This window comes from Pseudomonas sp. MAG002Y, assembly GCF_019400845.1.
Taxonomy (GTDB): Bacteria; Pseudomonadota; Gammaproteobacteria; order Pseudomonadales; family Pseudomonadaceae; genus Chryseomonas; species Chryseomonas luteola.
In genome coordinates, this window is the sequence record NZ_WOEJ01000003.1 from 228998 (window position 1) to 284531 (window position 55534).

Here is a 55534-nt window from a genome sequence, read left to right on the forward strand (position 1 = left end):
CACATAGTTCTTCTTGTCGAACGCCAGGTTGATGGCCTGCCGGACCTTGGGATTATCAAGGGGAGCATGCTGGGTATTGATCCCTACGAACGCGGTCATAAATGCTGGCGTCTGGACAACCTTCAGGGTCGAATCCTTCTGAGCATCGGTGACATCCTGCGGTTTGGGCGAGAGTGCAACCTGACACTCGCCACGCTTGAGACGCTGCATGCGCACAGCGGCATCGGGCGTGATGGCATAGATCAGGTTATCGACCTTGGGCTTGCCGCCAAAATAATTGGCATTGGCCTCATAACGGATGGCTGCATCTTTCTGAAAGCGGTGAAACACAAACGGGCCGGTGCCGATGGGCTCGCTGTTGAGCTGTTCGGGCTTGCCTGCCTTGAGCAGCTGATCGGCGTACTCGGCGGAATAGATCGAGGCGAACCCCATGCTCAGCGTGGGCAGGAATGTGGCATCCGGACGGTTCAGGACGATACGCACCTGATGGTCGCCAACCTTTTCCACTGACTTGATCAGGTCAGGCCACTGCATGGATTGCGCGTGGGGATAGCCACTCTTGGCGACCCCATGCCAGGGATGCTTGGAGACGAGCATACGCTCGAAGCTGAACACCACATCGTCCGCATTGAGGTCCCGACTGGGCTTGAAGTAGTCGGTCTGGTGAAATTTCACATCCGGGCGCAGCGTGAAATCATAGGTTAGACCGTCCTGGGAGACCTGCCACCGCTCGGCAAGGCTCGGGACCAGCTCTCCACGCGTCGGATCGAACTCCACCAGTCGGTTCATCAACACATCTGCTGAAGCATTCGTCGTGGTCAGCGAGTTATACTGCACCACATCAAAGCCGTCGGGGCTTGCTTCGGTACAGACGCTCAATGTGGCGGCCTGGGCCAGCAGCGGCGCGAACAGCAGTGGCAAAGCGGCAAAGCGCATGGGGTGCTCCTTTTGAATAGGTAGGTGGCCGTCCATGGAGCTCATGGTGCCAAGGGTCTACGCTAGACCACTGCACCGTTCATCTCAATTCAATTTCACGACGAATGGTCGAATTGTTTTGGGAAGTCCTTCTGCAACGCAGTATCCATGCGGGTCTCACCTGGTCGGCCCAATAGGTTATGTCCTTGATGTATCAAGGCTCTTCTGGTATAAAACAGCGCTCTTTTTTCGGGGCATGGCTCTGTGAGTGTTGCAGAAAAGCCGACACCGCCCCGACTAAACGGAATTTTCAAACGATTCAAGCGGCCAACCCATGCCGGGTTTGGCATGTGGTTTATGAGGGCTGAGGCATGTCTAGAGTCTGTCAAGTGACCGGTAAGGGTCCGGTTACTGGGAACAATGTTTCCCACGCTAACAACAAAACCCGTCGTCGTTTCCTGCCGAATCTGCACTACCATCGTTTCTGGGTTGAGTCCGAGAAGCGTTTCGTGCGTCTGCGCGTTTCTGCCAAGGGCATGCGTATCATCGACAAGCGCGGTATTGATACCGTACTGTCCGAGCTGCGCACTCGCGGCGAAAAATTCTAAGGAGCTTCATCATGCGTGAATTGATCCGTTTGGTGTCCAGTGCCGGTACCGGTCACTTCTACACCACCGACAAGAACAAGCGCACCAAGCCCGAAAAGATCGAAATCAAAAAGTTCGATCCGGTTGTGCGTAAGCACGTGATGTACAAGGAAGCCAAGATCAAGTAATTGATCCTGTCTTTCGTGACCGCTTCGGCGGAATCACGGCACACAAAAAACCCAGCCTAACCGCTGGGTTTTTTGCTTTCTGATATCGAAAAATGGTGTGCTGAAGCCTTAGCCCTTGGGCTTGTAGGCGCAATAGCCCGGACGCGGCCCAATCTGCGGGTGGTTGCGGCACGTATCGGGGCGCTTATCGTAGATGGTGCACAGGCGGCTTTTGCGATCCAGATAGAGGCAGTCGTTATTGGCCAGGCGGGTCAGGGTAAAGATGCCGCTTTTCTGGTTGAAGCGCTCGACAATGCCTTCCTTCATGAGGCGCTTGGCGACATTCTTGGGCGGCTCGCCCGCTTCGAACTCATCCACTACACCGATGCGGATCAGGTCCTTGATGCGGACCTCTACGGGAAGCGTGCAGCAGGTAGCCATGCAATCACGGCACAGCCCTTTATAGTATTTGGCCCAGGTATCAAGACGGTCGAGTTCGGCCGCGGCGACCAGTTGCGGTTTTTTCATGGATCAATCAGCAGGAGAAGCGGGGCGCGGATCATACCGGGCCTGACGAGCGTTTGCTCGCCGATTAATCGATCACATACGGCGATCCGTCGCTTTTATCGCGCGGTGCAAGCCCTGCCTGCGCGGTGTTAAGCGGCAGGCAGGGTAGGCAGCGTCAGTGTCGGCGTCCTTTTACTAACGCACCAATGACGAGACCGCCCAGGACAGCCAGGGCTGTGCTGGCAATTGGATGCTGGGAGGCCTGGGTGTACAGGCTGTGCTGCATCTTGGGACCGGGATTGCGGCCGCTGGCCTGACCGTAATTGCCTGGGGTGTAATCAGCCGAATACATCTCGCCCTCACGGTTATTGTCGGGGCGTCCGCTGGGAATGACATTAGCCAGGAGCTTCTCGCTGATGAGGTCATACAGCTGCGGGAAGTTTTGAGCGATCTTGGTCATGGTCTTGGCGGGGCTGCCGACAAACACATCGCGTTGCGGGTGGACGGCTGCCTTCAGGATGGCTCTGGCGACGGTTTCCGGGGTATAGATGGGTGGAGGAAGCACAGGCGCACTGGACAAGTAATTCTTGGCGTGGTCATTGAACAGCGTGTCGATGGAGGCTGGACGGACCAGCGTCACCGATACAGGTGCCTTCTCCTTGCGCAGTTCGACCCGCAATACATCCGTCATCGCCTTGATAGCGTGTTTGCTGGCGCTGTACATGGAGTGGTAGGGAAGCGGTGCGGCGGACTCGAGGCTACCGATGTTAATGATCGAACCGCCACGCTCACGCAGGTGGGCCGCCGCGATTTTTGAGCCATATACGGTACCCCAGAAATTGGTCTCGAACAGTTGGCGGCAGTCCTCGTCGCTGACCTCCTCAACCGTGCCCCAGACGGAGGTCGCCGCGTTATTGATCCACGTATCGAAGCCACCAAAGCGCTCCAGTGCCTTATCGGCCACCTTCTGCAGCTCGTCACGCTGGCCAACATCGGCAACAACCGTCACTACCGTATCGCCGCCTCCAAGGCTGCGCTCGATCTCCTGTAGTGCTTCTTCATTGCGTGCCGTCAGAACCAGACGGGCACCCTGCTGCGCAGCCATTCGGGCCGTCGCAAGACCGATACCACTGGAGGCACCGGTAATAACGATCACTTGCTCGTTGAGCGGTTTAAGCCTGACGTTCATGTGTCCTCCTTTCTGTGAGGAAAAGAAACCGAGCACAGCCGCTGACTGTGTCGGGCATTCACATCAGTAGAAGGTCAGGCATTCAGCGAGGTTCCTTGTTCCAGGAACCGACTGTCGATCAATCGTGAAGGATCGCAACCGTTTATGGCAAAAGACGGCTGTTTTCGTGCTAACGGCTTCGCACGTTGCTGTCGAGGCCAGAATTACTCGACGAACGTGACCTGTCCGCCTTCCAGCGACTTCACCCGAGCCAGGGACTCGACACGATATCCTTGTTTCTCAAGCTCCTGACGGCCGACCTGGAAGGACTTCTCGATCACGATGCCCAGTCCGGCGATGCTGGCGCCAGCCTGCTGGATAATGGAGATCAATGCCTGGGCCGCCTTACCGTTGGCCAGGAAGTCATCAATGATCAGGACGTGGTCGTCGCTGGACAGATGCGTCATGGAGATCGCGATGGTGCTCTCGACACGCTTGGTGAACGAGTAGACCGTGGAGGTCAGCAGGTTGTCGGTAAGCGTCAGGGACTGATGCTTGCGAGCGAAAATCACCGGCACACCCATCTTCAGACCAGTCATGATGGCGGGCGCGATGCCGGAGGCCTCGATCGTAACGATCTTGGTCACGCCTGCACCGGCGAACCGGCGGGCAAACTCGTCGCCAATTTCACCCATCAGGCTCGGATCGATCTGATGGTTTAGAAAGGCATCGACTTTCAGTACTTGGTCGGAAAGAACTTGGCCTTCAGCCTGGATCTTGCTTTTAAGGGTGTCCACACAGGTGTCCTTCAAAGGCGATCAGAGACGGTAAAAAAATACTGTCAACGCCTTGGTAAGAGGCGCTGCTGATCGAAATCGTTTAAGGGGAAAAGACAATTTTGCCGGATATTAAGACGTATCGACATACCACTAATAAAAAACAGCAGTAATTTTGCTTCATCTCATCGTTTTTTAGCGTTACTACGTCTGGAGATCACCTCTGAATTGATTCTGTGCATGGATTGTTTACAGCACACCGCCCATGTTGAAAGCCAGCGTGATACAACCGCTTTATCGAAAAGGCGCGTACCGCTTCGATGGCCTAAAGACTTCTTGCATGACAGCACCGGCTTGCTCACTCTTTAGCGATTACACCCATTTCCTGGAAGCGCTGTGATTGAGCAAACTCTGGCCGATGTGTTCGGCTATACCTCTTTTCGCCCTGGTCAGGGTCAGGTAGTTCGTACCGTCATGGCTGGCCGTTCGGCTGCTGCTATCTTTCCAACCGGCTCGGGTAAATCGCTGTGCTATCAATTGCCCGCTTTGCTTCTGCCACACCTCACTCTGGTCATTTCGCCTCTGCTGGCCCTGATGCAGGACCAACTTGCGTTTCTGAAGGCCCGCGGGATCGCTGCTGCCAGTATCGATTCGGCACAGCGCCGTGAAGATATCCAAGCCACTATGGCCAGGGCCCGCTCCGGTGAACTGAAGATTCTGATGATCTCGGTAGAGCGGCTTAAGAATGAGCGCTTTCGCCAGTTTATCGCCCAGGTACCTATTTCCTTGCTGGTAATCGACGAAGCCCACTGCCTATCCGAGTGGGGCCATAATTTTCGTCCTGACTACCTTAAGCTCCCTGATTATCAGCGTGATTTCAGGATCCCTCAGGTCTTGCTGCTAACTGCGACGGCAACGCCTCGGGTTATTGCAGACATGCAGGCCCGCTTTGGAATCGCTCAGGACGATGTGGTGACGACCGGCTTCTATCGCCCCAATCTGGACTTGCAGGTCGAACCTGTCAGCGGGGAGGACAAACGACGTTATTTGCTGGATTGGATTGCGCCACGGGCCAGTCAGTCCGGCATTGTTTATGTCACGCAGCAGAAAACAGCCGAGCAGCTGGCGGATGAGTTGGTACGTGCCGGGATTCGTGCCGGGGCTTACCACGCTGGCCTGCCTCATGAACGGCGCGACAGCATTCAGCAGCAGTTCATGGCCGGCACACTGACCTGTATTGTGGCCACCATTGCCTTTGGCATGGGAATCGACAAGCGCGATATCCGTTACGTAGTGCACTACGACCTGCCCAAATCAATCGAGAGCTATAGCCAGGAAATCGGTCGCGCCGGACGTGACGGTGAGCGCTCCGAGTGCCTGGTACTGGCTAACCGCGATGCCTTGAATGTGCTGGAAAATTTTGTTTATGGTGACACACCGGAGCTGAGTGGTATCCGCAGCGTTCTTGAGGACCTGCAGGCGGCGCCGAAAGGCGAATGGGTGTTGCAGCTCAACAGCCTGTCCGATCAAAGTGACATTCGCCTGTTGCCGCTCAAGACTTTGCTCGTGCAACTGGAGCTTCAGAGCCTGATTGCGCCGCAATACAGTTATTTCGCTGATTATCGTTTCAAATACCTTCGTGAACCAGAAGCCTTGATTGAACGATTTGAAGGTGAGCGTCGGCAATTTGTTGAGGCTATTGTCGAAACCTCTGTTCGGGCGCGTACCTGGTGCACGGTCAATTTTGATCAGTTGCACCGTGAGTATCGCGCTGAACGTAGCCGGGTAATCACTGCGCTGGAGTGGCTTCACGAGCAAGGCTGGATTGAACTGGAAAGTAAGCAGATGACCGAGGTGTATCGTCGCTTACAGGCTGCAATCGACGTCGAGACACTAGGCGCTACGTTGCATCGGTACTTCCAGGAAAAAGAGCAGGCCGAGGTTGCGCGAACCCACGCCATGCTTGATCTATTCGCCAGTGACCGTTGCCTGAGCCACCGTCTGGCTGAGTGGTTTGGTGATACGCAGGCGCCTGAGCAATGCGGGCATTGTTCCGTCTGCCGCGGCACGGTGGCAGTCCTTCCAGCCCCGGCCGCCTTACCGCCTTTGGATAGGCAAAACCCTGAAACGCTATGTGGCGCCTTTCGGGAGCACTATATGGCCTCCCGGGGAGAAGTACCCAGTGTTGAGTCCATGACACGGTTTCTATGTGGCCTCAACACACCCGCCTTCACTCGACTCAAAGCCAGAAGCTTGCCTGGTTTTGCTGCGTTGGAGGCTTATCCCTACGCGGAAGTAAGAGCCTGGCTGGCCCAGGCCGGCTTTAACGTCAAATGATGACGTGCCCGTGATGAGATCACTGCGTCTGCCCATAACAGACGCAACTGTGCCACGGCTGCCCTGTCATGAGGCTTGAGGGCTCGTTGTCAGGCTAGTTGCGCTCCTCCAGCGGGTGAGAGTCGATAGGGTGTGCCTGAATCAACGGCTTACGCGGTCCGGCGGCCTGTGGGCATCACTCTGTGGTGTAGGGCAGCTTGATGCAGGTGTGATCCATCCTGTTTTGCGCCGCCATAAGGGGTCAGTACTTGCATCGCTGACGAAGGCCGTATAGAACGCAGCTTTTGCTGCTGAATAACCTTCTGATGATCACTTCTGCTGCCTCCTCCAGACCTGAGGCCCGCGCCCCGCTGTTGTTTCTTCCCGGACTTCTGTGCGATGCCGCCTTGTGGCGTTTGCAAGCCGAAGCGCTGGCCGACGTGGCCGATACGCACATTGCCGACCTGACCCGTGACGGAAGCATTCAAGGCATGGCGAGACGGGTACTGGCCGAGGCACCGGCCCGGTTTGCGCTGGCGGGATTGTCCATGGGGGGATACGTGGCGCTCGAAATCATGCGTCAGGCGCCGGAGCGGGTCATGCGGCTGGCGCTTGTCGACACCATGGCCAGCCTCGATGCCCCTGAGCGTACCCGCCAGCGGGTCGGCATGAAGGCCCTGGCCGAGCGTGGACGCTTCTTGGGAATCAGCCCTCAGTTGTTGCCAAACCTGATCCATCCAAGCCGGATCGGTACGCCGGTTGCCGATGAGGTGATCGCCATGGGCAAGCGGGTAGGGCGCGATGCGTTTCTACGCCAGCAGCAGGCCATTATCGATCGTCCGGATTCGATTCCGACCCTGGCGAGCATTACTGTGCCGACGCTGGTTGTCGTGGGGGAAAACGACAAGCTCACGCCTGTGGTTGAGGCGCAGAAGATGCACGCCGGCATCCCGGGCTCATGCCTGGAGATACTGCCCGAATGTGGTCATCTGCCGCCGTTGGAGTGGCCGGAGCGAACTACCGAGCTGCTGAGGAGCTGGCTGCACGGCCTGTGAAACTTCCCACCCGGATAGCCCTTCGAATCTGTTATACCTATCGGGGGAATAGCTATGGGTTCCACACGCTCTACCTACAATGCGGTGCTGTTTGCCTTGAGTCTTGCGCCCGCGGTGTCGGCGCTGAGTATGCCCGCCCAGGCGGGCGAGCCGGATCGGTTGTTCTTCAAGAATGATGGACGTATTCCAAACAGCACGTTTCCAGTGCTGGTCTATCGTGCCGTACCGCTTGAGGGTAAGGACAACGCCGCCGCCTTCGAAAAGCTGTTCGCTGCGAACGGCTGGCCACCGCAATGGCGGGCCGGTATCTTCGACTATCACCATTACCACTCGACTGCTCACGAGGTGCTAGGTGTGGCATCCGGACACGCGCGGATCATTCTGGGAGGCGAGTCCGGCCAGGAGCTGACGGTGGAGGCAGGGGATGTGCTGGTGTTGCCCGCCGGAACCGGGCACTGCCGCATCGAGGAAAGCGATGACTTCGTGGTCGTTGGGGCCTATCCGCGCGGGCAGGAGGACTATGATATCCAGCGTGCCAATGCCGCCACTCATGATGCCTCGGTTACTCGTATTGCTCACGTGCCCATGCCAGAGGCCGATCCGGTCACAGGCAAGGACGGCGTACTGCTTAAGGCATGGCGTCTACAGCAGTGATCAGAGCAAGGCTTCGACTTGCAGGCAACGAAAACACACTTCATCGCCATGGTGCTGAAGGATGATATGTCCCTCTGTGAGACCAAAATCAGGATTGTGTTTGAACTTACTCTGGCTGATGGCCTCACGCAGGGCAGTATCGTACAGGTCGTAGCGTAATACACATCGTCCAGCGAGCCAGTGTTCAACGTGGTTTTCGCGAACGATGAGTTGGCCGCTCATGAATTCGCCGGGCTGAATCGGAGTGGGCTCGGTAGGTGCCAATAGCTGATAAAGCGCGCCATGGGTGGTGAGCGGATTCTGCCCGTCCGGGTGGCTGGCATTGTCCAGGAGCTGCATCTCTAGGCCGCCCTGCCAGGATTCGGGCCAGGATTCGGCAACCCGGTACAGCACCCCGGCATTTCCACCTGCCGCCAGGCTGAATTCAAACGTCAGGGAAAAGTTTCGATACGATTGCCGTGAGATTAGATCGACTCGCGCGGCAGCAGGATCGGCACGCAGGATTCCGTTGTCGTCTTTCCAGCTGCCAAGCGGGAAGTCTTCACCTTGATAAGCCCGCCACTGATGGGCATCGAGTACCTCGATCATGGTGTTGCGCCTCCTGTAAAGCGATACGCCTGACCATAAGACTGGCATCCCGTCTGCCCGGTTCAGAGCCGTAAACCCGATGGGCGTCATCGCAGCGGAGTGAACTGGCTTCCTGACAGGGCAGTCCGTTGAAGACACCTCCAACAATGTCGGGGCATCAACATGGCGCATGAATCACCTGTAGTCGTCATCACGGGCGGCACGGCCGGTATCGGTCGCGCAACCGCTCACTATTTTGCTCAAGCGGGTTACAAGGTCGCAGTCATCGCCCGAGGCGAGCAGGGGCTGACCGAGACGGTCGCCGAGCTGGAGGCCTTGGGTGCCAAGGCGTTGGGCTGCAAGGCTGATGTGGCTGATGCCGCCCAGGTCGAGCAGGCCGCGGAGCGTGTGGAAACAGAACTCGGACCGATCAACGTCTGGGTCAATGCCGCCATGACCACGGTTCTTGGGGCTTTTGGCTCGATGACGCCGGAGGAATACCGCCGCGTGACAGATGTGACCTACCTGGGCTGCACGTACGGCACCATGGCGGCTCTCAAGCGCATGAAGGTGCGGGACCGTGGCACTATCGTGCAGGTAGGCTCGGCGGTGGCGTACCGGTCGATTCCCCTGCAATCGGCCTATTGCGGTGCCAAGGCGGCCATTCGTGGATTTACTGATTCCCTGCGCAGTGAGCTGATCCATGACAAGAGTCGTGTCCGGCTTACCATGGTTCACCTACCAGCCCTCAACACGCCGCAATTCGACTGGGCCCGCAACAAGTTGGGCAAGCGCGGCCAGCCACTGCCTCCCATCTATCAGCCGGAAGTCGCAGCACGGGCCATCTTTGATGCCGCCATGCGTGCGCCCCGCGAAATCTGGCTGGGCAAGACCACGATCCAGGCCATCCTGGGCAATATGGTGGCGCCAGGGCTTCTGGATACGGTCATGGCTAAACAGGCCTACAGCGGGCAGATGACCAACGAGCCGGAAAACCCCGAGCGGGCGGATTATCTGTTCGAGCCGGTCGAAGGGTTGCACCGCACCCACGGGCGCTTCAACCAAAAGGCCAGCAATAAGGCCGTTTCGGTGGATTCGGATATCGTCAGCATGGTGGCCCTTGTGGCTGCGGGTGCCGGACTAATGGCGTTGGCCAAGCTGCGTCGCCTGAAGCCCTTCTAAATGCCTGTGCGGGAGGCATAAGTCTCCTGCAGACGCAGAGGCTCACGGACGAGTCGGCCATCTATTTTCAGATATTGAGGACCTTCTCGCCGAGTGAGCCTGTCTAGGTCAGTAAGCACCCATTCCGCTTACAGCCGATCTAGGGAGGTTCTCATGGCGATGACCGTCGGTGATTTCATAGTCGAACGCTTGTACCAGTGGGGCGTACGCCGCATCTATGGCTACCCGGGTGACGGGATCAATGGTGTCTTTGGCGCACTGAACCGTTCGAACGAGAAGATCAAGTTCATTCAGGCCCGCCATGAGGAAATGGCCGCCTTCATGGCGGCAGCCGATGCGAAATTCACCGGGGAACTGGGCGTCTGCATCTCTACCTCAGGCCCTGGCGCCTCGCACCTGCTGACCGGCCTTTATGATGCCCGCATGGACCACGTACCGGTGCTGGCTATCTGCGGACAACAGGCACGCACTGCCCTGGGCGGCCATTACCAGCAGGAGCTGGATCTGGTCTCCATGTTCAAGGACGTAGCGGGTGCGTTCGTACAACAGGCTTCGGCGCCGTCCCAGGTCCGTCATCTGGTGGACCGTGCGATTCGTACGGCGGTAGGTGAGCGGCGTGTCACGGCCATCATCCTGCCCAATGACATTCAGGAGCTTGAGTACTCCGATCCGCCCCACAAGCACGGCACCATCCACTCCGGTGTGGGCTACAGCAAGCCCAAGGTCGTACCCTACGAGGCGGATCTACAACGCGCCGCCGACGTCCTCAATGCGGGCGAGAAGGTTGCCATCCTGGTGGGCGCCGGCGCGCTGGGCGCAACGGACGAGGTGATTGCGGTAGCCGAAAAACTGGGTGCCGGCGTAGCCAAGGCACTGTTGGGCAAGGCCGCGCTTCCCGATGCGCTGCCTTGGGTGACAGGTTCCATTGGTCTGCTCGGCACCGAGGCGAGCTATAAGCTGATGAGCGAATGCGACACGCTCCTGATGATCGGTTCCGGCTTTCCTTATTCCGAATTCCTGCCTGAAGAAGGCAAGGCTCGCGGCGTGCAAATCGACCTAAAGGCCGACATGCTCAGCCTGCGCTATCCCATGGAAGTGAACCTTGAGGGCGATTCAGCCGAGACCCTGCGTGCGCTATTACCGCTGCTGCACGAGAAAACGGATCGCTCCTGGCGTACCTCTATCGAAAAGTGGCGCAAGAATTCGGACGAGACGCTCAAGGCCCGTGCACTCACGGATGCCAAACCGATCAATCCACAGCGGGTGGCCTACGAGCTGTCGCCACGCCTGCCGGATCGCGCCATCGTGACGAGTGATTCGGGCTCCTGCGCCAACTGGTTTGCCCGCGATGTCCAGATGCGCCGCGGCATGATGTGCTCGTTGTCCGGTGGCCTTGCCTCCATGGGCGCGGCAGTGCCATACGCCATCGCCGCCAAGTTTGCCCACCCAGACCGCCCGGTGGTGGCCCTGGTGGGTGACGGTGCGATGCAGATGAACAACATGGCCGAGCTGATCACGGTAGCGAAATACTGGCGCGAGTGGGGTAACGGCAAGTGGATCTGCGCCGTCTTCAACAATGAAGACCTGAACCAAGTGACCTGGGAGCAGCGGGTCATGAACGGCGATCCTAAGTTCGAAGCCTCGCAGAACATTCCGGATGTGCCCTATCACCAGTTCGCCGAGTCCATCGGTCTCAAGGGTATCTATGTCGACAACGCCGACCGGGTAGCTTCCGCCTGGGAAGAGGCACTCGCCTCCGAGCGTCCAGTCGTTATCACCTTCAAGACCGACCCGGATGTACCACCGCTGCCGCCACATTTCACTATCGAGCAGGCCAAGAGCTTTGCCTCCTCGCTTCTGCATGGTGACCCGAACGAAGGCGGCATCATCAAGGAAACGGCCAAGCAGGTACTTAATTCAGTGCTGCCCGGACGCAAGAACAAGGACAAGTAGGACCGCCGTTTCGGCGCTGCCAATAGACCGGGGCGTGTAGCGAATGCAGCGCCCCGATCTATCCATGTACTCACCCTTGGCAAGATGGGGAGAGCAGGGCGATACCCATTGCTTGATCAGCAGGGCACAGTCCTTGCGTAAGGAAATACGTGGTCACAGCCACGTTTTCCGTTTCACAGTAAGGACATTGCATGCCTGTTCGTTTTGCCCCTGCGTTCCTGAGCGTCGCCCTTGCGCTCTCTACAGCCTCCCTGTTTGCCGCAGACGCCAAGCCCGGCGTCGTCATCTACGCCACTGGCGGCACCATTGCCGGCAGCTCGGCCTCCAGCACCGATACCACTGACTACGACGCCGGTAAGCTGGGTATCGAAACCCTGATCAAGGCTGTGCCGGAACTGAATCAGGTGGCTACGGTAACAGGCGAGCAGCTCGCTAACATGCCCAGCCAGGACATGGACCAGAAGACACTGCTGAAGCTGTCAAAAACGATCAGCCAAAAACTGGAAGACCCGGCAGTACATGGCGTTGTCGTAACCCATGGTACCGATACGCTGGAAGAAACGGCTTTCTTCCTCGACCTGACCGTCAAAAGCGAAAAGCCTGTGGTAGTGGTGGGAGCGATGCGCCCTGCCACAGCTGTAGGGGCCGACGGGCCCATGAACCTGCTCGAGGCGGTCAGTCTGGCAGCCAATGACAAGGCCAACGGACGTGGCACCCTGGTCGTTCTGAACGACCGCATCGGCTCGGCTTTTTATACCACTAAGACCAACTCCACCACGCCCGACACCTTCCGCGCGGCCGAGCAGGGCTACCTGGGCGGTTTTGTCGGCGTTACGCCCCGGTTCTACTATTCTCCTGCCACACCGACAGGCAAGAGGCATTTCGATGTCTCCAAGCAGGAAAGCCTGCCCAAGGTGGTGATTCTGTACAGCTATCAGGACCAGGACAGTGCACTCATTGACGCCGCGCTCAAGGATGGTGCAAAGGGCATTGTGATTGCCGGTACGGGTAACGGCTCCATCCCGACGCGTACCAAGGAGACGGTCAAACGGCTCATGGAGCAGGGCATTCCCGTGATCCGCTCCACCCGTACCGGATCTGGATTCGTCAGCAGGAAGGAAGAGGGCATTGGCAGCGGCTTTTTCAATCCTCAGAAGTCACGCATTCTCCTGTCGCTGGCTCTCGCAACCGGGGCGGACATGGCCATTATCGAGCGGTATTTCAGCGCGGCGGAATAGGGCGCGGTTGGGGCTGATGTGGCTAGTCAGGTTGGCATATGTGGGAGGGGTATCGCTTCGCCTATCCTCTGGATGTGCCACTTACCGGCCTCGTCACAAACCGCTTCGTAGGATGGGTTGAGCAGAGCCATACCCATCATTTCATTCTCATAAGACACCCGTCGAGCTAGGCATTCCGCCAGGCTAAACCCTCTCCGGGCTGTCCTTCATACCGAACGCTTCGCCATCGCGTTCGGTCTACCGCTTTCCCGACCACCTCCGGTCGGGCTGTTCAAATAATGATCAATACGCCTAGGAGCAAGCATGCCTGCGAGTGCTTCACATCCCCGTCGCGCCTTTATTTGGGTGGCCTGTGCCTTTCTGATCACGATGATGGGTACCACACTGCCCACGCCGCTGTATGTGTTTTATCAACGGGAGATGGGCTTTGGTGAAACATGGGTGACGCTGATCTTTTCGATCTATGCGGCCGGTGTGATTGCGGCGCTGCTGGTGGCGGGAAGCTGGTCCGATCAGCTGGGACGGCGGCCGATGCTGTTGGCCGGTATCGCGTTGTCGGCCATCAGTACGGTGATGTTTCTTTTCAGCCACAGCATTAGCGGATTAATGCTGGCACGGTTGTTCTCCGGTTTTTCCGCCGGGATTTATACCGGTACGGCCACCGTGGCGGTGTTGGAGCTGGCGCCTGAGCCGTGGCGCAATGTCTCGACCCTGGTGGCTACGGCCTCCAACATGCTCGGGCTGGGGTTGGGCCCTCTGGTGGCAGGCCTCCTATCGACGTATCTACCATACCCCACTCATCTGGTATTCAGCCTGTACCTGATCTTATTGGTGGTTGCAGCAGTGGGTGTGCTGCTGGCACACGAGACGGTCCAGCGCCCGGCTAAGCCGAGATTATCAATACAGACGCCTCATCTACCGCGGGAGGTGCGAGCCCTGTTTATCCCAGCTGCCCTCTCGGGAATGGCGGGTTTTAGCGTGGCGGGGCTGTTTACAGCGGTTGTGCCGGCCATCATGGGCCAAGTCATGGGGCATACCCATGGCGTTACCATTGGCGCGGTTATCTGCCTGCTGTTTGTCTCATCCATCATCGGGCAGGCATTGCTGAAAAAGCTGCCTGCACACTTACACATGACGATTGGCTGCATTGCCCTATCACTGGGCACGGCCACTATTGGTGTCAGCATTGCCACTGCACAGGTCGGGTTTCTGCTATTGGGAACGGTAATCGCGGGAGCGGGCCAGGGCATCGTGTTTCGAGCCGGTATGAACGCCGTGACAGGTGCCAGCCCACGGGAGCACAAGGCAGCTGTAACCTCAACGCTCTTTGTGACCTATTACGTGGCGATGTCGGTGCCGGTGATTGGCGTAGGGGTATCGGCGGAGGCATTCGGGCTACGGCAAACAGGGGAATTCTTTGCCGCCGTGGTGACGCTGGTGCCGCTTCTGGCGATGGTGATCATGTGGATCGTGCAGTCCCGCCAGCGCAGGACTGGCAGGGCGTAGGGGAGAGATAGCCCAACCTCATGCGGTTGGGCTATGCCATGCAGGTCAGCGGTCGTGGCGCTGCTGGTAAGGGTAGAAGCGGTGCTCGCGCAACTCGTGTTCGATCTTCTCCAGGCTCTTGCCACGGGTTTCAGGCACGAAGCGCCAGATGAAGACCAGAGCCAGCAACGAGATTCCGGCATAAACCCAGAACGTATGGGCAGCGCCCAGCCACGTTACTAGGCTCAGCGTAGTCAGCGTGACGACCAGATCGAAGAACCAGTGGCTGAAGGCCCCAACACTGGCGCCCTTGCCGCGCACGAACAGTGGGTAGACTTCCGAGTTGATCAGCCAGATGCACACACCGAAGCCGCCGCAGTTAAACATCAGGTAGGCCGCCAGACAACCCACGACCAGCCAGCGCTGCACGTCAGTGGTGGGGCCTGCACCCTGGAACAGGTAGCCCATGATGGCCAGCGCAATGATCGAGCCGGGGATCAGGATCAGCAGGTAGCGACGGCGGCCGATGCGGTCCACCAGGAGGCTGCCGATCACGGTCATGATCACCACCAGGATGGTGCTGCAGCCAGTGGCCAGAACCGCCGTCTTATCGGAAAAGCCTGCCTGGGTCAGAATGGTCGGTGCGTAGTAGACAAGTGCGTTATTGCCGGTGATCTGCGAAAACATGGAGATGCAGGCGCCCACGAGCAACGCAGGGCGAACCCAGGGCTGGAGCAGGTCCCGCCAGGTGCCTTCCGGTGCATCGCTCACGGTCTTGATTTCGGTCAGCTCCCGGCGGGCAGCCGCCTCATCACCACGGACGCGTTCCAGGACCGCCAGTGCGTTCTGCTCGCGTCCGCGGGACAGGAGCCAGCGTGGACTTTCAGGCAGTACCGACATACCGGCGAGCAGGATCACGGCCGGAACCACGCCCAGCGCAAACATCCAGCGCCAGTGCTCGTCCAGCGCAAAGCCGGTGAAATAGGCGACGGTAATGCCGCTGACCACCATGAACTGGAACAGTACCACCAGCTTTCCGCGATGTTGTGGCGGGGCCACTTCGGCAATGTAGACCGGAATGATCTGCGTCGAGCTGCCGGCACTCAGGCCAAGCAGAAAGCGCGACAGGATCAGCAGTGTCACGTTGGGCGAGACGGCCGATAGAATCGACCCGAGCGCAAATACTATGCCCACCAGAATGATGGTTCGGCGTCGGCCGAGTCGATCGGAGATCGGGCCGGTGCCCAGGCAGCCAAACAGCGCACCAAAGATGATGGCGCCCGTGACGAGCTGCTTGAGGGTGTCATTCAGCGCAAACTCACGGCCAAGGCCGAGCAGGGCGACGCCAATGATGCCAGTGTCGTAACCGAAGAGAAGGCCACCCAGGGCGGCGATGATTGCGATGAGAAGGACGAGGCCTTTACGCGCCGGAGCGGCAGGGGCCGAGAGGGTGAGCGTGGGAGATTCCATGTGATGCTGCCTGCTTTTATTGTATCCAGACGCGCCTGCCAGAGCAGGCGAACCGCTAAAAGACTGCTCTGACGCCACAGGGTTCAGAAACAAATTGTCATCAAACGGGATTCGATCACCTTTTTGCGCAATCGTTTCAGCAAAAGCAGCTAGCGAAGCGGTATTGGCGATATCGATGGAATGAATCAGTACGCTTGATTGGATAAATGCGCGGCTATCCTTTACGTTCTGCGCCACGATTTCCAAACGGCCGTTGCGGCTCCAAACGCTTGTGCTGGCCTGACTTTTATTTAAAGGAACGTAGTATGAATATCCTTGAAACCATCAATGCACGTCGCGCCATCCGTCATTACGATGCTTCTCACCGGATGACCGATGACGAGCAGCGCCAACTGCTGAGTCATGCCCTGCTGGCGCCGACGTCGTTCAACCTGCAGCATGTGCGTCTGGTGGCAGTGACAGATCCGGCGCTGCGTCAGCAGATTCGTGCGGTAGGTTGGGATCAGGCCCAGATTACCGATTCCTCGTTGCTCGTCATCGTGTGTGCCGATGTTGCCAGCTGGGAAAAGAATGCCGCCCGTATCTGGAGCGAAGCTCCCCAGGCCGTGCAGGATTTCATGGTGCCCGCCATCGACGCGTACTATCGTGACAAGCCACAGACCCAGCGTGACGAGGCCATGCGCAGCACCGGCCTGGTGGCCCAGACGCTGATGCTCGCTGCCAAGGGCATGGGCTACGACAGCTGCCCTATGGTCGGCTTTGATTTCGAGGCCGTTGGCCAGCTGATCAATCTGCCGGACGACCATGTTGTCAGCCTGATGATTTCCATCGGCAAGGCCGCCGAGCCGGCGCATGCGCGCACTGGCAAGCTGCCCTACGACGAAGTGGTCATTCGCGACCGCTTCTAAGCTGTCCGTTATCAGGTGCCTGGTCTTCGAGGTCAGGCGCCTGTGATGAGAGCCGCTGCGTTCAACCATCCTGTGTATGAAAGTCGGATAGCCATCCGCCTCTTCAGCAAGACATCCTTCGCCACACCAACCGATGATCGGTTGCAACCTCCCGCTGCGATTACCGGACTAAGCTAAAACAGCATTCATCGGTATTTCCTGGGAGGGACTCAAGATGATTACCGGTATTCCTGCACACACCTGCCGCCTGGCCAACTACAGCACCCTGCTTGCTGCCAATGAGCTCTGGTGCGCGGATCAGGCTCCTCTTAATGACCTGGACGAAGCCGATGGCGAGCTGGAGGATCTCGATCCCGAGACTCGCAGCCTGCCGGTAGAAGATCGCAAGAAGTTAATGGACGAATGATTTACCGCCCCTCTGGCGTCCTGCCACGGGCGTCAATCGACTAACGGTCACGTTCTTCATGAGCTGTACGTGACCCTACAGTTGACCTCATAACCCCTCGCAACACACTATCCCGTCCTCCGGTGCGAAGCCTTCTCTTCGTATAGCCCATTAAAACTATAAGGACGTCTCTATGTATCTCTCTGCGCCTTGCCTGTTTGCTCCGTCCTGTATGACGCACGAGTAACCCGCCACCCCTGCGCCTGTTTCACACCTTCCCGTCTGCTTTCCCTCCTACCTGCAGTATGAGCATGCCGACGGGCGGATTTTTGAGCCACTTCTGACGGCTCGCCTCCTGTTATCAGTACCCAAGCCATGACCGCAATGACCCATGCAACAGACGCATCGCCCCCGGGGCGCTCCGATTCACAGGCCCGCAAGGCCGCCCTTGGCAGTTTTGTGGGGGCGGTTGTGGACTGGTACGACTTTCTGCTCTACGGCATCGTGGCGGCGCTGATTTTCAACAAGGAATTCTTCCCCAACGTAAGCCCGGCCATGGGGACATTGGCTGCTTTTGCCACGTTTGGCGTGGGCTTTCTGTTCCGTCCCCTGGGTGGTTTTATATTCGGTCACTACGGCGACAAACTTGGCCGCAAACGCATGCTGGTGCTGACGGTCATGCTCATGGGCATTTCGACCGCCCTGATTGGCCTGTTACCGACTTATGCGAGCATTGGCTGGTGGGCACCTGTGCTGTTGGTTATTTTGCGTGCCATCCAGGGGTTTGCCGTAGGCGGCGAGTGGGGCGGCGCGGCCCTGATGGCCGTGGAGAGTGCACCGCCGCTCCGGCGTGCCTTCTACAGTAGCGGCGTGCAGGTAGGCTTTGGCGTAGGGTTGATCCTGGCCACGGGCAGCGTATCGCTACTTGATCGTTTTTTGAGCGACGAAGCCTTTCACAGCTGGGGCTGGCGCCTGCCATTTCTGTTTAGCATCGTGCTTGTGCTGATTGCCTTATGGGTGCGCTCCAGCATGGAAGAATCCCGCGAGTTCGTGCGTGAAGTCAGACAGGCTCACAAGGCCGTCAAGCTACCCATCGTGGAAGCGCTACGTCGCCATCCACGCGCGTTCCTCCTGATCATCGCGTTGCGTATGGCTGAATTGTTTACCATGTACATCGTGACGACCTTTGCGCTCAGTTATTCGACTGCCAACCTGGGCCTTTCCCGCGAGCTGTTCCTGAATATCTGCCTGCTGGTGGGTGCCATCAGCTGCGTAACCATTCCCTGCTTCGCCTGGCTGGCGGACCGCTATGGGTTACGCCGTATCTACCTGATCGGCGCCACGATTGGTGTGCTCTCGGCTGTGCCCTTCTTCCTGGCCCTGGAAGCGCGCTCGATTGGCTGGATCGTGTTCTTTGCCGTCATGCTTGCCAACATGGCCCATGACATGATCGTCAGCGTGCAACAGCCGCTGTTCACGGAAGCCTTTGGCACCAAGTATCGCTACAGCGGGGCCGGTGTCGGTTATCAGGTTGCCAGCGTGGTTGGCGGCGGCTTTACACCGTTCATTGCCGCCTCGCTGGTCAGTGTCAACAACGGGTCCTGGCATCTGGTCGCGGCGTATCTGGCCGGCGGCTGCCTCGTGTCCTTACTCGTAGCGGCACGGATGCGCCATCGGTAAGCGGTTGCAACCTATCCTAGGATGGCTGGACTAAACAAGAGAGTCCAGCCATGAGGATATTCCGATGCTGACGTACCCGAACCTTTCAGCGTTCGCGCCTTATCCGGCCGTTATAGGCCTCGTTTGTGCTGATCAGGCGCCTTTGAACGACCTCGACGAAGCCGATAGCGAGCTGGAAAGCGAACTCGATCCTGAGACCCGCCCGGAAGACCTGCCTGAAGAAGCGCGCGAAAACCTGGAAGAGCCAGCCAAGATTCCTGGCCCGATTCCGGACCCCGGCCCGCTGTAGAGAGACTTAACCGACGGCGAGGCCCAGTGTGGCCTCGTCCCGATGAAAATGCAGGAATGACCCTTTATAGGCTTCGCCGGTACTCAGTACACAGTCTGCTCGCGTACTCCGATACGAGTATTCCAGCTCCTCCATCTCACGACAGAAGCTGGAGCGCTGGCGGCGGTCTGGGTCGACAATGATGATGTCCACTTCATCCGCCGAATGTCGGTCAATGAAGTCGGCCAGGATGGCAGGCTGGTCGCGCTCGTAGATCAGGTCACTGCCGATGATGAGATCGAACTGGCCCAGGTCCAGGTCGGTTCTACCCCAATCTGCCGCCTGGTATTTGATCGGCCCCAGGTTGTTGAGCCGCAGATTCTCGTTCAGAAAAGTCGGGATTAATGGGTGGTAGTCACTCACCGTCATGTTGCCGCCTCGGCTATGCACCACAAGGCTGGCCAAGGCAAGACCTGCCCCCAACTCCAGGATACGTTTGCCCTTGAGATCAATGGTCTGCATGGCCGTAGCCAGTACATAGCTTGAAGGCCAGACCTGACCAAACAGCGGCCAGCTTTCGGGCGAGATGCCCAGCAGCTCCGCTTCACCATTGGGGTCATAGTATTGCTGATGGTCTTTCAGGGACTGGATGTGAAAATCTACATCACCAACGGTGACGGTTTGATATTTGATTCGATAACCGGACATGCTGATCCATTAGGTTGGATGATGTTGGCGTCAAGACAGGGCTTGATCGAACAGGCACCACTCTGAAAGAGCAGCAGTACAGGACGAAGGGCTTGCCATTGAGGCGATAGCGGCGTTAAAAAACGCAGGCAATAAAAAAGCCCCGCTAGGCGGGGCTTTTTGGATCAGGCGTCTTAGACGACTTGAACCTGATCAGCCTGCATGCCTTTCTGGCCCTTGACGGCCACGAAAGAAACGCGCTGACCTTCGCTCAGGCTCTTGAAGCCGGCGCTTTCGATCGAACGGTAATGAACGAACAGGTCAGGACCGCTCTCAGGCGTGATGAAGCCGAAACCTTTCTCATCGTTGAACCACTTGACGGTACCCGTTTGGCGAGTAGACATGATGTATCTCCAAGGTAAAAGTAAGACTGCGGCGCTGAACCGTTCAGGCCGAGACTGAGATGCGAAAGTAAAACGAGCCAAGGAGATGAAACGTGAAGCAGTACATCAAGCCAGGGTATCGAAGTGACAATTGCAGAGCAGTGACGTCACCATACGCGCTTTTGAGCCGTTGTATACCTTTATTTTCCGGCAAGCAGCGGCAGTAGGCACAATTCTCTTATTTATCAACGCTCTGCCTGTTTAATTATTTTTGCACTCCTCGCCTTCTGTTACCGGGCCCTCGTTCAGAGTTCAACCGTTACCTGTGTAATGCCATAGCCAAGCCGTTCGGCAAACTCTTCAAGAAAGGTGGACTGAAAGACGGCTTTTGCCCAGCCGTTGAAAATAAAGCCTAGATTGGAAAAGCCGCAGGGCTGCAGGAACAGGAACCCGTTGATGTCATCTTCGTGTCCACATTCGGGGCAGCGAAAATTATCGGTATGGCCGGGCATCCAGTCTTCCAGGCTGTCGAACAGCGCCTCACCGATCTCCTGGCGGCACTCCGGGCAGCCCGCCTCCTCCTTGAATCCCTTGTCCGGCGTAAAGATGCAGCGGCGAGTGATGATTTCCAGTCCGTTGACAGGATGACCGAACGGCAGACGTTCGGGGTATTTGACCACCCGTTCGGCACCTGGAGCAATGCCATAGGCCATGCCCCGCGAGCCGCGGCCGCAGGTCGTTACCTGTTCCTGCACGATGCCCCTGCGTATCAGCCAGCGCAGCGCGCTCAGTGCCTTGGCCTCATGGCCCGGTAAGGTGGAAATGGATGGAACAAGGATGAGCTGGTTATTGTACATACGTGCGGTCTGTGTAAGGGCTGGGAAGACGCAACCTGAACAGGGTTACATTCACGCTCGGGTCTTAAAACAACAAACCGTTATTTTCGCTCAGATCGACCCTTTATGCAGGAGATGTTGTGTAGACGCCAAGGCAGAAGGGGTTATGGCAACTGCAGAGCCAACATAAGCGACAGGCATAAAAAATCCGGAACCCCGCAGGATTCCGGATTGATCGAACCTGGCAGTTCTAGGGCATCTCTATAAAAGATAACCAGCACCTGCCAATCAATACTTACTTACCAACAGTCTTGCCCAGGAACCAGGCGCGCTCTTCGGCTTGGTCGATCCATTCTTCCAGCAGGCTGGTGGTCGCCACGTCGTTACCATCGCTAGTCAGGGTGTGGGTAGTGCGCATGAACGCAGCCAGCGCCTGGTTATCGGCATGCAGCTCTTCCAGCATCTGCTCAGCGGTCAGGTCTTCAGCTTCGCTGCTGGCCAGACGCTTTTGCTGCACCATCTGCTCCAGGGAGCGAATGGTGGGCTGACCGATCTTGCGTGCACGTTCGGCCATGGGGTCAGTCATGGCGAACAACTGGGTTGCCTGCTCTTCCAGCAACAGGTGATAGTCGCGGAAGTGTGTACCATGCATGTGCCAGTGGTAATTCTTGGTCTTGATGTACAGGGCGAAGACATCCGACAGTAGGACACTTAGCGCCTTACCAATTTCACCCTGTTGAGTCAGGGTAGCGTCCTGACCAGTGGACGCGCGGGCATTAATGCTTTCAACGGATTTCAGTTCTTGCTTGGCATTTGCAGTAGCCATATCTAGACCTCTCTGTTGAATATCGAAAAAGACCGTTAGGGATAAACGGTCATACAAAACCGATATTCAATTGACCCCAGAAACCCTCAATTTGCTCATGGCTTTTTTCCATCAGGCTGATTACCGGTCGTTTTGGCCTTGAAGTGTGAACAAAGCGGCAAGCCTGAAAATAGGGGTGAACGTTCCCTGCAAAGGGTAGGTCGAGGGGCGCGCTTTAGGTGTGTGAATCGATGGGAAAGGCCAAAGGCCAGGGCGCTTGCGTTGGCGCCTTATGGGTATCGCTTCGCTCAACCTTTCTCATCGTTCCACAAGCAAATCTACCGCTTGAGCATAGCCCGCATCGCGGCCAGCGCATCATTGCCCCGTGCCGTCTTGACCTCTACCGGCGCATCCTCCTGACCCTCCCACTCCAGATCCTCCGGTGGCAGCTCATCCAGGAAGCGACTTGGCGTGCAATCGATCACCTCGCCGTATTGCTTTCGCTTGGCGGCAAAGGTGAAGGCCAGCGTCTGGCGAGCGCGGGTAATGCCTACATAGGCCAGGCGGCGTTCTTCTTCCACGCTGTCCGTCTCGATGCTAGAGCGGTGAGGAAGAATTTCCTCCTCCATGCCCATGATGAACACGTAGGGAAACTCCAGACCCTTGGAGGCGTGCAGCGTCATCATCTGCACACCATCAGCGCCTTCCTCTTCCTCCTGCTGGCGTTCAAGCATGTCCCGCAGGACCAGCTTGGCAATGGCCTCTTCAATGGTCATGTCGCCGTCTTCGTCCTTTTCGAGCGTGTTCTTCAGCGCGTCGATCAGGAACCAGACGTTGCCCATGCGGAGTTCGGCCACCTTGTCGCTGGAGGCGTTCTGGCGAATCCAGTTCTCGTAGTCGATGTCCATGACCATGCTGCGCAACGCCATGATCGGATCGTTCTGAGCGCACTGCTGGCGCACGCTATCGATAAAGCGCTTGAAGCGGGCAAGGCGCTCGGTGTAGCGCGCATCTAGGTGCTCGGACAGACCTATCTCGTCGGCTGCGGCATACATGGAAATCTGCCGCTGCGTGGCGTAGTTGCCGAGCTTTTCAAGCGTTGTCGAGCCGATCTCGCGGCGCGGTACGTTGATCACGCGCAGAAAGGCGTTGTCATCGTCCGGGTTTACCAGCAGGCGGAAATAGGACATCAGGTCCTTTACCTCCTGACGGGAGAAGAAACTCGTGCCGCCTGACAGCCGATACGGAATCTGATGGTGCTGGAGCTTGAGTTCCATCAGCTTGGCCTGGTGGTTGCCCCGGTAAAGGATGGCAAAGTCCGAGTATGGCCGTTGCGTCTTCAGGTGCAGGGTAAGGATTTCCAACGCGATGCGCTCGGCCTCGGCATCCTCGTTGCGGCAGCGGATCACACGGATCGGATCGCCATGACCCATCTCGCTCCAAAGCTGCTTTTCAAACACGTGCGGGTTGTTGGCGATCAGGATATTTGCGCACTTGAGAATACGGCTGGTGGAGCGATAGTTCTGCTCCAGCATCACGACCTTGAGCGAAGGAAAGTCATCCTTGAGCTGCATGAGGTTTTCCGGCCGTGCCCCACGCCACGCATAAATGGACTGGTCATCGTCGCCCACCACGGTGAACTGCGCGCGATCCTGCACCAGAAGTTTGACCAGCAGGTACTGGCTCGCGTTGGTGTCCTGGTATTCATCCACCAGCATGTAACGGATGCGGTTGCGCCACTTTTCCAGCACGTCGGGGTTGTCCTGGAAGAGCTTGACCGGCAGCAGGATCAGGTCGTCAAAGTCTACAGCGTTATAGGCCTTGAGCGTGCGCTGATAATGCAGGTACACCACGGCGGCCGTCTGCTCCTTGGGCGTACGGGCCTTGGCCAGCGCTTCCTCAGGCAGCACGAGGTCATTCTTCCAGTTGCCGATGTAGTTCTTGATCTCATCGGCGCCGTCGTCTCCGGAATACTCCTTCTGCATGATGTCCGTGAGCAGCGCCTTGATGTCGCCCTCATCGAAGATGGAGAAGCCCGGCTTGTAACCCAGCTTGGCGTATTCCTTGCGGATAATGTTCAGGCCCAGGTTGTGGAAGGTCGACACGGTCAGACCCTTGCCTTCCCCGCCACGCAACAGGCTGCTGACCCGCTCCTTCATCTCCCGCGCGGCCTTGTTGGTAAAGGTCACGGCACAAATGTACTGGGCGCGGATACCGCACTGCTGGATCAGGTAGGCGATCTTGCGGGTGATCACGCTGGTCTTGCCGGAACCGGCACCGGCCAACACCAGGAGCGGCCCGCTGATGTAATTTACGGCTTCCTGTTGACGAGGATTCAATCGGGACATGGAGACATCGAGGGCTGGTGGAACAGGCGGCGCATTCTACCAGCGGTGATGGCACGATAGGGCACCGGTTGGCTGACGGTAATCATATAGCGCCGCAGCCTGGATCGAAGCACCTGACCCGTAGGCAAGGCGATACCATCAAGGGGAGAGGCGTCTGATATATCCAGGCAGCACCAAGACGTATCAGCCGTCGTTCCGTTTAAGCGCTACGGCACTCCTGGCACTTACAACTTAGCGTCCAATTGCCCGCAGGGCTCGTTCCTTAGAGATTGCCATCAGCGTAGGGGGCGAGTCTTGTATTTGAAGGTACAGGAAATATCGGCCTTGCTTGTCATACAGGATGCGATGGACCTCGAACGGTTTTTGATTAGGTCCAGTGCTGATGCCAGGGTAAAGCTTGTCTTGAAGAATTTCGAAGGTATGTACGTTATGTTGGCGCAGGGCGTTGAGAAATAACGGATTGATATCTTTCGCCAGCTGTTTCTTCTTTGACCTGTCGCCTTCGCGAATTAACAAGAAACAGAACAGTGCCACCACCGCGCAGACAAGCAAAATAGCCATTTAGGTGGGACATCCTTGCCAGCTAGGCTAATGAGTAAGCGTTAGAGCAGAGCTGCATCTATCGCGTATGTTCAGCATTCTTACCAAAGTTGCATATTGTATTGCTTCTATAAGCGTAACGGGCGCTAGCCAGCGATGGATATCGTTACACTCCATCCATCCATCCATCCATCCATCCATCCTACCGCGGCGCTGCCACCCTTATAGGATGGGTTAAGCGAAGCGATACCCATTAAGGAAAAGGCATCCGACATGGCTGTGCCAAGCGCCTCCTTCCAATCACGCCTGCACTTTATCAAGGTGCGGGTGCTATGAACCTCAGCCTTTTCGGATATCCCACCAAGTCTGGATTCAATACGGGACTGTCCAGAAACACCGCCATGCTTGTCCCTACTACCTGGGCGGATTTCACCAGCAGCTCCTGCCCATCCCCCAGGCGAACGATTGCGCCGGGCTTGAAGCCCTTGCGGTTCATGGTAGTAACGGGAATGGAAAAACCGGCTGCCTTTCGATACACGCCTTTGAGCCAGTCCTCGTTCGTAAGGTTATTGATACGCGTGCTGAACTCTTCCTGCGGCACGACCTTGGGCGGGACGGGATCGCCGCCATTGAGCCCAACCGTCAGCCGACGCGGATAACCTACAGCGCTGCCATCCAGCAGCGGACCCTCTACCCATACGGCCATGTTCTTGTCGCCGACCTGCACCTGCTTGACCGCCACAATCGCGCCCGTTGCCAAGAGCACCTTTGCTCCAGGCTTGAACGCATTCTGGTTAGTCTGCGTGGCCGGAATCGAAAAGCCTGCGGCCTTGCGATAGACCCCGTTCTGCCAGTCCTCATTGGTGAAGTCATTGATGGAGCTGGTAACAGAGGTATTTACCTGACTGACGGCTACCGGCGTAGCGGTAGACGGCTCGGCAGCCAGCGCCGCATGGCTCCCCAAGGCTAAGGTCGCGAAGGCCAGCGCGTTCAGTAAGGGGCGGGAAAGGAGAGTAGGTAGTCTCATATTGTTTTAGGGTGTGAGTGACGGAGCCCGTTTGAGTGCAAAAATGTGAAATAAATCGCTCTTGGCAAAAAAATAATGGCCGTTTGCCAACGATGGGTAACACGGGGTGTCGGCCGCTTGTTCTGAGGCCGACTCTTTTCAATGGGGCTGCGAACCTGTACACCGGATGAGCCCGACTTCAACCTGGAGCGTCCACCCATGTTCTCTGGTTTTCAAAAAGCGCAGTGCCATGTCAACGGTGTCGATATTGCCTACCGGATCGGAGGTAGTGGGCCTGGATTGCTCCTGCTGCACGGGCATCCGCAAACGCATATTATCTGGCGCAAGGTAGCGACTATGCTGGCTGAGCGATTCACCGTTGTGGCGGCGGACCTGCGTGGTTATGGCGATAGCGGCAAGCCGCCTGCTGACCCCCAGCACCTGACGTATGCCAAGCGCACCCTTGCGCAAGACAATATCGAGCTCATGCAAACGTTGGGCTTCGACACATTTGATCTGCTCGCCCATGACCGCGGCGCCCGAGTGGCCCACCGTCTGGCGATGGATCACCCCGCCGCGGTACGGCGAATGATCCTGCTCGACATCGCCCCTACGCTGGCTATGTACAACCAGACCGACGAAGCCTTTGCTCGCGCCTATTGGCACTGGTTTTTCCTGATCCGCCCGGCGCCGCTGCCAGAAACCCTTATCGACGCCGACCCGGATCTCTACCTGCGCAGCGTTATGGGCACTCGCAGCGCAGGCCTTGCGCCGTTCATGGATGGCGCGTTTGAAGAGTATCTGCGCTGTCTCAAATTGCCCGGCACGGCCAGAGGCATCTGCGAAGACTACCGGGCCAGCGCCACGATCGATCTTGAGCACGACCGCGCCGATCGCGCCGCCAATCGAATGCTGACCATGCCCACCCTTGCACTCTGGGGCGCTGACGGCATCGTAGGCAAATGCTTTGACCCGCTCGCAGAATGGAAAAAGGTAGCGACCGATGTGCAGGGCAAGGCGCTACCCGGTGGGCATTACTTGCCGGAAGAAGTGCCGGAAGCCTTATTGGATGAGGTAACGGCGTTTTTGTAGGCATGAATAAAAAGAAGGGTGTCGGCTCACTCGTCAGGCTGACTGTTTAAATGTGCATACCCGCAACGCCTCGAATAATTCGGGGCGTTGTCGTTTCCGGCCTTTATCTCGCAATTCGTGGCAGGCGGGATGCCGACGTAAGGTCAGGAATTGCCGCAAAGGCGCTACGGTCTAGTCATGACAGCTTTTTGCGCTGTCCCTCGCTTGATGTTTTCCCCCTCGTATTTCAAGGACCGTTATGCACGAACAGCAGCTCTTGTTCGCCTTTGCCGGTATCGGCGTGATTGCCCTGATGTGCCAGTGGCTGGCCTGGCGGCTGCGCTTGCCGGCGATTCTGTTTTTGCTGGTCTGCGGCATCCTGGCGGGTCCGGTCACGGGCTGGCTCGATCCGCAGGCGCTGCTGGGGCCACTCCTGTTTCCTGTCGTTTCGATGGCGGTGGCACTGATTCTGTTCGAAGGCAGCCTTACGCTGCATCTGTCCGAATGGCGGGAGATTGGCAGTGTGGTACACCGGCTGGTAACGGCCGGGGCGTTGGTGACGTGGGCCGTCATTACCATTGCCACCCACTATCTGCTCGACTTTCCTTGGGATCTGGCGCTGCTGTTTGGCAGCATGACGCTGGTAACCGGTCCGACGGTGATCGTGCCGATGCTGAGGGTGGTGCGCCCCCGGGCGTCGGTGGCCAATATCCTGCGTTGGGAAGGCATCGTCATCGACCCTATTGGCGCGCTGCTGGCGGTAGTGGTGTACAGCTTTGTGGTCGCCCATGATGCCGGTAGCGGGGTCAGCCAGAGCCTGACGACGTTTGCCGCGGTAATCGTGTGCGGCTGTGTGTTCGGCTTGGCCGGTGGCTGGCTGTTGGGGCAGGTACTGAGACGGCAGTGGTTGCCGGATTACCTGTACAACCTGGCGAGCCTAGCAGCAGTGTTGGGCGTCTTCATTGTGTCCAATCACTTTGTTCATGAGTCGGGCCTCCTGGCGGTCACGCTGATGGGCATGTGCCTGGCGAACATGAAGGATGTCGATGTACGGGAGATCCTGCATTTCAAGGAGAACCTGAGCGTCCTGCTCATTTCCGGGCTGTTCATTCTCCTGGCGGCGCGGCTGGACCTGAATGCCTTGCTGGCGCTAGGACCTGCGGTACTCGTCCTGCTGCTGGTAATCCTGTTCGTGGCGCGACCGCTGAACGTGCTGGTCTCGACCTGGGGGTCGACGCTGTCCTGGCGCGAGCGGGTGCTGCTGGGCTGGATTGCGCCGCGTGGCATCGTGGCGGCCGCCGTCTCGGCAATCTTTGCGATTCGCCTGACCAGCGAAGGGAATGATGATGCCGCCTTACTGGTGCCGCTCACCTTTGCAGTCATCATCGGCACGGTGGTGCTGCAAAGCGCAACGGCCCGTCCGCTTGCTCGTCTGCTCAAGGTGGCCGAACCCGCGCCGACCGGCTTTCTCATCATCGGTGCCAACCCAGTAGGTCGCGCCTTGGGCAAAGCCCTGCAACAGCTGGGCGTGCGCGTCATGTTGACCGATTCGAACTGGGACAACATCAGTAGCGCGCGCATGGATGAGCTGCCCACTTACTTTGGCAATCCGGCGTCTCAGCACGCCGAGGCGCACATGGATCTGGTAGGGATCGGCCGTCTGCTTGGCGTATCTCCCGCGGGCGAACTGAACACCCTCGCCAGCATGCGGTTTCGCCATGAGTTCGGTGCCAACGAGCTGTACACCGTGTACAGCGGCAAGGACAGCCAGCGGAGCGATAAGCACCGCGCGAGTGAAGAGCACCGTGGTCAGGCGCTTGGCAGTCCGGCCCTTACCTATCCACAGCTGGCCGGGCGACTGGCGCGAGGAGACGAGATCCGAACCACGCGGCTAACGGACGGTTTTGGCTGGGCTGACTATCAGGCGCTGCATGAAGGCAAGGCGCTGGTACTGTTCGCCCGCGACCCGCAGGACAAGATCCGTGTCGTCACACCGGACAGCAGCTGGCAGCCCCAGGCCGGCTGGACGGTGGTGGCGCTGATCGAACCAACGGAGGATGACGTCGCCCGTGAGCCGGCAGCCAACGTCGCGCCTACGCTGCCGGGCTGATCAAGCCCGGCGTACCCCTTATGATGGCATTCTTCTACGCCCGGCCGCTGAATAGGGCCGTGCCTCATCTTTCTGGAGTCCCTTCATGACCACAACCACCCGCCGCCCCGTTCCTCTTCCCAAGGCCTATCGGCTGCTTAACCATGGGCCGACGGTGCTGGTCAGTGCGGCACACGAAGGCAAGCGCAACATCATGGCGGCGGCCTGGGCGATGGCGATCGATTTCGAGCCGCCCAAGGTGGCGGTTGTCCTGGATAAGTCCACCTGGACGCGGGAGCTGCTGGAGCAGTCCGGCACCTTTGTGCTGAACGTGCCGGTGGTAACGCAGGCGGACATCGCCCAGACCGTGGGAACCACGTCGGGCCGCGAGCTGGATCGGGGTGGAAAGGACAAGTTTGCGCTGTATGAGCTGGGGACCTTCACCGGTGAGCAGGTCGAAGCACCGCTGCTGGAAGGCTGCGTGGCGTGGCTGGAGTGCCGCCTGCTGCCGGAGCCGGACAATGAACAACAGTATGATTTGTTCCTGGGTGAAGTGATTGCTGCACAGGCCGACGAGCGCGTCTTCAAGGAGGGGCACTGGTCATTCGAGGGGCACGATGAGCTGCGCACGCTGCACCATATTGCGGGCGGACACTTTCTGGTGATTGGCGATTCGGTGGTGGGAACGCCGCTGCCCCCTAAACAGGAATAGTCCCCCGCATTCACTGGCCCGACAGCCTGTCGGGTCAGCCTTGATGCCTGCACTTCGGCATCCGTTTTTGACTCCATCTACTGCATTACGGCAGAGTACGCGCCTTTTTGGGTAGGCTTGCACTCCGCTGGAGGATGGTAATGAATGCAGTAGTCGCGGCCGTAGGACTCATGTTGGTCCTCAGCCTGTGCCGCGTAAACGTGGTGATCGCCATGGTCGCCAGTGCGCTCGTCGGCGGGATGCTGGGCGGGTTGGGAATGGATGGCACGCTCAAGGCCTTCAATACGGGGCTGGGTTCAGGTGCCACCGTGGCGTTGTCCTACGCCATGCTGGGGGCCTTTGCGGTCGCCATCAGCAAATCCGGACTGGCGCATGCGCTGGCGAGCAAGGTGCTCGTCATGGTCGGTCGCAGCGAGAACAAGGGCGGCGGCATGGTGAAGTGGATTCTGATGGCCATGATCCTGGCGGTTTCCATCTCGTCGCAAAACATCCTGCCGATTCATATTGCGTTTATTCCGTTGCTGATTCCGCCGCTCCTGTATGTGCTGACGCGTCTGCAGATCGACCGTCGGCTGATTGCCTGCGTGATGACGTTTGGTCTGGTGACGCCCTACATGTTCCTGCCGGTGGGATTTGGCACCATCTTCCTGAACGATATCCTGCTGGCCAACGTGGCAAAGGCGGGCGTGGATATCAGTGGTATCAGCATCACGCACGCGATGGCCATTCCGGCGCTGGGGATGGTGTGCGGGCTGGCAATTGCCTCTTTCAGCTATCGCCGCAAGCGTGTCTATGATCTGGCGCGACTGGAGCAGGCCGAGCATGTCGAGGCGAGCTACAACCCCAAGAGTTTGCTGATGGCGGGTGTGGCGGTTGCGGTCGCCTTTAGCGTACAGCTGTGGCTGGACTCCATGATTATCGGCGCACTGGCTGGTTTTCTGGTGTTCTCGGCCTCCGGCGTTGTGCGGTGGAAGGAGTCGGATGACCTCTTTACCGAAGGCATGAAGATGATGGCGGCTATCGGCTTTATCATGATTACCGCCCAGGGCTTTGCCGAGGTAATGACCGCAACAGGACAGGTGAAGAGCCTGGTGGATGCGTCTGCGGACTGGATTGGCCATAGCAAGGCGGTAGGGGCATTTCTGATGCTGCTGGTAGGCCTTCTGGTCACCATGGGGATTGGTTCGTCATTCTCGACGGTCCCGATTATTGCCGCGATCTTTGTGCCGCTTAGCGTGCAGCTGGGCTTTAGCCCGCTGGCTATCGTGACCCTGATCGGAACCGCGGGCGCCTTGGGTGACGCGGGCTCGCCGGCGTCTGACTCCACCCTTGGCCCAACCGCCGGTCTCAACGTGGACGGTCAGCACAACCATATCTGGGATACCGTGGTGCCCACCTTCCTGCATTACAACCTGCCGCTGATGGTATTCGGCTGGGTTGCCGCGATGGTGTTGTAAGCCTCGCTGCATATAAAAAAGCCGCCCATTCGAGGCGGCTTTTTTGTGGGTTAAGAATGTAGGGCGTAGCGTTTGTTGATGGGTTGAACAACGCGATACCCATCATTCCCACATCCTGCCCCTTACTCAACGCGGTGTCCCAAACACCTGCGTCCAGTAGATGACCTCGCTGCTCTTGGGATTGACGGCATAAGCCGTACCCATCTGGGTGTAGTCCGGGTTCATGATGTTGCTGCAATGGCCGGGGCTGGCCAGCCAGCCGGAGACGACCTGCTTGGGTGAGCCGGGACCACCGGCAATGTTCTCGCCGATCCGTCGCCATTGATAACCCTGTTGCTGGGCGCGCTTGTCCACCTGACTGCCATCCTTGCCGGCATGGCTGAAGTAATCGAGCGAGGCCATCTCACGGCTGTGAGCGAGGGCGGCGTTGGCCAGCTTGTCGTCCCAGGTGAGCGGCTTGGCACTCTTGAAGGACTGACTCCCGCAGCGGCGCGGCTTGGCGCGCGCCTCGTTGACCAGCCTGAGGACTTCCTTACCGGCAGACTGCCAGTCGCCGATATTGCCCGACAACACCGGCTGGGCCAGGACGATTTGCCATCGATTACCCGAACGCGAGACGCCAACCTCGGCGTAATGTGAGTCCAAGAGCGCCTTGCAATAACTCTGGGTCAACACCTGCATGGCAGCTTCCGCCCCGGCCGGTGCCGAAATAGCCATGGCTTGCACCTGGGCTGCCTGATAACCCGCCCCGCGCAAGACCTCACGCAGCTGCATGCCCTGTGAAAGACGCACCTGGGCCAGTTTTTCGTTGGCGGCCAGTGGGCCAGCAGGAGCCGTACGCTGCCCGTTACAGCGTTGTGGCGCAGCACGGTACTGGTTGATCAGGCTGATGAGCTGACTGCTGTCGCTGGCCTGCGCAAAAGGCATCATGGACAGGTTTGCCAGCAGCGCGGCCCCCATCACGGTGGATAAACGAAGCGTGGAGCAGGACGAAGTAGGCATGATAGTCATTGGCAGAACGGCAACCGATAGAAACAGTGGCTGCTCCAGGCTGGAACAGTCATCACCGCGCAGGCATGACGATACGTCAATTTGCCTGTATGGCATCTGAAAAAAGCGATTTTCGTTTAGCCAATCACTGGAGTGTCATGGATTGACTCATGCCTTCCTGTAAACGGTAGGGTGCCAGAAGTCCTTCAGGATCAAGTGAAGCGGTCCGGCCCAGCCCTGTTTACGCAGGTGGTGAGCGATCAGCACGTTCATGATCCCATGGCCCATCAACAGAACCGAGCCATGTTCCTGGGCGAGGGCGATCAGCTTGTCGGCGGCCTGCTTGGCCCGTCGGTTGGACGCAAAGATGGACTCAGTGTGAGTGGATAAGCCCAGAAACCAGGCTGACCGCAGCATCAAGCGCCACATTTTTACGGGGAGTTTGGGCCAGGGGAGATCGAACCCAGGCAGGTGTGCCTCAGCAAAGGTTTTGTCGCACGTATAAGGACGTTCACCGGCCAGATGATTGAGCGATTGCATGCAGCGTGACAAGGAGCTGCAGACCAGCACACCGGCACTGCTCGCCAGCTCGACGAGATCAGCTGGAAGCTTACGGCAGAGTACATCGGCCTTCTGGTAGCCCTCGACCCACTCCATCATCTCTCGGGGTGACAGCCATTTCGTGCCGGAGTGATCGGGTTTGCCATGGCGTACAAGGGTGATTTGCATGAAGTCTCCGCTCCCGCGGGTGAGTCCGTTCAAAGGCAGGCGATACCTGTGAAGCGATATGACGGCTGCGCTCGCGTTTTATTCCGTAGGGGATAAAAAATAGCTGCCCTGAGTGTCGTCGAGTCATGAAATTGAGCATCAGCACCGGAATGCTCAAAAGTTTTCTGACCGGTCAGAGTGGATTGCGTTTGAGTATGTCTTGGGTTACGCATTCGAACTTATTTCGCTCCTGAATGGACATGCAAGTTCGATCGATTCCAGGAAAGTTTTTGAAATATTCCGCTGCTTCAAACGAGTCCGGTCTAACGCTTAACTACATATTTATTTGCATGTAAAAGTACATGTTAATGAGCATAAAAACGAAACGGTTACCGCTCCGCTATAAAGCAGAATAGATGCCGCCTTGATAAGTATTGCCTCATTTTGGTGCCAGTCACCTAAAACCTAAAAACACTTATAAATCAGCCGCTTCGCTTGTTCTGAGTGGTAGCTGAACAGCTCCTGTACCGCTCGTCTGCACCTGATCGAGACGGTTAAAAAGCAGGAACTCCCTTCAATAACAACCCTCAGAAATTACGAACGCTGACGGAAAACGGTTAGCGAAAACACAAGGCATGACGTCCCAATCCATTAGGAGAAAGACAATGGCAAACAGTAACTCAGGCAACTTTGCAAACGATCGTGAAAAAGCATCTGAAGCTGGAAAGAAAGGTGGTCAGAACAGCGGCGGCAACTTCGCCAATGACCGCGAAAAAGCTTCCGAAGCGGGTCGCAAAGGTGGTCAGAACAGCCACGGCGGTGGTCGTAGCTAATTCCTGAGCCGAACAGGTTTTTACAGTCCGTCCCAATCCGAAAGAAAAGAGGAGCAAGACCATGACTCAGAATTCTAATCCGGGCAACTTTGCCAACGATCGCGAAAAAGCGTCTGAAGCCGGTAAAAAAGGCGGCCAAAACAGTGGCGGTAATTTTGCCAATGATCGTGAAAAGGCTTCCGAAGCAGGCAAGAAAGGTGGTCAGAACAGCCATGGCGGTGGCCGTAGCTGATTGATCACTAAGAGGATGGAGCATGTGACTCCATCCACTCTGAACTGAGATGTTTATCAGTCCAGTCCCAATCCGAAAGAGGAGCAAGACCATGACTCAGAATAGCAATCCAGGCAACTTTGCAAACGATCGTGAAAAAGCGTCCGAAGCCGGCAAGAAAGGCGGACAGAACAGCGGCGGTAACTTCGCCAATGATCGCGAAAAAGCATCCGAAGCAGGTAAGAAAGGCGGTCAGAATAGCCACGGCGGCGGCCGTAGCTAAGTGACCCCAGACAGGCGAAGTCTTGTGCTTCGTTCACCTAGCTGAACTGACACGTTGTATTTCAGTCCAGTCCCAATCCGTATATGAGGAGAAAGACAATGGCAAATAACAACCCAGGCAATTTCGCAAACGATCGTGAGAAAGCATCTGAAGCGGGTCGTAAAGGCGGTCACAACAGTGGCGGTAACTTCGCCAATGACCGTGAAAAGGCTTCCGAAGCTGGCCGCAAAGGCGGCCAGAATAGCCACGGCGGTGGCCGTAGCTAAGCAGTGTCAGGGGCAGTGGCGTCAAGCCATTGCCCCATTTCTTCATCCGTCCTGTTCTTGGCCGGATTCAGTTTCTACTTTATACAGCCAGTCATGAGCATCCGTATGGCAGCTCTGTATGGCATACCGTCTGCCTCCTGATTTCGTACACACCACTCTGTTTTCAAGGCGCTGTTACCAAGCGGCTTTAAACAGAATTTAAGCCGTTTCGAGTTATCCACATGCCTTTTATTTAATGCACATGGTCTTCGCCATCAGCGTGCTTGTGTATAACGCGGGGTTGGTGAGTGGATGGAGCAATCTTTTCCACAGGCTGATTTTCCTGGGCTTCACGCCCACCTTGTGGATAGCTCAGCGTTCCGTGTGCATGATGGTCTAGTTGTCCACCTCCGTGAGAATGCCCTTCGCTGGAAGCTACTAATACATGGTACTGCTGGGCATCCAAGGTTGGCAGTTTTTGCAGGAATGCGACAAGTCCCCAGATATAGTCGTCGCTCATGCTTTTGCCCCAAGCCGGCATACCGGTGGCCTTGACGCCATGCTTGATAATCCAGAACGCCTCTGCCGGATCGGTGATTCCCTGCTGGCTGAGGTTGGGAGGAGGCGGATAAAGGCCTTTGCTCAGCTCCGTCTCATTGATTCCGGGTGCAAGATGGCAGGCGGCACACATCGCATCGTAATTACCCGCGCCGCTGCGAATCAGTGCCTTGCTTTCCAGGTTGGGGACCGTAATCCGTTCGGATCGCACTTCAATGGAGCGATCACGCAACATGACGATCAAGCGGTGTACCGGCTCTACGTGAGGCGTATCCGCTCCTATGTTGATCACACCTGAATAGACTGCCACTGCAATGAGCGCCAGAACGGCAAGCGTCAGCAGCAGGGCAGCCTTCAGGAAGGTCATGGGTTAGAACCACATACGAACACCGGCTACCAGCCGGGCATCGTGAGTGTCTTCGCCTTCTTCTCGGGCATAGGATGCCGTCTGACCATGGGTGTTGTTCCATGACACGCCAACATAGGGCGCAAACTGCGGGGTGATTTCGTAGCGCAAGCGCAGACCGAACTCGGTTTCGGAAATACCGGACCCCGTGCCACGGGCCTCATCGTTCTTGCCGTAGAAGTTGAGCTCGGTATGCGGCTGCAAGATGAGATTGTTGGTCAGCATCATGTCGTACTCGGCCTCTATGCGCAGACCGGTCTGGCTGCCTTCGCCAAGGAAGGCCGTTATTTCCAGATCCAGATCCTTGATGGCTTCGCCCTGGATACCAAACGCTGCCCATGTTTGAGGCGAACCGGGTTTGAAATCCTGCCGGACACCGGCCACCGTTTCCCACCAGGGCGTGATGGCATGTCCCCAGAGTGCCTGAATTTCGGCTTCTTCGGTATGACCGTTGGTACGCTGGCCTTCGGAGCGGAAGTTAAATCGGTTTACATCGCCACCAATCCAACCTTCGGCCTGCCAGTTAAGCGTGCTGCCCTCCTTGGCGTCCTGCCACTCCAATTGGTCGAAGAGCAGGTAGCTGTGGATGGCGCTGTCATGCACGGCATGGCCGGCGAGAGGAGGAAAGGCTGCCTCGCGCATGGCCGCGGTGACAGGCGGGATGGGTGTACGGCTCTGGGATGTGGCCGTGCTGTCTGGAGTAGGGCTGCCGTGCGCCATGCCGTCATGATTCATCGAATGGGAGTCCATGGAGCCGTGCGACATCCGGCTATGGTCCATCTGCCCATGATACATGCCACCATGCGCGTGTTGCGCCTGGGTGGGATTTCCCGTGGCGCCAGCCTGAGAAGCCGGATCTGCCGCATGGGCTACAGAGATGCTGCCCAATACCAGCGCAAACGTACAGGCCGGCAGGCGGGTCGATAATGTGCTCACAGGCCTCTCCTTAAACATCGACAATAACTTCGCGGAACATGCCGGTTTCCATGTGGAAGAGCATGTGGCAATGATAGGCCCAGCGGCCAAGCGCATCGGCGGTCACACGGTAGCTGCGCTTCGAGCCGGGCGGCATGTCGATGGTGTGTTTGCGGACCATGAAGCGGCCGTGTTCGTCTTCCAGGTCACTCCACATGCCGTGCAGGTGGATGGGGTGCATCATCATGGTGTCGTTGACCAGCACGATACGAACCCGCTCGCCGTAAGTAAGCCTGATGGGCTCGGCATCCGAGAATTTCATCCCGTCGAATGACCAGGCAAAGCGCTCCATATGCCCCGTCAGGTGCAGCTCCAGGGTGCGGGTTGGCTCACGGCCATCCGGGTCGGGAAAGGTACTTTTGAGATCGGCATAGGTGAGGACACGGCGGCCGTTGTCCCGCAGGCCCATTCCGGGGTCGTCCAGTTTGGGGGCAGGCATCATGGTCTGCATGTCCACCAACGGATTGCCGTCTTCGCTGGCCGGGTGCGTCTGCATGGCTCCGGTGTCATGTCCGCCGTGTGGTGTGCCATGGTTCATGGCGCTGTGATCCATGCCGTGACTGCCGTGATCCATCCCTGCGTGGCCCTTAGACGACGGTGCGCTGTGGTCGCCGTGCCCCATGTCCGCCATGCTTACCAGCGGGCGGGGATCCATGTCTGGTACCGGTGCGTTAAGGCCTTCGCGAAGGGCCAGCGTGCCGCGGGCATAACCGGTGCGGTCCAGGGACTGGGCGAAAATCGTGTAGGCCTGCTGGTCGGACGGCTCGACGATGACGTCATAGGTCTCCGCCACCGCGATCCGGAATTCGTCTACGCTGACGGGCTCGATGGGTTGGCCATCTGCCGCCACGACTGTCATCTTCAGACCGGGAATGCGCACATCGAAATAGGACATGGCCGACCCATTGATGAAGCGCAGCCGAATCTTTTCCCCAGGCTTGAAAAGGCCGGTCCAGTTGCCGTCAGGCGCTGCCCCGTTCATGAGATAGGTGTAGGTAGCGCCTGTCACATCAGCCAGATCGGTAGGCGTCATCCGCATCTCGGCCCACATTGCGCGGTCCTTTACCGTGGCGGACCAGCCTTTCTCGCTCACATCGTTGACGAAGTCGACCACGGTGCGCTGGTTGTTGTTGTAGTAATCGGCCTGCTTCTTGAGCGTCGAGAGGATGTGCTCGGGCTTCTCATCGCTCCAGTCCGTTAGCATCACTACATAATCACGGTCATAGGCAAAGGCCTCCGGTTCACGCGGCTCGATGATCAGCGGGCCATAGACCCCCCGCTGCTCCTGAAAGCCCGAGTGGCTGTGATACCAGTACGTGCCGTGCTGCTGGACCTTGAAGCGGTACTCGTACAGACCGTCAGGTGCGATGCCGCTAAAGCTCAGCCCGGGTACGCCATCCATCGTGGCCGGCAGGATGATGCCGTGCCAGTGGATCGAGGTGGCCTCATCGAGTTGGTTGCGAACGCGCAGCGTAACGGTATCCCCTTCGCGCCAGCGCAGAAGCGGGCCGGGCAGGCTGCCGTTGATGGTCAGGGCGGTGCGCTTGGCGCCGGTGATGGTGACGGGCGTTTCGCCAATGACCAGATCGAATTCGGTGCCGGACAGTACGGTGGGTTGTCCGGGGCTGGTCAATGCCCAGACGGGGGTTCGCCAGAGGCCTAGGCCGCTCAGCAAACTGCCTGCTGCCAAGCCTTTTACGAACGTACGCCTCGATGTAGTGGGTGCCATGCAGTTGTTATCCCGTCGGTGGGCCGTGAGGGCCTTGTTCTTTTCACATAATCCGTTTCGGCTGAGGCGTATAAACCGCTTCGGCGCTACCTATGGACGTTGCATAGACTGCCGATACGGCTGAGCGCTCCGTAACATCCGGAAATATTTAGCCGCCCTCTGGCCGATGCCGTATCGATAGCCTGAGGGGATGACAGTAGCGGAGCCAGGAGATGGTGGAAACAGGCAGAGCGCATGGCTGAGCTGACGGTATATGTCGGGTTGTTTCTGGTTGCCCTAGCCGCTGCTACCTTGTTGCCAGCCCAGTCTGAGGCAGCGCTGGCCGCGTTGTTATTACAGGGCAGTTATTCCGTGCCCTTGTTACTCTTGGCGGCGATTCTTGGTAATACGCTGGGCTCGGTGGTGAACTGGTTTCTAGGGCGCTCAATCGAGCACTTTCGGGACCGCCGCTGGTTCCCTGTTTCGCTCCGTCAACTCGAGCGCGCGCAACGGGGGTATCGCCGTTATGGACGCTGGTCGCTGCTACTGAGCTGGGTACCGGTCATTGGCGATCCGCTGACTCTAGTAGCAGGCGTTATGCGCGAACCGCTGCCCGTCTTTATCCTGCTCGTCGGCTTCGCCAAGACGGTGCGTTATCTGGCCGTCTCGGCCCTAGTCCTTGGCTGGTACTGAGCGGACCGCGTGTCACCGCGGCTGCCATGACTGGCAATCCTCGAAAAAGCGCGCTTAACTCTGGGTAGCCCATTGTTTTTCCGCAGGCGATTCGACGTTCTCATGACAGAGCAGACCCCGCATATGCCGCTCGAAGGCCCAGGTGAGCGCAACCGCTGCACAGGCCAGACCCAGAGCCATTCCCCACCAGACGCCACGGGCATCAAAACCTAATACCAGCCCTAAGAGCCAGGCTGAGACAATTCCCACACAGCAGTAGCAAACCAGGCCGATCAACATGGCCTGGCGAGCCTGCCGGATACCCCGCAACGCGCCCGAGGCGATGCCCTGGATACCATCGAAGAACTCAAACCAGGCGGCGATCGCCAGCAGGCTTACGGCCAATGCCATAACGGTGCGGCCGGCAGGGTCGTCCCGATCAATGAACAGACCCACCAGGGTCTCCGGCATGAGCCAGAATGCAATGGCGACGGCCAGCATGCAGGTGGCGCCAACGGTAATGCCGATACGGCCAGCCAGACGTGATTCCGCAAACCGGCCCGCACCAAAGTGCAGCCCGACCCGCAGGCTGGAGGCATAGGCCAACCCCACCGGAATCATGAAGGCAACGTACACCAGCTGATTGGCGATCTGGTGCGCGGCGAGCTGAGTGCTTCCCAGCGCGCCCATGCACAGGGCAGCGGCGGCAAACAGGGCGGTCTCGACGGCATAGGTGCCGCCGATGGGCAGGCCCAGGCGCAGGGTTTCGCTGATAGCGCCCCGGTTGAGGCTGAGCAGTTTCCGAGCGATCGGGTAGGCTGCATAGGCACTGCGTGCCCGGATGGTCAGCGCCATGGCCAGCGCCATGGCCGTCATGACCAGCGCTGTGATCAGGCCGATACCCTTCAAACCAAGAAACGGCAGACCCATCCAGCCTTCGATAAAGGCCAGGTTGAGCACCAGGTTGGCCAGTGCGCCGCCAATGGCAATCGACATCACCGGCCCGGGGCGGCCGATACCGCTGGTAAAGCCGCGCAGGGACATGAACACCAGATAGCCGGGCAGGGCAAAGCTTACGGCGTGGATAAAGCCCATGGCTTCGGCTGTTGTCGCCGGAGCCTGCCCCAGGGCCAGCAGCGCAGGCTCCAGACTCCAGAGGATAAGCCCGGCGATCAATGCAAGGCCCAAGGCGATCCAGACGCCCGCGCAGGCGACCTCTGTTACGCCCTCGGTATCGTCTTGACCGTGCCGGATTGCCACCAGATTACCGACCGCGGCGATGATCCCCACGCAAACTACCGTCACGAAGGAATAAGTGGCGGCCCCTAGTCCTCCACTGGCCAGCGCCTCGGGGCCGATGCGGCCCATCATGACCGTGTCGGTAAAGACCATGGCCACGTAGGCCAGCTGGGCGGTAATCAGTGGAACGGCCAGACGAGCCAGCGCGGGCAATTCGGTACGTAGCAGGGTCATGAATGAGTCAAACTCACAAAGGCAGAAAAGACGTCTGCCAGACAGGCAGAAAGGCAGGGTGATTGTGGGTACACTTGGGCTGGCCCACAAACCGAAAATAAACCTGCCTGCCATGAGTTTTAATCATGTCTGAGTCGACTCGTCTTCCTCCGCTTTATGCCTTGCGCGCCTTTGAGTCGGCGGCCCGGCATTCGTCTTTCACGCGTGCCGCGCAGGAGCTTTCACTGACCCAGAGCGCCGTGAGCCGACATATCCGCACCCTGGAGGCCCATTTTGGGTGTCGACTGTTCGAGCGCTCGGGGCGGCAGCTGACGCTTACGGAACCGGCCAAACTGTTGCTGCCGGGCATCAGCGAAGGTTTCGAGGCATTGGGCCGGGCGTGCTCCGTGTTGTCGGTGGACGAAGGTGCGCTCCGGCTCAAGGCGCCCTCCACGTTGTCCCTGCGCTGGTTGCTGGCGCGGCTGTCCCGCTTTCGGCAGGCGAATGAGGGGATCGAAGTGCAGCTGACCAGTGCCTGGATGGACAGTGATCATGTCGACTTCATCCACGAACCCTTCGATTGTGCGGTGCTGCTGAGCCACGGTCGTTTCCCGGAAGAGTGGGAAAGTACCTTGTTGTTTCAGGAATGGCTGATTCCAGTTTGCTCGCCTGAAGCCGCAGCGGAGGGTCCCTGGGATGTACAGCGGTTGCGGGAGACCGAGCTGCTGCATCCCACACCCGATCGTCGCGATTGGCGTCGCTGGCTTCAAGCTATGGCGCTGTCGGACGACATACCGATCAGAGGCGGACAGGTATTCGATACGTTAGAGCTTGGAATGGCGGCCGCTGCCCGCGGGTATGGGGTATCCATTGGAGATTTGGTAATGGTCTCGGAGGATCTTCAGCTTGGACGGACGGCGCTCCCCTGGCCTACAGCGGTGGCGAGTGGTGAGGCGTATTACCTGGTATGGCCCAAGGCTCGACGCAACCCAAAGCGTTTCTCTCTGCTGAGAGATTTTCTTCTGGCTGAGGTCAACGCCATGACCTTACCTGATGTGACCTACCACTCATAATAAACATTCCGACGTCCATCGTGCTGATGGGTCAAGTTGTCTTACATCCCGCCGATAATCAAACGACCGACTTAGAAGATTCGCCCCGAAGAGGGCCTTGCGTGTACAGCATCTCAGGTCGTCAAAGCCAACCTAACGTGAATGCCAGTCGGGGAATGCTGGTGTTCTTCAGGAGAATAATCCCATGTCGGGACGTCGTTTCGGTATCGCCGGGCAGCTTGCGCTTGCTCTGACGGTCATATTGGTTGTGGTTATCACAGGAAGTGGATTGTTTGCGTTGCGCTCCCTGAGTGTGTCGACAGAAGAGGCTCACCGCCAGCATCTGGCCAGCGAGGCACGGTTACTTGCTGATCAGCTCAAGACTTTCCATGGCACATTGAAAATCAGTACCCAACGCTTGGCCGGGTTGTTTGAGCGTCGCTTTGCGGCCGGGCTGACACGCGATACGAACGAGCGTGTCACCGTGGGAAGTGCTTCCACCCCTGCGCTTAGCCTGCAAGGCAGTCGCCTGAACGGCGATTTCACACTGGTCGACGAGTTCACCTCGCTTACCGGCGGCGCCGCTACGGTATTCGTCCGTGATGGTGACGAATTTGTCCGTATCACCACGTCGGTCAAGAAAGAAGACGGCTCCCGTGCCATCGGTACGCAACTGGACCATAAGCACCCGGCGTATGCGGGCTTGCTTCAAGGTCAGCCTTACGCTGGACGTGCGGTACTGTTTGGCCGCAACTACATGAACCAGTACACGCCGGTGCGTGATGCCTCGGGTCAGGTCATGGCTGTTTTGTATGTCGGCTTCGATTACACCGATACTCAGAAAGAGCAGTTCGATAACCTGTCCGCGTTCCGTATCGGCAAGACCGGCTCGCTGGCCTTGCTGGATGAGCAGAACAAGTGGCTGGTAACGCCGGCCGGTACCGACAAGCCTGACGCTGCGCTGGCCTCTATCAACCTGAACGCCAAGCCGGGCACGACGGTCGAGTGGGAAGATGGCAAGGCGGCGTTCCAGAGCGTTGTCGCGCAGGTGCCGGGTGATGCCTGGAAAGTGGTCGCCACCCTGCCAAAAGCGGAAGTGGGCGAGCTGATCTGGAAAGTGGGTACGCAGCTGGCGCTGGGTAGCCTGTTGGCTTTGATCCTGGCAATTGGTGCCTCGGTCGTAATGCTGCGTCACAAGCTCAAGCCGCTGGATAACCTCGTCAAGCAGGCCCAGGCTCTAGGCGAAGGTCAGCTGAGCGTCCGTCTGAAGGTTGAAAGCCACGATGAAATCGGCAAGCTTTCCCACAGCTTCAACCAGATGGCTGAAGCCCTGTCGAACACGGTAGATCGTGTACGTCATTCTTCTCATGACGTAACCAGCCGTTCAGATCAGCTGAGCACCCTGTCCGGTGCTACCCAGCGCCGTTCGGCCGAGCAGTCTTCCCAGATCGACAGCATGGCGAGCGCCGTAGAAGAGTTCAGCGCCACTGCACAGAACATTGCCGACAGCATGCGTAAAACCGAGCAGCTGACTAACGAAAACGCCGCTGAGACTCGTAACGGTACGGCCTCCATGCGTGCTGCCTCGAAAGCGCTGGAGCAGATCGCCCAATCGCTGGGCACGACGGCTACCGTGGTCAATAACCTGGGCGAGCGTTCCCAGCAGATTGGCGGGATCATCAGCGTGATCAGTGGCATCGCCGAGCAGACCAACCTGCTGGCGCTTAACGCCGCCATCGAGGCTGCGCGAGCGGGTGAGCAGGGCCGTGGCTTTGCCGTGGTGGCTGACGAGGTTCGCAGCCTGGCCGGCCGTACCAGTCAGGCAACGCGTGAAATCTCCGAGATGATCGGTTCGGTGCAGGAAGAAACCAACCGCGCCATGACCTCTATCGACGAGGGCAACCGTTTGATGCAGCAAGGTCTGTCGCTTAACGGTGACGTTGCCCAGGCGCTTCAGCGTATTGAAGCGCAGATCGATCAGGCTGTGGAGCAGTTCACCAGCATTGCCCAGGCCACCCAGGAGCAGAGCAGCACGGCGACTGCCCTGAGCCGCAACATCCAGACCATTGCCGTCGATAACGCCTCCCAGCGTGAAGCGGCGGAAGAGCTGGCCAGCACGGCCTATGAGCTCAAGCGTCTGGCGGAAGAGCTGAGCCATGAGGTAAATCGCTTCAGCTGATCGATGCGGTAGTAGGCACAAAAAAGCCGGTGCAGAGGCACCGGCTTTTTTGTGGGTAACGATCAGCGAACGATATGCAGGAAATGCATGTGACGCTCGTATTGATCCAGGATGTCGCCAATCACGTCGTCCCGGCTCCAGCCCATCACGTCATAATCCTGACCGCCTTCCTTCAGGTGCACATCGGCACGGAAGTATTTGCGATCCTCGCGCTCGTTCTGGTCGCTCTGTGTGTCCCCCATGACAAAGCTCGGCATGGCATACGCGCGCGGGCGAACCTCATACACGAACTCAGGGTTCTCTTCAGGACCGACCTCAATACGTACCCGGCCATCGTCGCCATCCTTTACGCTGACAAGATAGCTCTGCTTACGCAGCTCTTCAGCAACAGATTCACACGCAGGCTTAACCACTTCCCCGATGAAGCGCACCACGTGGGTACGACGCGGGAACATGGCCAGATTACGCAGGCGACGCTGCCAGCCACCGGCTGAACGAGGCGCAGGGCGGGAGATGTTCAGCGCCTGGTAGCGGATACCCCGTTTGGTGGCATCGAGCTTGAGCGCCTTGAGTAGGCCCCACATCGAACAGAGCAGTGCGATGGTAAAGGGTAGCGCCGTGGCAATCGTGGCTGTTTGCAGGGCCTTGAGACCATCGGCCAGGAGCAGCGCAATCGCCACGACGCCCATGGAGGCCGCCCAGAAGACTCGTTGCCAGACAGGCGTCTTGTCCATGCCGCCGGAGGCGAGCATGTCGACCACCATCGCGCCGGAGTCCGCCGATGTTACGAAGAACACCACAACCATGATGATGGCTACCATGGAAATAGCCGACGCAAAGGGGAAATGCTCGAGGAAGGCAAACAGCGCCAGGGAGCTGTCTTTGTTCACGGCATCGCCTAGCGACGTAATGCCCTGCCAGGAGATCATGTGGATGGCGGTATCACCAAATACGGTCATCCAGAACAGCGTAAAGCCGGCTGGTACCAGCAGCACCCCGGAGACAAACTCGCGGATCGTGCGGCCGCGGGAGATGCGGGCAATGAACAGACCCACGAAAGGCGACCATGCCAGCCACCAGCCCCAGTAGAACAGCGTCCAGCCGCCGATCCAGTCGTTGGGCTTATAGGCATAGAGGTTAAAGGTACGGCTGACAATCTCGGTCAGGTAGCCACCGGTGTTCTGCACAAAGGTTTGCAGAATGAATACGGTGGGCCCCAGGACCAGCACCATCAGGAGCAGCAGCACGGCCAGTCCCAGGTTCAGCTCCGACAGGCGACGAACCCCCTTGTCCAGGCCGGTAACCACCGACAGGGTCGCCAGGGCCGTAGTCGCAATGATCAGGCCGATCTGCACCGGCACCGACACTTCCAGACCGAACAGGTAGTTGAGACCGGTATTGATCTGCGCGACGCCAAAGCCCAGGGATGTTGCCACCCCCAGGACGGTACCCAGGATGGCGAAAATATCCACCGCATGGCCGATTGGCCCGTAGATACGTTCACCAATCAGAGGATACAACGCTGAGCGCAGCGTTAGCGGCAGCCCGTGACGGAAGCTGAAGTACGCGAGGATCAGCGCCACGATGGCGTAGATAGCCCAGGCATGCAGGCCCCAGTGGAAGAAGGTGATGATCAACGCCTCACGGGCGGCGTCCACTGTGCCAGACTGGCCAGTGGGCGGCGACAGGAAGTGCATGACCGGCTCGGCCACGCCAAAGAACATCAGGCCGATCCCCATGCCCGCCGAAAACAGCATGGCAAACCAGGTCGTGCTGCTGTAGTCCGGCTCGCTGTGGTCCGGGCCGAGCTTGATATCGCCATAACGGCTGACGCCCAGAAAGACTACGGTCAAGAGGATCAGCGCCACCGCCAGAATGTAGAACCAGCTGACGTTCGTAATAATCCAGGACTGAATGAGACCAAAGACGCTTTGCGCGCTCTCGTGAAAGGCACTGGCATAGATGACCAGGATAAGGATAAGCAAGGTCGAGCCCCAGAAAACCGGGGGATTGAGGGTACGGGTAGGTGGTGATTGGCTTTCGGTGGCCATCAGGCACTTTCTCCTTTTCTGTCGGCGCCAAGGTGGCTGCAAAGGAGTGCCTAGCCGACCCGCTCCGAGGGTCGGCATTGAAACACGAGGTGGTTGTCGCTCAGGTCACCTCAGGCACTCGCGGGTCTGTACTGCAATGCTTCAGCCAGATGAGACCGCAAAATCTGCGGCTCTGCTGCAAGATCGGCTAACGTACGTGCCACCTTGATCACTCGGTGCAGGGCGCGCAGGGACAGCCCCAGCCGTTCACCTGCGCTCTCGATCCACCGCTGGTCGTCTGCCGTCAATGCACAGTGTTGGTGCAAGGCACGCAAATCCAGAAAGGCATTCGCCACCCCTTGGCGAGCCAGTTGCCGCTCACGGGCGGCGGCGACCTGTTCGGCAGCCTGTTGCGTTGTAAGGCGGCCGGAATCGTTCTTGGTGTCAGGGCCGCCCAGACGCACACTTTCCCGGGCGACGGTGATATGCATGTCGATCCGGTCCAGCAGTGGGCCGGAAAGTTTACCACGATAACGTTGTACCTGATCGGGCGAGCAACGGCAGCGGCCGGCCGGATCACCCAGATAGCCGCATGGGCAGGGGTTCATGGCGGCGACCAGTTGGAAGCGGGCCGGAAAGCGGACACGGTCCCGGGCGCGGGAAATCACGATCTCGCCACTTTCCAGCGGCTCGCGCAGGACTTCCAGCACCTTACGGTCAAATTCGGGCAGCTCGTCCAGAAACAGCACGCCTTGATGCGCCAGAGTGATCTCGCCCGGGCGAGGGCGACTGCCGCCACCCACCAGGGCGGGGCCCGAGGCCGAGTGATGCGGCTGCCGGAATGGCCGCTGCGGCCAGTGAGCCATGGGCGTGTGGCTGGCAACCGAATGAATTGCAGCCACTTCCAGGGCTTCGAATTCATTCAGGGGCGGCAGCAGACCGGGCAGCCGGCTGGCTAGCAGAGTTTTTCCAGTCCCAGGAGGGCCTGCCAGCAAGAGGTTGTGCGAGCCTGCCGCTGCAACCACCAGAGCGCGTTTGGCAGCCACTTGGCCCTGCACGTCAACAAGGTCGGGATAGGGTTGCTCCTGCCGTCTCAACCCCTGGGCTTCGTACGGCGTAAGGGGCGTCTGCCCGGTAAAGTGCGCTGCGATCTCCAGCAGATGGCCCACCGCGATGACTTTAAGCCCGCCAGCCAGGCTGGCTTCCTCGGCGTTTTCATGGGGCACGATCAGTGTGCGTCCGGCTTCCCGTGCGGCAAGCGCTGCGGGTAATACACCCTGGACGGGGCGCAGTGCACCGGAGAGCGCCAGCTCACCCAGGCATTCGATATCGGCCAGGGCATCCGCGGGTAGCTGCGCACTGGCCGCCAGAATGCCAAGGGCAATGGCCAGATCGAAGCGGCCACCATCCTTGGGCAGGTCGGCAGGGGCAAGGTTTAGGGTGATGCGGCGTGCCGGAAAGTCGAAGCCTGAATTGAGGATGGCGCTACGCACGCGATCCTTACTCTCCTTGACGGCGGTTTCCGGCAGGCCGACCAGGGTCAATGCGGGCAGACCGTTGGCCAGATGCGCTTCTACAGTGACGCAGGGGGCTTCCACGCCCACCTGGGCGCGGCTACAAACGATGGCGAGGGACATGATCACTCCTTGATCAGTGTCCCGCCGGCCGGGTTATTCGGCGGTCGGCGGGGTGGGTTCCGTTTTGTTGTTCTGGAAAGCCATTTTGGCTGATGTCGGTGCGTCTTGTGCAGGCTGGGCGGCAGCAACAGGCTCTTTGCCTTGGCCTTCCAATTCGGCCAGGCGAGCTTCCAAGGCCTCAAGACGAGCGCGGGTGCGTTCAAGGACCAGCATCTGGGTGTCGAATTCTTCACGGCTAACCAGATCGAGCTTGCTAAATCCGCTCTGCATCAGTGCCTTGAACTGGTTTTCGATATCGGCACGGGGCGAGCCTTCTCCGAACAGGCGGCTGGCTTGTTGGGTCAGGGAGTCGAGTAGCGCTTTGGGTGGGAACATACGCTTCATCCATTAAAAAGTGTTTGGACCAGTGTATCACGCTCCTTTCCAACGCCAGGATGCCGGGCATCTGCACATTTTTTGGGCACCCCTTCCGGGCACTGTGCGCCAGGATGGTGCGATCTGCTGTGAAATGGACGCTATCTCATTCAACCGAAGCGCATAGAGGCGTTGCGCCATGCGGCTTTGCACGAAATGGCAAGGTTTCTGCTTTAGCCGTTATGACAGAGGCACCACGCACCAGGGATGCGGAAGCGAAGCGGTGATTGCTTCGTAGGCGGGCGAGGGTGGCGGCGAACCGTTTTAGAGCGGGGCGACGTTACAAAGCCACAGACTGCGCTTAGACTTGAGACGGGGTTCGTTCCTGGGGCAAGTCCACTTTTCGGGAGAAGTTCATGAAACTAGTCACCGCCATCATCAAGCCGTTCAAGCTCGACGACGTCCGCGAGTCGTTGTCCGAGATCGGCGTTCAAGGCATCACCGTCACCGAGGTCAAGGGTTTCGGTCGCCAGAAGGGGCACACGGAGCTATACCGTGGCGCCGAGTACGTTGTCGATTTCCTGCCCAAGGTGAAGATCGACGTCGCCATTGCCGATGACCAGCTCGACCGTGTCATCGAGGCCATTACCAAGGCAGCCAACACCGGCAAGATCGGTGACGGCAAGATTTTCGTTGTAAATCTGGAACAAGCCATCCGTATCCGGACCGGCGAAACCGATACCGACGCTATTTAAAAAACACCGTACTCCATACCCCCAAAGCCCCAGGAGAACATCATGACTCTGCGCAAGTACGCAGGGCTAGGAGCCCTTTTGTCCCTCGCTATGCCGAGCCTTGCCATGGCTCAGGAAGCAGCGGCGGAGCCGACGTTGAATAGCGGCGATACGGCATGGATGCTGGTGTCTACAGCACTCGTGCTTTTCATGACCATTCCGGGCCTGGCGCTGTTTTATGGCGGCATGGTTCGTGCCAAGAACATCCTGTCGGTAATGATGCAGTGTTTCGCCATTACCGGCCTGATCAGTATTCTCTGGATGATCTACGGTTACAGCCTTGCCTTCGATACCACAGGCATGGAAAAAGGCGTAACCAATTTCAATTCCTTTATCGGCGGTTTCGGCAAGGCCTTCCTGAGCTCCATTACCCATGATGGGCTGACAGGTGCGGCTGCGCTGTTCCCCGAAAGCATTTTCGTCACCTTTCAGATGACCTTTGCGATCATCACCCCGGCGCTGATCGTGGGTGCGTTCGCCGAGCGTATGAAGTTCTCCGCCATGCTGGTCTTTACCGGTGTGTGGTTCACCCTGGTCTATGCACCGATCGCCCATATGGTGTGGAGCGGTGACGGTGGCCTGATGTGGGATTGGGGCGTGCTGGATTTTGCTGGCGGCACCGTGGTTCACATCAACGCCGGTATTGCTGGTCTCGTGGCTGCCCTGGTGCTGGGCAAGCGCAAGGGCTATCCGACCACCCCGATGGCACCGCACAACCTGGGGTATACCTTGGTCGGCGCCGCCATGCTGTGGGTGGGCTGGTTCGGTTTCAACGCAGGCTCCGCCGTTGCGGCAAACGGCACTGCCGGCATGGCGATGCTGGTTACCCAGATCGCAACCGCCTCGGCAGCTCTGGCCTGGATGTTTGCTGAATGGATCACCCACGGTAAGCCCAGCGCCCTGGGGATCGCCTCGGGTGTGGTTGCCGGTCTGGTGGCCATTACTCCGGCTGCCGGTACAGTCGGCCCGATGGGTGCGCTGATCATCGGTGCGGTCGCGGGTGTGATCTGTTTCTTCTGCGCCACCAGCCTCAAGCGCAAGATTGGGTATGACGATTCCCTGGACGCCTTTGGTGTGCATGGTGTCGGCGGTATCGTGGGCGCGCTGCTGACCGGTATCTTCGCAGCACCAGCTCTAGGCGGCTTCGGCACCGTGACCGATATTGGCGGCCAGGTGTGGATTCAGCTCAAGGGCGTGCTGTTCACACTGGTGTATACCGGCATCCTAACCTTCGTCATCCTGAAGGTGATCGACATGGTCATGGGCCTGCGTGTCAGCGATGAGGAAGAGACCGTGGGTCTGGACCTGACGCTGCACAACGAGCGTGGTTACAATATGTAATAGCGAGCCGGCTACCGTTTATCGGTCAAAAAAGGGCGCCTTCGGGCGCTCTTTTCGTATGCGCGAAAGAAAGTCATTTTTCGTGCGTTATTGCCCGGAACACCGGCTCGCAGCCCCGGTCTGAACGTCAGCTTTAAAGAGCCTCTTTGTTTTTTCGAAAGCCGCGCTAGAATGCGCGCCCAGCAAGCCTAGGAGTCCGCCATGTGGCATCAGCGACAGATCACGCTGCGCGCCCGAAGCCGTGGATTCCATCTCATCACGGATGAGGTGGAATCGGCTTTGCCCGAACTGAAAAGCTGTCAGATCGGGCTGCTGAACCTGTGGCTGCAGCACACGTCGGCTTCATTGACGATCAATGAAAATGCCGACAGTGCGGTGCGTCGCGATTTCGAGCGGTTCTTCAACCAGCTCGTGCCGCAGAACGTGCCAGGGTACGAACACGATTACGAAGGGCCGGACGATCTACCGGCGCACTTCAAGAGCAGCCTTCTGGGCTGCAGCCTGACCATACCCGTGCAGGCCGGAAGGCTGGCGCTAGGGACGTGGCAGGGGATTTACCTGGGTGAGCACCGTGACCATGGCGGCGCTCGTCGGATAATGGCTACCTTGCAGGGTATGCCAGCATGAATTTTTCTTGAGCAGCCACGTCAAACTCGCGGCTGGTCAGTAACTAACCTGGTTTTCGAGGGTTTTTTATGAGTGATGAAGAGCTGGAACAGGACGATATCGAGTCCACTGATGATGACGATACCGAGGACTTTGCTGCGGCTGCAGACGAGCCCGATGTAGAAGTCGACGACAGTGCCGAGGCGGAAGAACCTGCTGCAGGCAAAGGGAAGAAGAAAAAAGAAGCCGAGCCCGAGGAGTTGCCCTCCATCGAGGCCAAGCAGAAGGAGCGTGATGCGCTCGCCAAGGCCATGGAAGAGTTTCTGGCCCGTGGCGGTAAAGTGCAGGAGATCGACGCGAATGTTGTTGCTGACCCGCCTAAAAAGCCTGACAGCAAGTACGGCAGCCGCCCGATATGATTTTAAAACCCGCCTGTATGGCGGGTTTTTTATGGGTGGCGGATTCTGGCGTGGACATTATCCTGTGCAGTCCATCTGCAGGAAGACTTCATACCGATGACCTCAACCCCAACCCTTCAGGCGCGCTGGCAGAGCCTGCGTGATCTTGCCTCCAGTGCCATTGTCCAGGAGCGCGCCCTGGAGCCCTGGCTGACCGAATCCATTCTGGAGCAGAAAGAGCTGGGGAGTGCCCTGGCATTTCGCCTGAGCCGAACGCTTACCGTCGATGCGGTGCAGCGGCACACGCTGCACGCGCGTTTCGTGAGCGTGCAGCAGGAGCATCCTGCGCTGATCGAGAGCGCCTGGGCTGACCTTGAGGCTACTGTCACACGCGATCCTGCCTTCGATACCCCGTTGGAGGTTTTCCTGTTTTCCAAGGGCTTCCTAGCGATCCAGGCCTACCGCCTCGGACATCGGCTCTGGCTCGACGGGAACCGCATGCTGCCGCTTTATATCCAGGCTCGCTGTAACGAGATGCTGGCTGTAGACATCCATCCGGCCAGCCGTATCGGGCAGGGCATCATGCTTGATCATGGTACCGGGATCGTGATTGGCGAGACGGCGGTGGTCGAGGATGACGTGTCCATTCTGCAGGCGGTCACCCTTGGCGGGACGGGCAAGGAGTGTGGTGACCGGCATCCCAAGGTGCGACGTGGCGTGATGATCGGCGCCGGCGCGAAGATTCTGGGCAACATCGAAATTGGCGAAGGAGCCAAGGTCGGGGCGGGCAGCATCGTGCTCAAGCCGGTCGCACCGCATACCACCGTGGTCGGCAACCCGGCCCGACCGGTTGGCACGCCACGCCACGAACAACCGGCACTGGTGATGGATCAGTCGTTCGATCAGGACTGATCCACCGTGTCGGTTAGTTCCAGCGCTCCAGTACCGCGGGGAGCTCGTTGAGGCTGCGGATCTCGGCATCCGGCGCATTTTCACCGGACCAGGGCTTGCCTGTAGGGTTGAACCAGATGGCCCGTAGCCCGGCCTGCTGAGCGCCCTGGATGTCATCGACAGGGTTATCGCCTACGTGCACCGCCGCATCGGCGGTCACGCCTGCCCGGCGTAGCGCTTCGTTGAAGGGATGCGGGTCGGGCTTGCCGATACCCAGCTCTTCTGCGCACAGGGCAAAACGGAAATAGTCAGCCAGGCCGATCTCGTGAACATCGGCATTGCCATTGGTCAGTACGCCCAGGTCATAGCGCAGCGATAGCTGTTCCAGCGTCTCGTGCACGTCCTCGTACAGGGTGACCTGCTGACGAGCAGCCAGGTAGATGGCGAAACCGGCTTCGGCCAGCTGCCCGGCCTCAGGTTCTTCGTAACCGGCATCCTGCAAGGCTCCATGAATGACGCGGCGGCGCAGTTCGCTGACGCGGTGCCGGAGGCCGGGGTCGCGCTCCAGGAGCTGATCCCTGATCTGCCACAGGTGCTCAACCGGAACCGGTCCCAGCCGTGATGCCTCGGCTTCCATCCAGGTACGAAGCGCATCTTCGGCGCTGTGGATGACCGGGGCTATATCCCAGAGGGTGTCATCGAGATCGAAGGTAATCAGGCGGATAGTCATGTGGATTCTGTTTTTCGCTTGGCACGTGGATGGGCATCATCATAGACCTGTGCCAGGTGCTGGAAATCCAGATGGGTATATATCTGGGTTGTGGCGATGTCCGCGTGGCCCAGCAGCTCCTGTACGGCGCGCAGATCACGGGAAGTTTCCAGCATATGGCTGGCAAAGCTATGGCGCAGCATGTGTGGGTGCAGGTGCTGGCCCAGTTCGCGTACGCCCGCTTCACGGACGCGCAGCTGAATCGCTCTTGGCGTGAGGCGTCGGCCGCTCTGACCGATGAACACGGCATCATCCTGGGCGGCCAGGGCGCGTGGCGGCAGCCAGCGTTCCATAGCCTCCCGCGCCTTGCTGCCCACCGGGACGATACGCCGCTTGTTGCCCTTGCCGCGAACACTGATCAGGCCATCTTTAAGGTCCAGATCGACAATATCCAGCCCGACCAGCTCGGACAGGCGTAGACCAGAGGAGTAGAAGAGCTCAAGCATCGCCTGGTCGCGCAGGGCAATGAAGTCATCCTCCACAGCGCCATCCAGGAGCTGTGTGGTGCGGTCCACGTCGAGGTTCTTGGGTAGCTGTTTCTGGCCTTTGGGTGCACTGACACCATTGGCGGGATCATGCTGGCAGATCCCCTCGCGAATGAGGTACTGATAAAAGCCCCGGATAGCTGAGAGCAGACGGGAAAGACTGCGGCTGGACTGTCCCTTGCGGTGCAGCTGAACGATCAGGGCGCGCAGCCGACGCGCATCGAGGCTGCTCCAGTCGGTGAGCTGTTCCTCGCGGCAGAAGGCCAGGAGTTTCAGCAGGTCACGGCGGTAACCATCGAGAGTATGGACCGACACCTGACGCTCGCTGCGTAGGTGTTGGCAGTAAGCGTCGAGGCGTTCTTCCATGTCAGCGTACCGAGCGAAGGGGAGTGGGAAAGCGCAGCAGGGCGCGAGACAGCACTTCGGCAACATGGGTTAGAAACACCGTGCCTAGTGAACTCTTGTAATGCTGTGGATCAGGACTGCCAATGGCAAGTACGCCATGCATGCCTTGGTGAATCAAGGGTGCAACCGCGGCCGATCCAACCTCGTCCTGCGCGGCTTCGCCAAACAGGAATTTCAGTTCATGTGAGCGCAACGCCCCGCTGACCGCCTTGCCGCCCGACAGCAGTCCACCAATACACTGGTGCGCCTCGGCGCTGGTCACGCTGCGGCCTACCGGCAAGGGCGATTCATGGAACAGAATCAGCCCTACATAAGGCACCTTGAACTCATGGCGCAAGCTGTCTTCGACTGTGCTGATCACATCTTCCAATGTATTGGCATCCATGAGATCAAGCACGAGACGGCGGGTTTTATCGAACAACCGGTCATTATCACGAGCCACATCCATCAGATGCGCCAGCCGATGACGCATCTCGACGTTGCGGTCGCGCAGCAGACCCAGCTGGCGCTCCACAAGGGAGACCGCCGTGCCGCGCTGGTGCGGAATGCGCATCTCGGCCAGCAGGTCCTCGCGGTCTGCAAAGAAGTCCGGATGCTGTTCCAGCCAGGCCGCAACCTGATCGGCATCGAGCGGGGGCGTTTGGTCTGTCATAAACGTACCTGGCCTTCGTATACACGGACGGCGGGTCCTGTCATGAGCACCGGCTTGCCGGGGCCGGCCCATTCGATATCGAGCAGGCCGCCGGGCAGCTCGATCTGTACAGGCGAATTTAGCCAGCCCTGGCGAATACCCGCAACCACGGCTGCACAGGCGCCGGTCCCGCAGGCCTGGGTTTCACCGGCACCGCGCTCCCAGACGCGCAGGCGCGCCCGGTGTTCATCGATGACCTGGAGAAAACCGATATTGGCCCGGTTCGGAAAACGGGGATGATGCTCAAGTTTGGGGCCGAGTTCATGCACTGGCGCGGTATCGACATTGTCGACCCGCAGGACGCCGTGGGGGTTGCCCATGGACACCGCAGCGAGTTCGACGGTACGACCTTCGACCTGAACCGGGTAGCTGATCGCCTCGGCGTCGGCCTCGAATGGAATCTGCCTGGGCTCAAGGCGCGGCGCCCCCATGTCGACCGTCACCTGATTGTCGTTACGCAGCCGCAGCTCGATGATGCCGCCTTTGGTCTCGACCTTGATAACTTTCTTGACCGTCAGACGCTTGTCGAAGACAAAGCGGGCAAAGCAGCGAGCACCATTGCCGCACTGCTCGACCTCTGAGCCGTCGGAGTTGAAAATCCGATAGCGGAAATCGACATCCGGGTTGCTTGGCGTTTCGACGATCAGGAGCTGATCGAAGCCGACCCCCGTGTGCCGATCGCCCCACTGGCGGGCGTGCTTGGGCTGGATATGCGCGTGCTGGCTAATCAGGTCAAGGACCATGAAATCATTGCCAAGCCCGTGCATCTTGGTAAACCGCAATAGCATGAGAGGTCACTCCGGTAGCCGGCTTTCGCCTGCATAGAGTTCCTCGACCGTCTCACGGCGGCGCACCTCGAAGGCCTGCTCGCCATCTACCAGCACCTCAGCCGCACGACCGCGACTGTTGTAATTCGAACTCATGGTAAAGCCATAGGCACCTGCTGAGCGAATGGCCAGCAGATCACCTTCGGCCAGAGCCAGGTCGCGGTTCTTGGCTAGAAAGTCACCGGTCTCGCAGATAGGGCCGACCAGATCATACGCACGAGTTTGGCTGTCGCGAGGCGTAACCGGCACAACGTCCATCCAGGCGTCGTAAAGCGCTGGGCGGATCAGGTCGTTCATGGCTGCATCGATAATGGCGAAGTCCTTGTGCTCGGTGTGCTTGAGGTATTCCACACGCGTAAGCAGCACGCCGGCATTGGCCACGATGAAGCGGCCGGGCTCGAAAACCAGAGCGATATTCCGTCCGGCAATGCGCTCGCGGATCGCCTTGATGTAATCGCTCGCCAGAGGCGGCTCCTCGTTGCGGTAGCGCACGCCCAGGCCGCCTCCGAGGTCCAGGTGACGGATTGTGATGCCACGCTCGGCCAAGCGGTCAATCAGTGCCAGCAAACGATCCAGCGCATCGATGAACGGCTCGAGCGTGGTGAGCTGGGAGCCGATGTGGCAGTCCACTCCGATGATCTCAAGGTTTGGCAGCTCCGCTGCGCGAGCATATACGGCCTCGGCCTCGGCGATATCGATACCAAACTTGTTTTCCTTGAGGCCGGTGGAAATGTACGGGTGGGTGCCGGCATCCACATCAGGATTCACCCGCAGCGAGACGGGTGCCTTGCGGCCCATTTCGGCGGCGACTTCCTGCAG

General features: G+C 58.6%; 54 protein-coding genes and 3 pseudogenes (2 of these 57 cut by a window edge). 30 read left to right on the forward strand and 27 right to left on the reverse strand.

Annotated elements, in window-relative coordinates; all coding sequences use genetic code 11:
• A protein-coding gene (locus GM154_RS06245) for an ABC transporter substrate-binding protein (RefSeq protein ID WP_219651394.1) crosses the window boundary here: on the reverse strand, positions 1–936 show its 5' portion. The gene continues 642 nt to the left of window position 1, outside the view; the window shows 936 of its 1578 coding nt (coding positions 1–936); the start codon lies at positions 934–936; its stop codon lies off the left edge, out of view.
• A gap of 350 nt (positions 937–1286) precedes the next feature.
• Here GM154_RS06245 and rpmB point away from each other — a divergent pair, with 350 nt between their 5' ends.
• The gene (gene rpmB, locus GM154_RS06250) at positions 1287–1523 is read left to right on the forward strand and encodes a 50S ribosomal protein L28 (protein WP_010796458.1); all 237 of its coding nucleotides are present in this window, start codon (positions 1287–1289) and stop codon (positions 1521–1523) included.
• An 11-nt stretch (positions 1524–1534) separates the two neighbouring features.
• Positions 1535–1690 carry a 50S ribosomal protein L33 gene (gene rpmG / locus GM154_RS06255; protein ID WP_010796459.1) on the forward strand — a complete coding sequence of 52 codons (156 nt, stop codon included), beginning with the start codon at positions 1535–1537 and terminating at the stop codon, positions 1688–1690.
• Between the two features lie 108 nt (positions 1691–1798).
• Here the strand turns inward: rpmG and GM154_RS06260 are convergent, their stop codons facing one another.
• The 3 genes from GM154_RS06260 to xpt form a co-directional block, all read right to left on the reverse strand.
• Positions 1799–2197 (reverse strand): YkgJ family cysteine cluster protein, encoded by a 399-nt coding sequence (locus GM154_RS06260; RefSeq protein ID WP_010796460.1) that lies wholly within the window; start codon positions 2195–2197, stop codon positions 1799–1801.
• A gap of 154 nt (positions 2198–2351) precedes the next feature.
• Entirely contained in the window at positions 2352–3365 is a 1014-nt protein-coding gene (locus GM154_RS06265; protein ID WP_074821168.1) for an SDR family oxidoreductase, read from the reverse strand.
• 203 nt (positions 3366–3568) lie between these two features.
• Complete coding sequence (gene xpt / locus GM154_RS06270; protein ID WP_074821173.1) at positions 3569–4141, reverse strand: xanthine phosphoribosyltransferase; 573 nt, start codon at positions 4139–4141, stop codon at positions 3569–3571.
• Positions 4142–4519: 378 nt separating this feature from the next.
• Here xpt and GM154_RS06275 point away from each other — a divergent pair, with 378 nt between their 5' ends.
• The 3 genes from GM154_RS06275 (at position 4520) to GM154_RS06285 (ending at position 8145) form a co-directional block, all read left to right on the forward strand.
• Positions 4520–6457, forward strand: coding sequence for an ATP-dependent DNA helicase RecQ (locus tag GM154_RS06275; RefSeq protein ID WP_219651549.1), 1938 nt, complete (start codon positions 4520–4522; stop codon positions 6455–6457).
• A 305-nt stretch (positions 6458–6762) separates the two neighbouring features.
• On the forward strand, positions 6763–7491 hold the full coding sequence (locus tag GM154_RS06280; protein WP_219651396.1) for an alpha/beta fold hydrolase: 729 nt from the start codon (positions 6763–6765) through the stop codon (positions 7489–7491).
• A gap of 129 nt (positions 7492–7620) precedes the next feature.
• On the forward strand, positions 7621–8145 hold the full coding sequence (locus tag GM154_RS06285; protein WP_219651551.1) for a cupin domain-containing protein: 525 nt from the start codon (positions 7621–7623) through the stop codon (positions 8143–8145).
• Here GM154_RS06285 and GM154_RS06290 read toward each other — a convergent pair whose 3' ends face one another.
• Entirely contained in the window at positions 8146–8733 is a 588-nt protein-coding gene (locus GM154_RS06290) for a DUF1080 domain-containing protein (protein WP_219651398.1), read from the reverse strand. It abuts the gene before it with no gap.
• A 162-nt stretch (positions 8734–8895) separates the two neighbouring features.
• On the opposite strand from GM154_RS06290, the gene GM154_RS06295 reads away from it, so the two are divergent.
• The 4 genes from GM154_RS06295 (at position 8896) to GM154_RS06310 (ending at position 14591) form a co-directional block, all read left to right on the forward strand.
• A complete protein-coding gene (locus GM154_RS06295) occupies positions 8896–9894 on the forward strand; it encodes an SDR family oxidoreductase (RefSeq protein WP_010796467.1) in 999 nt (332 codons plus the stop codon).
• Positions 9895–10047: 153 nt separating this feature from the next.
• Positions 10048–11847, forward strand: coding sequence for a thiamine pyrophosphate-requiring protein (locus GM154_RS06300; RefSeq protein ID WP_219651400.1), 1800 nt, complete (start codon positions 10048–10050; stop codon positions 11845–11847).
• 191 nt (positions 11848–12038) lie between these two features.
• Positions 12039–13085 carry an asparaginase gene (locus GM154_RS06305; RefSeq protein ID WP_219651403.1) on the forward strand — a complete coding sequence of 349 codons (1047 nt, stop codon included), beginning with the start codon at positions 12039–12041 and terminating at the stop codon, positions 13083–13085.
• 303 nt (positions 13086–13388) lie between these two features.
• Complete coding sequence (locus tag GM154_RS06310) at positions 13389–14591, forward strand: MFS transporter (protein ID WP_219651406.1); 1203 nt, start codon at positions 13389–13391, stop codon at positions 14589–14591.
• A 45-nt stretch (positions 14592–14636) separates the two neighbouring features.
• Here the strand turns inward: GM154_RS06310 and GM154_RS06315 are convergent, their stop codons facing one another.
• Positions 14637–16040, reverse strand: coding sequence for a sugar porter family MFS transporter (locus tag GM154_RS06315; protein WP_219651407.1), 1404 nt, complete (start codon positions 16038–16040; stop codon positions 14637–14639).
• A 305-nt stretch (positions 16041–16345) separates the two neighbouring features.
• Here GM154_RS06315 and GM154_RS06320 point away from each other — a divergent pair, with 305 nt between their 5' ends.
• The 4 genes from GM154_RS06320 (at position 16346) to GM154_RS06335 (ending at position 19302) form a co-directional block, all read left to right on the forward strand.
• Positions 16346–16948 (forward strand): nitroreductase family protein, encoded by a 603-nt coding sequence (locus GM154_RS06320; protein WP_219651409.1) that lies wholly within the window; start codon positions 16346–16348, stop codon positions 16946–16948.
• 214 nt (positions 16949–17162) lie between these two features.
• Positions 17163–17354 carry a hypothetical protein gene (locus GM154_RS06325; RefSeq protein WP_010796474.1) on the forward strand — a complete coding sequence of 64 codons (192 nt, stop codon included), beginning with the start codon at positions 17163–17165 and terminating at the stop codon, positions 17352–17354.
• A 354-nt stretch (positions 17355–17708) separates the two neighbouring features.
• On the forward strand, positions 17709–19013 hold the full coding sequence (shiA, locus tag GM154_RS06330) for a shikimate transporter (RefSeq protein WP_258019733.1): 1305 nt from the start codon (positions 17709–17711) through the stop codon (positions 19011–19013).
• 64 nt (positions 19014–19077) lie between these two features.
• On the forward strand, positions 19078–19302 hold the full coding sequence (locus tag GM154_RS06335; protein WP_074821206.1) for a hypothetical protein: 225 nt from the start codon (positions 19078–19080) through the stop codon (positions 19300–19302).
• Between the two features lie 6 nt (positions 19303–19308).
• On the opposite strand, the gene GM154_RS06340 is transcribed toward GM154_RS06335, so the two are convergent.
• From GM154_RS06340 to GM154_RS06370, 7 genes are all read right to left on the reverse strand, one after another.
• Positions 19309–19989, reverse strand: a complete 681-nt coding sequence (locus GM154_RS06340) for a methyltransferase (RefSeq protein WP_219651411.1) — start codon at positions 19987–19989, stop codon at positions 19309–19311.
• Positions 19990–20162: 173 nt separating this feature from the next.
• The gene (locus tag GM154_RS06345; protein WP_010796478.1) at positions 20163–20372 is read right to left on the reverse strand and encodes a cold-shock protein; all 210 of its coding nucleotides are present in this window, start codon (positions 20370–20372) and stop codon (positions 20163–20165) included.
• Between the two features lie 284 nt (positions 20373–20656).
• Positions 20657–21208, reverse strand: a complete 552-nt coding sequence (locus tag GM154_RS06350; RefSeq protein WP_219651413.1) for a sugar ABC transporter ATPase — start codon at positions 21206–21208, stop codon at positions 20657–20659.
• Positions 21209–21482: 274 nt separating this feature from the next.
• On the reverse strand, positions 21483–22013 hold the full coding sequence (locus GM154_RS06355; protein ID WP_074821215.1) for a Dps family protein: 531 nt from the start codon (positions 22011–22013) through the stop codon (positions 21483–21485).
• A 317-nt stretch (positions 22014–22330) separates the two neighbouring features.
• A complete protein-coding gene (gene rep / locus GM154_RS06360) occupies positions 22331–24340 on the reverse strand; it encodes a DNA helicase Rep (RefSeq protein WP_219651415.1) in 2010 nt (669 codons plus the stop codon).
• Positions 24341–24571: 231 nt separating this feature from the next.
• The gene (locus GM154_RS06365) at positions 24572–24901 is read right to left on the reverse strand and encodes a hypothetical protein (protein WP_219651417.1); all 330 of its coding nucleotides are present in this window, start codon (positions 24899–24901) and stop codon (positions 24572–24574) included.
• A gap of 295 nt (positions 24902–25196) precedes the next feature.
• Positions 25197–25907 carry a hypothetical protein gene (locus GM154_RS06370; RefSeq protein WP_219651419.1) on the reverse strand — a complete coding sequence of 237 codons (711 nt, stop codon included), beginning with the start codon at positions 25905–25907 and terminating at the stop codon, positions 25197–25199.
• A 198-nt stretch (positions 25908–26105) separates the two neighbouring features.
• On the opposite strand from GM154_RS06370, the gene GM154_RS06375 reads away from it, so the two are divergent.
• The 4 genes from GM154_RS06375 (at position 26106) to GM154_RS06390 (ending at position 31215) form a co-directional block, all read left to right on the forward strand.
• Complete coding sequence (locus GM154_RS06375) at positions 26106–26978, forward strand: alpha/beta fold hydrolase (RefSeq protein WP_219651553.1); 873 nt, start codon at positions 26106–26108, stop codon at positions 26976–26978.
• A gap of 238 nt (positions 26979–27216) precedes the next feature.
• A complete protein-coding gene (locus tag GM154_RS06380) occupies positions 27217–29067 on the forward strand; it encodes a sodium:proton antiporter (RefSeq protein WP_219651422.1) in 1851 nt (616 codons plus the stop codon).
• Between the two features lie 85 nt (positions 29068–29152).
• Positions 29153–29758, forward strand: a complete 606-nt coding sequence (locus tag GM154_RS06385; RefSeq protein ID WP_219651423.1) for a flavin reductase family protein — start codon at positions 29153–29155, stop codon at positions 29756–29758.
• A gap of 140 nt (positions 29759–29898) precedes the next feature.
• Positions 29899–31215, forward strand: coding sequence for a Na+/H+ antiporter family protein (locus GM154_RS06390; protein WP_074821229.1), 1317 nt, complete (start codon positions 29899–29901; stop codon positions 31213–31215).
• A gap of 126 nt (positions 31216–31341) precedes the next feature.
• Here the strand turns inward: GM154_RS06390 and GM154_RS06395 are convergent, their stop codons facing one another.
• Both GM154_RS06395 and GM154_RS06400 read right to left on the reverse strand, forming a co-directional pair.
• Positions 31342–32217 (reverse strand): CAP domain-containing protein, encoded by an 876-nt coding sequence (locus tag GM154_RS06395; protein WP_258019734.1) that lies wholly within the window; start codon positions 32215–32217, stop codon positions 31342–31344.
• 156 nt (positions 32218–32373) lie between these two features.
• The gene (locus GM154_RS06400) at positions 32374–32934 is read right to left on the reverse strand and encodes a histidine phosphatase family protein (protein WP_010796498.1); all 561 of its coding nucleotides are present in this window, start codon (positions 32932–32934) and stop codon (positions 32374–32376) included.
• Positions 32935–33578: 644 nt separating this feature from the next.
• On the opposite strand from GM154_RS06400, the gene GM154_RS06405 reads away from it, so the two are divergent.
• The 4 genes and pseudogenes from GM154_RS06405 to GM154_RS06420 form a co-directional block, all read left to right on the forward strand.
• Positions 33579–33746 (forward strand): general stress protein, encoded by a 168-nt coding sequence (locus GM154_RS06405; protein WP_073450083.1) that lies wholly within the window; start codon positions 33579–33581, stop codon positions 33744–33746.
• Between the two features lie 61 nt (positions 33747–33807).
• Positions 33808–33978: a general stress protein gene (locus GM154_RS06410; protein WP_010796500.1), complete on the forward strand. Its 171-nt coding sequence runs from the start codon at positions 33808–33810 to the stop codon at positions 33976–33978.
• A 91-nt stretch (positions 33979–34069) separates the two neighbouring features.
• Positions 34070–34240, forward strand: coding sequence for a general stress protein (locus tag GM154_RS06415; RefSeq protein WP_010796500.1), 171 nt, complete (start codon positions 34070–34072; stop codon positions 34238–34240).
• Between the two features lie 116 nt (positions 34241–34356).
• A pseudogene (locus GM154_RS06420) lies at positions 34357–34506 on the forward strand (general stress protein); the annotation flags it as partial.
• Between the two features lie 232 nt (positions 34507–34738).
• Here GM154_RS06420 and GM154_RS06425 read toward each other — a convergent pair.
• The 3 genes from GM154_RS06425 to GM154_RS06435 all read right to left on the reverse strand — a co-directional run bounded on the left by GM154_RS06425 (position 34739) and on the right by GM154_RS06435 (position 38153).
• Positions 34739–35410 (reverse strand): cytochrome c, encoded by a 672-nt coding sequence (locus tag GM154_RS06425; RefSeq protein ID WP_219651425.1) that lies wholly within the window; start codon positions 35408–35410, stop codon positions 34739–34741.
• A 3-nt stretch (positions 35411–35413) separates the two neighbouring features.
• Entirely contained in the window at positions 35414–36244 is an 831-nt protein-coding gene (locus GM154_RS06430) for a copper resistance protein B (protein ID WP_258019747.1), read from the reverse strand.
• 151 nt (positions 36245–36395) lie between these two features.
• Positions 36396–38153 carry a copper resistance system multicopper oxidase gene (locus tag GM154_RS06435; protein WP_219651429.1) on the reverse strand — a complete coding sequence of 586 codons (1758 nt, stop codon included), beginning with the start codon at positions 38151–38153 and terminating at the stop codon, positions 36396–36398.
• 234 nt (positions 38154–38387) lie between these two features.
• Here GM154_RS06435 and GM154_RS06440 point away from each other — a divergent pair, with 234 nt between their 5' ends.
• Entirely contained in the window at positions 38388–38825 is a 438-nt protein-coding gene (locus GM154_RS06440; RefSeq protein ID WP_219651431.1) for a YqaA family protein, read from the forward strand.
• A gap of 54 nt (positions 38826–38879) precedes the next feature.
• Here the strand turns inward: GM154_RS06440 and GM154_RS06445 are convergent, their stop codons facing one another.
• Positions 38880–40277: a NorM family multidrug efflux MATE transporter gene (locus GM154_RS06445; protein ID WP_219651433.1), complete on the reverse strand. Its 1398-nt coding sequence runs from the start codon at positions 40275–40277 to the stop codon at positions 38880–38882.
• A 125-nt stretch (positions 40278–40402) separates the two neighbouring features.
• Between GM154_RS06445 and GM154_RS06450 the strand changes: the two genes are divergently transcribed.
• The 3 genes and pseudogenes from GM154_RS06450 (at position 40403) to GM154_RS25905 (ending at position 43487) form a co-directional block, all read left to right on the forward strand.
• Positions 40403–41329 (forward strand): LysR substrate-binding domain-containing protein, encoded by a 927-nt coding sequence (locus GM154_RS06450; protein ID WP_219651435.1) that lies wholly within the window; start codon positions 40403–40405, stop codon positions 41327–41329.
• Positions 41330–41513: 184 nt separating this feature from the next.
• Positions 41514–42632 (forward strand): annotated as a pseudogene (locus GM154_RS25900) (Cache 3/Cache 2 fusion domain-containing protein); the annotation flags it as partial.
• 132 nt (positions 42633–42764) lie between these two features.
• The gene (locus GM154_RS25905) at positions 42765–43487 is read left to right on the forward strand and encodes a methyl-accepting chemotaxis protein (protein ID WP_374940303.1); all 723 of its coding nucleotides are present in this window, start codon (positions 42765–42767) and stop codon (positions 43485–43487) included.
• A 62-nt stretch (positions 43488–43549) separates the two neighbouring features.
• Here GM154_RS25905 and GM154_RS06460 read toward each other — a convergent pair whose 3' ends face one another.
• The 3 genes and pseudogenes from GM154_RS06460 to GM154_RS06470 all read right to left on the reverse strand — a co-directional run.
• Positions 43550–45538 (reverse strand): choline BCCT transporter BetT, encoded by a 1989-nt coding sequence (locus GM154_RS06460; RefSeq protein ID WP_150348294.1) that lies wholly within the window; start codon positions 45536–45538, stop codon positions 43550–43552.
• A 110-nt stretch (positions 45539–45648) separates the two neighbouring features.
• Positions 45649–47154, reverse strand: a complete 1506-nt coding sequence (locus tag GM154_RS06465; RefSeq protein ID WP_010796510.1) for a YifB family Mg chelatase-like AAA ATPase — start codon at positions 47152–47154, stop codon at positions 45649–45651.
• A 129-nt stretch (positions 47155–47283) separates the two neighbouring features.
• Positions 47284–47529 (reverse strand): annotated as a pseudogene (locus GM154_RS06470) (accessory factor UbiK family protein); the annotation flags it as partial.
• Between the two features lie 395 nt (positions 47530–47924).
• Between GM154_RS06470 and glnK the strand changes: the two are divergent.
• The 5 genes from glnK (at position 47925) to cysE (ending at position 51559) form a co-directional block, all read left to right on the forward strand.
• Positions 47925–48263 carry a P-II family nitrogen regulator gene (gene glnK / locus GM154_RS06475; protein WP_003096476.1) on the forward strand — a complete coding sequence of 113 codons (339 nt, stop codon included), beginning with the start codon at positions 47925–47927 and terminating at the stop codon, positions 48261–48263.
• A 42-nt stretch (positions 48264–48305) separates the two neighbouring features.
• Positions 48306–49643 (forward strand): ammonium transporter, encoded by a 1338-nt coding sequence (locus GM154_RS06480; protein WP_219651439.1) that lies wholly within the window; start codon positions 48306–48308, stop codon positions 49641–49643.
• 201 nt (positions 49644–49844) lie between these two features.
• A complete protein-coding gene (locus GM154_RS06485; RefSeq protein WP_010796513.1) occupies positions 49845–50270 on the forward strand; it encodes a secondary thiamine-phosphate synthase enzyme YjbQ in 426 nt (141 codons plus the stop codon).
• A 68-nt stretch (positions 50271–50338) separates the two neighbouring features.
• Positions 50339–50668 carry a transcriptional regulator SutA gene (gene sutA, locus GM154_RS06490; RefSeq protein WP_010796514.1) on the forward strand — a complete coding sequence of 110 codons (330 nt, stop codon included), beginning with the start codon at positions 50339–50341 and terminating at the stop codon, positions 50666–50668.
• Between the two features lie 96 nt (positions 50669–50764).
• On the forward strand, positions 50765–51559 hold the full coding sequence (gene cysE / locus GM154_RS06495; protein WP_074821263.1) for a serine O-acetyltransferase: 795 nt from the start codon (positions 50765–50767) through the stop codon (positions 51557–51559).
• 13 nt (positions 51560–51572) lie between these two features.
• Here the strand turns inward: cysE and GM154_RS06500 are convergent, their stop codons facing one another.
• The 5 genes in view from GM154_RS06500 to lysA are tightly spaced (at most 6 nt apart) and all read right to left on the reverse strand, a layout consistent with a single transcriptional unit that may run on beyond the window.
• Positions 51573–52268, reverse strand: coding sequence for an HAD family hydrolase (locus GM154_RS06500; RefSeq protein ID WP_219651441.1), 696 nt, complete (start codon positions 52266–52268; stop codon positions 51573–51575).
• Positions 52265–53158 carry a tyrosine recombinase XerC gene (xerC, locus tag GM154_RS06505; RefSeq protein ID WP_219651443.1) on the reverse strand — a complete coding sequence of 298 codons (894 nt, stop codon included), beginning with the start codon at positions 53156–53158 and terminating at the stop codon, positions 52265–52267. The genes GM154_RS06500 and xerC overlap by 4 nt, the downstream gene beginning before the upstream one ends.
• A gap of 1 nt (position 53159) precedes the next feature.
• Positions 53160–53849, reverse strand: coding sequence for a DUF484 family protein (locus GM154_RS06510; protein WP_074821270.1), 690 nt, complete (start codon positions 53847–53849; stop codon positions 53160–53162).
• Positions 53846–54676: a diaminopimelate epimerase gene (gene dapF / locus GM154_RS06515; RefSeq protein WP_010796520.1), complete on the reverse strand. Its 831-nt coding sequence runs from the start codon at positions 54674–54676 to the stop codon at positions 53846–53848. The genes GM154_RS06510 and dapF overlap by 4 nt, the downstream gene beginning before the upstream one ends.
• Positions 54677–54682: 6 nt before the next feature.
• On the reverse strand, positions 54683–55534 hold the 3' portion of the coding sequence (lysA, locus tag GM154_RS06520) for a diaminopimelate decarboxylase (RefSeq protein WP_219651444.1). The gene runs 396 nt beyond the window's last position; only the last 852 of its 1248 coding nucleotides appear in the window; the start codon falls outside the window, past its right edge; the stop codon is at positions 54683–54685.

Excerpts from the sequence above, each read along its gene's own strand:
- rpmB (WP_010796458.1), top strand. The coding sequence starts at position 1,287 with ATGTCTAGAGTCTGTCAAGTGACCGGTAAGGGTCCGGTTACTGGGAAC.
- rpmG (WP_010796459.1), top strand. The coding sequence starts at position 1,535 with ATGCGTGAATTGATCCGTTTGGTGTCCAGTGCCGGTACCGGTCACTTC.
- GM154_RS06260 (WP_010796460.1), bottom strand. The coding sequence starts at position 2,197 with ATGAAAAAACCGCAACTGGTCGCCGCGGCCGAACTCGACCGTCTTGAT.
- GM154_RS06265 (WP_074821168.1), bottom strand. The coding sequence starts at position 3,365 with ATGAACGTCAGGCTTAAACCGCTCAACGAGCAAGTGATCGTTATTACC.
- GM154_RS06280 (WP_219651396.1), top strand. The coding sequence starts at position 6,763 with ATGATCACTTCTGCTGCCTCCTCCAGACCTGAGGCCCGCGCCCCGCTG.
- GM154_RS06285 (WP_219651551.1), top strand. The coding sequence starts at position 7,621 with ATGCCCGCCCAGGCGGGCGAGCCGGATCGGTTGTTCTTCAAGAATGAT.
- GM154_RS06290 (WP_219651398.1), bottom strand. The coding sequence starts at position 8,733 with ATGATCGAGGTACTCGATGCCCATCAGTGGCGGGCTTATCAAGGTGAA.
- GM154_RS06295 (WP_010796467.1), top strand. The coding sequence starts at position 8,896 with ATGGCGCATGAATCACCTGTAGTCGTCATCACGGGCGGCACGGCCGGT.
- GM154_RS06300 (WP_219651400.1), top strand. The coding sequence starts at position 10,048 with ATGGCGATGACCGTCGGTGATTTCATAGTCGAACGCTTGTACCAGTGG.
- GM154_RS06305 (WP_219651403.1), top strand. The coding sequence starts at position 12,039 with ATGCCTGTTCGTTTTGCCCCTGCGTTCCTGAGCGTCGCCCTTGCGCTC.
- GM154_RS06310 (WP_219651406.1), top strand. The coding sequence starts at position 13,389 with ATGCCTGCGAGTGCTTCACATCCCCGTCGCGCCTTTATTTGGGTGGCC.
- GM154_RS06315 (WP_219651407.1), bottom strand. The coding sequence starts at position 16,040 with ATGGAATCTCCCACGCTCACCCTCTCGGCCCCTGCCGCTCCGGCGCGT.
- GM154_RS06320 (WP_219651409.1), top strand. The coding sequence starts at position 16,346 with ATGAATATCCTTGAAACCATCAATGCACGTCGCGCCATCCGTCATTAC.
- GM154_RS06325 (WP_010796474.1), top strand. The coding sequence starts at position 17,163 with ATGATTACCGGTATTCCTGCACACACCTGCCGCCTGGCCAACTACAGC.
- shiA (WP_258019733.1), top strand. The coding sequence starts at position 17,709 with ATGACCGCAATGACCCATGCAACAGACGCATCGCCCCCGGGGCGCTCC.
- GM154_RS06335 (WP_074821206.1), top strand. The coding sequence starts at position 19,078 with ATGCTGACGTACCCGAACCTTTCAGCGTTCGCGCCTTATCCGGCCGTT.
- GM154_RS06340 (WP_219651411.1), bottom strand. The coding sequence starts at position 19,989 with ATGTCCGGTTATCGAATCAAATATCAAACCGTCACCGTTGGTGATGTA.
- GM154_RS06345 (WP_010796478.1), bottom strand. The coding sequence starts at position 20,372 with ATGTCTACTCGCCAAACGGGTACCGTCAAGTGGTTCAACGATGAGAAA.
- GM154_RS06350 (WP_219651413.1), bottom strand. The coding sequence starts at position 21,208 with ATGTACAATAACCAGCTCATCCTTGTTCCATCCATTTCCACCTTACCG.
- GM154_RS06355 (WP_074821215.1), bottom strand. The coding sequence starts at position 22,013 with ATGGCTACTGCAAATGCCAAGCAAGAACTGAAATCCGTTGAAAGCATT.
- rep (WP_219651415.1), bottom strand. The coding sequence starts at position 24,340 with ATGTCCCGATTGAATCCTCGTCAACAGGAAGCCGTAAATTACATCAGC.
- GM154_RS06365 (WP_219651417.1), bottom strand. The coding sequence starts at position 24,901 with ATGGCTATTTTGCTTGTCTGCGCGGTGGTGGCACTGTTCTGTTTCTTG.
- GM154_RS06370 (WP_219651419.1), bottom strand. The coding sequence starts at position 25,907 with ATGAGACTACCTACTCTCCTTTCCCGCCCCTTACTGAACGCGCTGGCC.
- GM154_RS06375 (WP_219651553.1), top strand. The coding sequence starts at position 26,106 with ATGTTCTCTGGTTTTCAAAAAGCGCAGTGCCATGTCAACGGTGTCGAT.
- GM154_RS06380 (WP_219651422.1), top strand. The coding sequence starts at position 27,217 with ATGCACGAACAGCAGCTCTTGTTCGCCTTTGCCGGTATCGGCGTGATT.
- GM154_RS06385 (WP_219651423.1), top strand. The coding sequence starts at position 29,153 with ATGACCACAACCACCCGCCGCCCCGTTCCTCTTCCCAAGGCCTATCGG.
- GM154_RS06390 (WP_074821229.1), top strand. The coding sequence starts at position 29,899 with ATGAATGCAGTAGTCGCGGCCGTAGGACTCATGTTGGTCCTCAGCCTG.
- GM154_RS06395 (WP_258019734.1), bottom strand. The coding sequence starts at position 32,217 with ATGCCTACTTCGTCCTGCTCCACGCTTCGTTTATCCACCGTGATGGGG.
- GM154_RS06400 (WP_010796498.1), bottom strand. The coding sequence starts at position 32,934 with ATGCAAATCACCCTTGTACGCCATGGCAAACCCGATCACTCCGGCACG.
- GM154_RS06405 (WP_073450083.1), top strand. The coding sequence starts at position 33,579 with ATGGCAAACAGTAACTCAGGCAACTTTGCAAACGATCGTGAAAAAGCA.
- GM154_RS06410 (WP_010796500.1), top strand. The coding sequence starts at position 33,808 with ATGACTCAGAATTCTAATCCGGGCAACTTTGCCAACGATCGCGAAAAA.
- GM154_RS06415 (WP_010796500.1), top strand. The coding sequence starts at position 34,070 with ATGACTCAGAATAGCAATCCAGGCAACTTTGCAAACGATCGTGAAAAA.
- GM154_RS06425 (WP_219651425.1), bottom strand. The coding sequence starts at position 35,410 with ATGACCTTCCTGAAGGCTGCCCTGCTGCTGACGCTTGCCGTTCTGGCG.
- GM154_RS06430 (WP_258019747.1), bottom strand. The coding sequence starts at position 36,244 with ATGTATCATGGGCAGATGGACCATAGCCGGATGTCGCACGGCTCCATG.
- GM154_RS06435 (WP_219651429.1), bottom strand. The coding sequence starts at position 38,153 with ATGGCACCCACTACATCGAGGCGTACGTTCGTAAAAGGCTTGGCAGCA.
- GM154_RS06440 (WP_219651431.1), top strand. The coding sequence starts at position 38,388 with ATGGCTGAGCTGACGGTATATGTCGGGTTGTTTCTGGTTGCCCTAGCC.
- GM154_RS06445 (WP_219651433.1), bottom strand. The coding sequence starts at position 40,277 with ATGACCCTGCTACGTACCGAATTGCCCGCGCTGGCTCGTCTGGCCGTT.
- GM154_RS06450 (WP_219651435.1), top strand. The coding sequence starts at position 40,403 with ATGTCTGAGTCGACTCGTCTTCCTCCGCTTTATGCCTTGCGCGCCTTT.
- GM154_RS25905 (WP_374940303.1), top strand. The coding sequence starts at position 42,765 with ATGGCGAGCGCCGTAGAAGAGTTCAGCGCCACTGCACAGAACATTGCC.
- GM154_RS06460 (WP_150348294.1), bottom strand. The coding sequence starts at position 45,538 with ATGGCCACCGAAAGCCAATCACCACCTACCCGTACCCTCAATCCCCCG.
- GM154_RS06465 (WP_010796510.1), bottom strand. The coding sequence starts at position 47,154 with ATGTCCCTCGCCATCGTTTGTAGCCGCGCCCAGGTGGGCGTGGAAGCC.
- glnK (WP_003096476.1), top strand. The coding sequence starts at position 47,925 with ATGAAACTAGTCACCGCCATCATCAAGCCGTTCAAGCTCGACGACGTC.
- GM154_RS06480 (WP_219651439.1), top strand. The coding sequence starts at position 48,306 with ATGACTCTGCGCAAGTACGCAGGGCTAGGAGCCCTTTTGTCCCTCGCT.
- GM154_RS06485 (WP_010796513.1), top strand. The coding sequence starts at position 49,845 with ATGTGGCATCAGCGACAGATCACGCTGCGCGCCCGAAGCCGTGGATTC.
- sutA (WP_010796514.1), top strand. The coding sequence starts at position 50,339 with ATGAGTGATGAAGAGCTGGAACAGGACGATATCGAGTCCACTGATGAT.
- cysE (WP_074821263.1), top strand. The coding sequence starts at position 50,765 with ATGACCTCAACCCCAACCCTTCAGGCGCGCTGGCAGAGCCTGCGTGAT.
- GM154_RS06500 (WP_219651441.1), bottom strand. The coding sequence starts at position 52,268 with ATGACTATCCGCCTGATTACCTTCGATCTCGATGACACCCTCTGGGAT.
- xerC (WP_219651443.1), bottom strand. The coding sequence starts at position 53,158 with ATGGAAGAACGCCTCGACGCTTACTGCCAACACCTACGCAGCGAGCGT.
- GM154_RS06510 (WP_074821270.1), bottom strand. The coding sequence starts at position 53,849 with ATGACAGACCAAACGCCCCCGCTCGATGCCGATCAGGTTGCGGCCTGG.
- dapF (WP_010796520.1), bottom strand. The coding sequence starts at position 54,676 with ATGCTATTGCGGTTTACCAAGATGCACGGGCTTGGCAATGATTTCATG.